This is a genomic window from Candidatus Palauibacter polyketidifaciens (assembly GCF_947581785.1).
GTDB lineage: Bacteria > Gemmatimonadota > Gemmatimonadetes > Palauibacterales > Palauibacteraceae > Palauibacter > Palauibacter polyketidifaciens.
Genome location: NZ_CANPVO010000016.1, coordinates 1 through 57,671 on the forward strand (window position 1 = coordinate 1; position 57,671 = coordinate 57,671).

At 68.8% G+C, this 57,671-nt stretch carries 47 protein-coding genes and 6 tRNA genes (1 of these 53 running past the window's edge); 19 read left to right on the forward strand and 34 right to left on the reverse strand.

Annotated features, from left to right (window positions below):
• Positions 1-116: 116 nt before the first annotated feature.
• Positions 117-710, reverse strand: a complete 594-nt coding sequence (locus RN729_RS05075; RefSeq protein WP_310782601.1) for an isochorismatase family protein — start codon at positions 708-710, stop codon at positions 117-119.
• A 165-nt stretch (positions 711-875) separates the two neighbouring features.
• Between RN729_RS05075 and queC the strand changes: the two genes are divergently transcribed.
• Complete coding sequence (queC, locus tag RN729_RS05080; protein WP_310782602.1) at positions 876-1,568, forward strand: 7-cyano-7-deazaguanine synthase QueC; 693 nt, start codon at positions 876-878, stop codon at positions 1,566-1,568.
• Here the strand turns inward: queC and RN729_RS05085 are convergent.
• The 12 genes from RN729_RS05085 to RN729_RS05140 form a co-directional block, all read right to left on the reverse strand.
• Positions 1,556-1,909 (reverse strand): hypothetical protein, encoded by a 354-nt coding sequence (locus RN729_RS05085; RefSeq protein WP_310782603.1) that lies wholly within the window; start codon positions 1,907-1,909, stop codon positions 1,556-1,558. The genes queC and RN729_RS05085 overlap by 13 nt on opposite strands.
• Positions 1,910-2,184: 275 nt before the next feature.
• A tRNA-Ser gene (locus RN729_RS05090) sits at positions 2,185-2,266 on the reverse strand.
• 224 nt (positions 2,267-2,490) lie between these two features.
• Positions 2,491-2,578, reverse strand: a tRNA-Ser gene (locus RN729_RS05095).
• 148 nt (positions 2,579-2,726) lie between these two features.
• Positions 2,727-2,812 (reverse strand) — tRNA-Ser (locus RN729_RS05100).
• A gap of 20 nt (positions 2,813-2,832) precedes the next feature.
• Positions 2,833-2,905, reverse strand: a tRNA-Gln gene (locus tag RN729_RS05105).
• A 153-nt stretch (positions 2,906-3,058) separates the two neighbouring features.
• Entirely contained in the window at positions 3,059-3,310 is a 252-nt protein-coding gene (locus RN729_RS05110; protein WP_310782604.1) for a hypothetical protein, read from the reverse strand.
• A gap of 166 nt (positions 3,311-3,476) precedes the next feature.
• Positions 3,477-4,466 (reverse strand): GntR family transcriptional regulator, encoded by a 990-nt coding sequence (locus RN729_RS05115; protein WP_310782605.1) that lies wholly within the window; start codon positions 4,464-4,466, stop codon positions 3,477-3,479.
• An 80-nt stretch (positions 4,467-4,546) separates the two neighbouring features.
• Positions 4,547-6,322 carry a DNA polymerase/3'-5' exonuclease PolX gene (polX, locus tag RN729_RS05120; RefSeq protein WP_310782606.1) on the reverse strand — a complete coding sequence of 592 codons (1,776 nt, stop codon included), beginning with the start codon at positions 6,320-6,322 and terminating at the stop codon, positions 4,547-4,549.
• Entirely contained in the window at positions 6,322-8,490 is a 2,169-nt protein-coding gene (gene ligA, locus RN729_RS05125; RefSeq protein WP_310782607.1) for an NAD-dependent DNA ligase LigA, read from the reverse strand. Before ligA ends, polX begins: the two co-directional genes overlap by 1 nt.
• A complete protein-coding gene (locus RN729_RS05130) occupies positions 8,490-9,143 on the reverse strand; it encodes a hypothetical protein (RefSeq protein WP_310782608.1) in 654 nt (217 codons plus the stop codon). The genes ligA and RN729_RS05130 overlap by 1 nt, the downstream gene beginning before the upstream one ends.
• A gap of 60 nt (positions 9,144-9,203) precedes the next feature.
• Positions 9,204-12,347: a hypothetical protein gene (locus RN729_RS05135; protein ID WP_310782609.1), complete on the reverse strand. Its 3,144-nt coding sequence runs from the start codon at positions 12,345-12,347 to the stop codon at positions 9,204-9,206.
• 2 nt (positions 12,348-12,349) lie between these two features.
• The gene (locus RN729_RS05140) at positions 12,350-15,208 is read right to left on the reverse strand and encodes a prolyl oligopeptidase family serine peptidase (RefSeq protein WP_310782610.1); all 2,859 of its coding nucleotides are present in this window, start codon (positions 15,206-15,208) and stop codon (positions 12,350-12,352) included.
• A gap of 234 nt (positions 15,209-15,442) precedes the next feature.
• On the opposite strand from RN729_RS05140, the gene RN729_RS05145 reads away from it, so the two are divergent.
• Both RN729_RS05145 and RN729_RS05150 read left to right on the forward strand, forming a co-directional pair.
• Positions 15,443-15,700 carry a type II toxin-antitoxin system VapB family antitoxin gene (locus RN729_RS05145; protein WP_310782611.1) on the forward strand — a complete coding sequence of 86 codons (258 nt, stop codon included), beginning with the start codon at positions 15,443-15,445 and terminating at the stop codon, positions 15,698-15,700.
• Positions 15,697-16,083: a type II toxin-antitoxin system VapC family toxin gene (locus RN729_RS05150; RefSeq protein WP_310782612.1), complete on the forward strand. Its 387-nt coding sequence runs from the start codon at positions 15,697-15,699 to the stop codon at positions 16,081-16,083. Before RN729_RS05145 ends, RN729_RS05150 begins: the two co-directional genes overlap by 4 nt.
• Here the strand turns inward: RN729_RS05150 and RN729_RS05155 are convergent.
• Genes RN729_RS05155 through RN729_RS05165 form a run of 3 tightly spaced genes read right to left on the reverse strand, consistent with a single transcriptional unit; the run spans position 16,061 to position 19,174 of the window.
• Positions 16,061-16,708, reverse strand: a complete 648-nt coding sequence (locus RN729_RS05155) for a uracil-DNA glycosylase (RefSeq protein WP_343218900.1) — start codon at positions 16,706-16,708, stop codon at positions 16,061-16,063. The genes RN729_RS05150 and RN729_RS05155 overlap by 23 nt on opposite strands.
• Positions 16,709-16,755: 47 nt before the next feature.
• Positions 16,756-17,457 carry an HAD hydrolase-like protein gene (locus RN729_RS05160; protein WP_310782614.1) on the reverse strand — a complete coding sequence of 234 codons (702 nt, stop codon included), beginning with the start codon at positions 17,455-17,457 and terminating at the stop codon, positions 16,756-16,758.
• A 40-nt stretch (positions 17,458-17,497) separates the two neighbouring features.
• Positions 17,498-19,174: a DUF885 family protein gene (locus RN729_RS05165; RefSeq protein ID WP_310782615.1), complete on the reverse strand. Its 1,677-nt coding sequence runs from the start codon at positions 19,172-19,174 to the stop codon at positions 17,498-17,500.
• Between the two features lie 149 nt (positions 19,175-19,323).
• Here RN729_RS05165 and RN729_RS05170 point away from each other — a divergent pair, with 149 nt between their 5' ends.
• Positions 19,324-21,801 (forward strand): TonB-dependent receptor, encoded by a 2,478-nt coding sequence (locus tag RN729_RS05170; RefSeq protein WP_310782616.1) that lies wholly within the window; start codon positions 19,324-19,326, stop codon positions 21,799-21,801.
• A gap of 16 nt (positions 21,802-21,817) precedes the next feature.
• On the opposite strand, the gene RN729_RS05175 is transcribed toward RN729_RS05170, so the two are convergent.
• Positions 21,818-21,891, reverse strand: a tRNA-Arg gene (locus RN729_RS05175).
• A 131-nt stretch (positions 21,892-22,022) separates the two neighbouring features.
• On the opposite strand from RN729_RS05175, the gene RN729_RS05180 reads away from it, so the two are divergent.
• Positions 22,023-23,354 (forward strand): amidohydrolase, encoded by a 1,332-nt coding sequence (locus RN729_RS05180; RefSeq protein ID WP_310782617.1) that lies wholly within the window; start codon positions 22,023-22,025, stop codon positions 23,352-23,354.
• 17 nt (positions 23,355-23,371) lie between these two features.
• Here RN729_RS05180 and RN729_RS05185 read toward each other — a convergent pair whose 3' ends face one another.
• Complete coding sequence (locus RN729_RS05185) at positions 23,372-24,586, reverse strand: serine hydrolase (RefSeq protein ID WP_310782618.1); 1,215 nt, start codon at positions 24,584-24,586, stop codon at positions 23,372-23,374.
• Between the two features lie 265 nt (positions 24,587-24,851).
• On the opposite strand from RN729_RS05185, the gene RN729_RS05190 reads away from it, so the two are divergent.
• The gene (locus tag RN729_RS05190; protein ID WP_310782655.1) at positions 24,852-25,961 is read left to right on the forward strand and encodes a DUF4143 domain-containing protein; all 1,110 of its coding nucleotides are present in this window, start codon (positions 24,852-24,854) and stop codon (positions 25,959-25,961) included.
• A gap of 30 nt (positions 25,962-25,991) precedes the next feature.
• On the opposite strand, the gene RN729_RS05195 is transcribed toward RN729_RS05190, so the two are convergent.
• From RN729_RS05195 to RN729_RS05230, 8 genes are all read right to left on the reverse strand, one after another.
• Positions 25,992-28,061: a bifunctional aldolase/short-chain dehydrogenase gene (locus RN729_RS05195; protein WP_310782619.1), complete on the reverse strand. Its 2,070-nt coding sequence runs from the start codon at positions 28,059-28,061 to the stop codon at positions 25,992-25,994.
• An 85-nt stretch (positions 28,062-28,146) separates the two neighbouring features.
• Entirely contained in the window at positions 28,147-28,533 is a 387-nt protein-coding gene (locus tag RN729_RS05200; protein WP_310782620.1) for a type II toxin-antitoxin system VapC family toxin, read from the reverse strand.
• Positions 28,530-28,784: a type II toxin-antitoxin system prevent-host-death family antitoxin gene (locus RN729_RS05205; RefSeq protein WP_310782621.1), complete on the reverse strand. Its 255-nt coding sequence runs from the start codon at positions 28,782-28,784 to the stop codon at positions 28,530-28,532. Before RN729_RS05205 ends, RN729_RS05200 begins: the two co-directional genes overlap by 4 nt.
• An 87-nt stretch (positions 28,785-28,871) precedes the next feature.
• Positions 28,872-30,926 (reverse strand): S9 family peptidase, encoded by a 2,055-nt coding sequence (locus RN729_RS05210; protein WP_310782622.1) that lies wholly within the window; start codon positions 30,924-30,926, stop codon positions 28,872-28,874.
• Between the two features lie 129 nt (positions 30,927-31,055).
• A complete protein-coding gene (locus tag RN729_RS05215) occupies positions 31,056-32,156 on the reverse strand; it encodes a hypothetical protein (protein WP_310782623.1) in 1,101 nt (366 codons plus the stop codon).
• Entirely contained in the window at positions 32,153-33,001 is an 849-nt protein-coding gene (locus RN729_RS05220) for a carbohydrate-binding family 9-like protein (protein ID WP_310782624.1), read from the reverse strand. The genes RN729_RS05215 and RN729_RS05220 overlap by 4 nt, the downstream gene beginning before the upstream one ends.
• Position 33,002: 1 nt before the next feature.
• Positions 33,003-33,488, reverse strand: a complete 486-nt coding sequence (locus tag RN729_RS05225) for a hypothetical protein (RefSeq protein ID WP_310782625.1) — start codon at positions 33,486-33,488, stop codon at positions 33,003-33,005.
• A 56-nt stretch (positions 33,489-33,544) separates the two neighbouring features.
• Complete coding sequence (locus RN729_RS05230; RefSeq protein ID WP_310782626.1) at positions 33,545-34,030, reverse strand: hypothetical protein; 486 nt, start codon at positions 34,028-34,030, stop codon at positions 33,545-33,547.
• Positions 34,031-34,212: 182 nt separating this feature from the next.
• On the opposite strand from RN729_RS05230, the gene RN729_RS05235 reads away from it, so the two are divergent.
• The 4 genes from RN729_RS05235 to RN729_RS05250 are packed head-to-tail and all read left to right on the forward strand — an operon-like array spanning position 34,213 to position 40,652.
• Positions 34,213-36,168 (forward strand): PQQ-binding-like beta-propeller repeat protein, encoded by a 1,956-nt coding sequence (locus RN729_RS05235; protein ID WP_310782627.1) that lies wholly within the window; start codon positions 34,213-34,215, stop codon positions 36,166-36,168.
• A gap of 46 nt (positions 36,169-36,214) precedes the next feature.
• Entirely contained in the window at positions 36,215-37,423 is a 1,209-nt protein-coding gene (locus RN729_RS05240) for an aminomethyltransferase family protein (protein WP_310782628.1), read from the forward strand.
• On the forward strand, positions 37,420-39,048 hold the full coding sequence (locus RN729_RS05245; RefSeq protein ID WP_310782629.1) for an NAD(P)/FAD-dependent oxidoreductase: 1,629 nt from the start codon (positions 37,420-37,422) through the stop codon (positions 39,046-39,048). The genes RN729_RS05240 and RN729_RS05245 overlap by 4 nt, the downstream gene beginning before the upstream one ends.
• On the forward strand, positions 39,045-40,652 hold the full coding sequence (locus tag RN729_RS05250) for an NAD(P)/FAD-dependent oxidoreductase (RefSeq protein WP_310782630.1): 1,608 nt from the start codon (positions 39,045-39,047) through the stop codon (positions 40,650-40,652). The genes RN729_RS05245 and RN729_RS05250 overlap by 4 nt, the downstream gene beginning before the upstream one ends.
• Positions 40,653-40,747: 95 nt before the next feature.
• Here the strand turns inward: RN729_RS05250 and RN729_RS05255 are convergent, their stop codons facing one another.
• Positions 40,748-41,170: a bleomycin resistance family protein gene (locus RN729_RS05255; RefSeq protein ID WP_310782631.1), complete on the reverse strand. Its 423-nt coding sequence runs from the start codon at positions 41,168-41,170 to the stop codon at positions 40,748-40,750.
• A 2-nt stretch (positions 41,171-41,172) separates the two neighbouring features.
• Positions 41,173-42,153, reverse strand: coding sequence for a malate dehydrogenase (locus tag RN729_RS05260; protein WP_310782632.1), 981 nt, complete (start codon positions 42,151-42,153; stop codon positions 41,173-41,175).
• A gap of 222 nt (positions 42,154-42,375) precedes the next feature.
• Between RN729_RS05260 and RN729_RS05265 the strand changes: the two genes are divergently transcribed.
• The 6 genes from RN729_RS05265 to RN729_RS05290 all read left to right on the forward strand — a co-directional run bounded on the left by RN729_RS05265 (position 42,376) and on the right by RN729_RS05290 (position 49,359).
• Positions 42,376-42,882: a hypothetical protein gene (locus tag RN729_RS05265; protein WP_310782633.1), complete on the forward strand. Its 507-nt coding sequence runs from the start codon at positions 42,376-42,378 to the stop codon at positions 42,880-42,882.
• A gap of 6 nt (positions 42,883-42,888) precedes the next feature.
• Entirely contained in the window at positions 42,889-44,385 is a 1,497-nt protein-coding gene (locus tag RN729_RS05270; protein ID WP_310782634.1) for a hypothetical protein, read from the forward strand.
• A 153-nt stretch (positions 44,386-44,538) separates the two neighbouring features.
• Entirely contained in the window at positions 44,539-45,735 is a 1,197-nt protein-coding gene (locus RN729_RS05275; protein WP_310782635.1) for a Fic family protein, read from the forward strand.
• Positions 45,736-45,872: 137 nt separating this feature from the next.
• On the forward strand, positions 45,873-46,748 hold the full coding sequence (locus RN729_RS05280) for an ABC transporter ATP-binding protein (RefSeq protein WP_310782636.1): 876 nt from the start codon (positions 45,873-45,875) through the stop codon (positions 46,746-46,748).
• Positions 46,745-47,542 carry an ABC transporter permease gene (locus tag RN729_RS05285; RefSeq protein ID WP_310782637.1) on the forward strand — a complete coding sequence of 266 codons (798 nt, stop codon included), beginning with the start codon at positions 46,745-46,747 and terminating at the stop codon, positions 47,540-47,542. Before RN729_RS05280 ends, RN729_RS05285 begins: the two co-directional genes overlap by 4 nt.
• Positions 47,539-49,359 (forward strand): CIA30 family protein, encoded by a 1,821-nt coding sequence (locus RN729_RS05290; protein ID WP_310782638.1) that lies wholly within the window; start codon positions 47,539-47,541, stop codon positions 49,357-49,359. The genes RN729_RS05285 and RN729_RS05290 overlap by 4 nt, the downstream gene beginning before the upstream one ends.
• A 10-nt stretch (positions 49,360-49,369) precedes the next feature.
• Here the strand turns inward: RN729_RS05290 and RN729_RS05295 are convergent, their stop codons facing one another.
• On the reverse strand, positions 49,370-50,836 hold the full coding sequence (locus RN729_RS05295; protein WP_310782639.1) for an amidohydrolase family protein: 1,467 nt from the start codon (positions 50,834-50,836) through the stop codon (positions 49,370-49,372).
• Positions 50,837-50,945: 109 nt separating this feature from the next.
• Between RN729_RS05295 and RN729_RS05300 the strand changes: the two genes are divergently transcribed.
• Positions 50,946-52,268, forward strand: coding sequence for an amidohydrolase family protein (locus RN729_RS05300; RefSeq protein WP_310782640.1), 1,323 nt, complete (start codon positions 50,946-50,948; stop codon positions 52,266-52,268).
• Positions 52,269-52,590: 322 nt separating this feature from the next.
• Here RN729_RS05300 and RN729_RS05305 read toward each other — a convergent pair whose 3' ends face one another.
• A complete protein-coding gene (locus tag RN729_RS05305) occupies positions 52,591-54,351 on the reverse strand; it encodes a solute carrier family 23 protein (RefSeq protein ID WP_310782641.1) in 1,761 nt (586 codons plus the stop codon).
• Positions 54,352-54,728: 377 nt separating this feature from the next.
• Here RN729_RS05305 and RN729_RS05310 point away from each other — a divergent pair, with 377 nt between their 5' ends.
• Positions 54,729-54,929, forward strand: coding sequence for a hypothetical protein (locus RN729_RS05310; protein WP_310782642.1), 201 nt, complete (start codon positions 54,729-54,731; stop codon positions 54,927-54,929).
• A 27-nt stretch (positions 54,930-54,956) separates the two neighbouring features.
• Here the strand turns inward: RN729_RS05310 and RN729_RS05315 are convergent, their stop codons facing one another.
• From RN729_RS05315 to RN729_RS05325, 3 genes are all read right to left on the reverse strand, one after another.
• Entirely contained in the window at positions 54,957-56,252 is a 1,296-nt protein-coding gene (locus RN729_RS05315) for a type II toxin-antitoxin system HipA family toxin (RefSeq protein WP_310782643.1), read from the reverse strand.
• Positions 56,249-56,506 (reverse strand): helix-turn-helix transcriptional regulator, encoded by a 258-nt coding sequence (locus tag RN729_RS05320; protein WP_310782644.1) that lies wholly within the window; start codon positions 56,504-56,506, stop codon positions 56,249-56,251. The genes RN729_RS05315 and RN729_RS05320 overlap by 4 nt, the downstream gene beginning before the upstream one ends.
• 163 nt (positions 56,507-56,669) lie before the next feature.
• Positions 56,670-56,742 (reverse strand) — tRNA-Gly (locus RN729_RS05325).
• An 82-nt stretch (positions 56,743-56,824) separates the two neighbouring features.
• Between RN729_RS05325 and RN729_RS05330 the strand changes: the two genes are divergently transcribed.
• On the forward strand, positions 56,825-57,181 hold the full coding sequence (locus tag RN729_RS05330) for a cupin domain-containing protein (RefSeq protein WP_310782645.1): 357 nt from the start codon (positions 56,825-56,827) through the stop codon (positions 57,179-57,181).
• A gap of 60 nt (positions 57,182-57,241) precedes the next feature.
• On the opposite strand, the gene RN729_RS05335 is transcribed toward RN729_RS05330, so the two are convergent.
• Positions 57,242-57,671 carry the 3' portion of an alcohol dehydrogenase gene (locus RN729_RS05335; RefSeq protein ID WP_310782646.1) on the reverse strand. The gene runs 617 nt beyond the window's last position, so the window shows 430 of its 1,047 coding nt (coding positions 618-1,047); its start codon lies off the right edge, out of view; the stop codon is at positions 57,242-57,244.

Here is a 57,671-nt window from a genome sequence, read left to right on the forward strand (position 1 = left end):
TCGCGCATCCCGTGTTCCCAGTACGCCTTGAGCATGGTGAGCTGGTAGAGGTCCGTGAGCAGGGCGCTCCCTCCCCGGTTCGGCGTCCGGATGACGCCGCCTTCCGCCATCGTTCGCTACTCCTCGGCCAGGGCCGTTCGCGTGGAGGCGAATACGGCCCCGGCCGCTCGCATGCGTCCGATGGCGCGGTCCCCATCGCCCGACTCGACATCCACGGCTCTCACCCCATCGTCCAGAACGACCACGTCCAGACCGACCGCCCGTGCGTCGAGGACGGTTCGAAGCACGCAGTAATCCGTCGCGAGTCCGCCCACGAAGACCCGTCCGACGCGTCGATCCGAGAGGAGCTCGGCGAGATCGGTGCCCGAGAACGCAGAGTAGGCTTCGGAGGCCGGGTCATCGGCCTTCGAGATCACGACGGCCGCGGCAGGAAGTCTCAGGGACTTCGGGAACGCCGCTCCACTCGTCCCTCCAACGCAGTGAAGCGGCCAGAGCCCGCCCTGCTGCACGAACGAGCAGTGGTCCGGCGGGTGCCAGTCGCGCGTCGCGAAGATCGGAAGGCCCGCTTCGGAGAAGGCGCGGATCGCTTCGTTCAGAAATGGAATGACGGCATCGCCTTCAGAGACGGCGAGCGCGCCGCCGGGGAGGAAGTCGTTCTGCACATCGACGACCAGCAGTGCGTCGCCCCGGCCGGGTGACCGGATCCGCATCGTTTCTCCTTCCGGGTATCCCTGCCCGACCCCGCAGGACATCCAGGTGCCACAGCCACTTGCTGCTCCACTCTATCATGCATTGCCGCGCGGTGCGAAACCGTGTTACAAGTGGCCTCCCGGCAGGGGCTCCGGGGTCGTGAACGCGCTTTCTGGAGGTAGTGGATGGACCGCAGAGCGGTTGTCCTGCTCAGTGGTGGACTCGACTCGGCAACCACGCTGGCGATCGCGGTCGAGCGGGGATATCGGCCCTATGCTCTAACGCTCCGCTACGGACAGAGACACGAACTCGAGGTGGACGCCGCCTGCCGCCTCGCGGAGGCGATGCGGGTGGTCCGCCATGTGATCACCGCCGTCGATCTGCGGGCGTTCGGGGGCTCGGCCCTCACCGGTGACCTGGAAGTACCCAGGGGCCCGCAGGTGGCTGCGGACTCCGAGGACATCCCCGTCACTTACGTCCCGGCGCGGAACACGATCTTCCTGTCGATGGCTCTCGCGTGGGCGGAGGCTCTCCAGGCTTCCGACATCTTCATTGGCGTCAACGCCGTCGACTACAGCGGATATCCCGACTGTCGGCCCGAGTTTCTCGATGCGTTCGAGAAGCTTGCCGGCCTCGGCACCAAGGCGGGGGTGGAAGGGAACCGGCCGTTCCGGATCCACGCACCTCTGATCGACCTCACCAAGGCGGAGATCATCCGGCGCGGACTCGCGCTGGGCGTCGACTACGGGATGACGCGCAGTTGCTACGATCCCGATGAATCGGGCGCGGCCTGTGGAGAGTGTGACTCCTGCCGCCTGAGGCTCGCCGGGTTCGCGGCGGCGGGAGTCCGGGATCCGGCCCCGTATCAGTCCCCGTAGCGGGCCCGGGTGCTGCGGCGCAGGCGTCTCGGACGCGGAGGTTCCGGGTCGCGTCGACTCCGGGGCCGGAGCGGGGTCTTCGAACCCTCTGCGCCATGACGGGTGACCCGGACGAGCAACCGGTCGATGGTAGCCCGTTCACCGGTTTCCTTGTTCATGGCATGGACGATCCGGCCACGCTCGCCGACCCACAGTGTGTCGGCACCGAAATCGCCGATGAACCAACTCTGGAGCGTGTCGGCGGAGGCTTCATCGATCTCCGTGACGCGCGGGCCGTCCAGGATCCAGCAGCGCATGCCGAAGCACGCCGTGAACGCGAACGCGACGAGCACGGGGTTCACCGGTTGACCGCCGCAGACAGGTTCATTTCGTAACCTATTCGACGCACTGCGGTTTCACTAGAAGCACAGCCGATCACGGTTGGCGGCGGGTCGCTGAGCAGGGTGTGTGACCATTCGCACGAGTCGAATCGTCTGCCGGACTCGCCGAGCTCGCGACCAGAGGTCGCTCGGTTCGAACCCCTTCTTGGCGGAGAGGGGGGGATTGGCTTCCTCCCGCTGCGCGGGGACTCGCCGAGCTCGCGACCAGAGGTCGCTCGGTTCGAACCCCTTCTTAGCGGAGAGGGGGGGATTCGAACCCCCAAGCCCGTGAGGGCGCCGGTTTTCGAGACCGGTGCATTGCCGTTCTGCCACCTCTCCGGGTGCCGGCTACCGGGATGCTCTCGGAGACTGCTGAAGCGGCCGGTACGCGCGGCCGGGGAAGGTGCTCCGAGAGGGCTGCCGCTGTCAAACTTTCGGGGCGGAAGGGGTGGGGTTGGCTTCCTCCCGCTGCGCGGGACTCGCCGAGCTCGCGACCAGAGGTCGCTCGGTTCGAACCCACGAGGGCAGGCATCTTCGACCTGCCTCGTGGGAAACTGCTCTAACGGACGGGGTGGGATTCGAACCCACGAGGCAGGGTTGCTGCCCACACGCTCTCCAGGCGTGCGCCTTAGTCCGCTCGGCCACCCGTCCGGAAGCCTCCGGGGTGAGGCCGGAGGTAGGGAGGCGGAGGGGGTGGGATTGACTCACCCGCTCCGCGGGTTCGTCGAGCTCGCTTCCTGCGGTCGCTCGGTTCGAACCCACGAGACTCTTTCGAGCCGCCCACACCTTCCTTCTGAGGCGGAGGGGGTGGGATTCGAACCCACGAGACTCTCTCGAGTCAACGCCTTAGCAGGGCGCCGCCTTAAGCCACTCGGCCACCCCTCCGCAGGATCCTGCTGTCCTGATTGGCCCGCCAGGACTCGAACCTGGAATCTTCTGGTCCAGAGCCAGACGTGTTGCCAATTCCACCACGGGCCAACGTCCCGATGAGTTGGGGCGTCGATAATACTTGCGGGGGGTCGACGCTTCAAGCGGCGGTTTCTCTGGATGGCCGGTGGGGAGAGAGGCCGGTCCGCCGGAGTCGCCGCGACGGAGCGCTAGCGTGGTGTCGCAGACGTCCGCGAGGCCACACTAGTCCTCGGGAGGGGAAGTTTCGCGGAGCTTGCGGAGGCGCTCTGCTTCGGCGGCCGCCTTCCTGATCGTCGGGAAACCGTCTCCCGAGCGCGAGGCGTCGCTGTCTCCCAACGGAACGACGTACCAGCGATCCGCGCGATCCTCGGACCGATCCATGTAATGGCCGCGCTCGAGCCGAAATCCATCGAGTTTCGCCCGGAAGCGGAGGGCCCTCACGATCACGCCGGGGTCGAAGTTGGCTTTAGACACGATCACACTCGGAGCCGGAGTCCATGCCGCGACAGACAGTGGTCACAGTGTATGGCCCACTTTCCGAATAGTCGGCCGGATAGAACCTGTTCTTCACAATCTCAACAACTCCATGGCGGGGCGACGGCAGAACTTCCCTCAATATAGCTGGGTATGCGCGCATGGGCTATGTCCTCCCCGGGCGTAGCGGCCCGGAGGAAGCGGATCCGCTGCGGCCGCGGTCGGGCCGGTCCGTGCTGGACAGGTAGGCGCGGAGCCGTTCGATCTCTTCGGGAGGGAGGAGCGTGATCGGCACCGCTGGAGCCGTCCCTGCGGAATACCGGGATAGCGGGACGAGTCGGTCATGAAAGATGATCGTTGCCGCCGTTACGGCTCGCTGCACGGCCTGCGCGTCGACGTGCGGGTCGAGGGCCCTGAAGCGGATTCCGAGAGCGAAGTCCCTGGCGGCGAGTTCCGCGGCGAACACGCGCACGGTCTCGCTGCGGGAGAGAAGCACGACGAATCCACGGCGTATTCGGCGTCGGACGAGTTCGCGTTCGCGGGTGCCCCCGGCGAGTGAAATCGGAACGCACTCGACGGTTCCGGACCGGCGCATCCGTGACAGCAGTTCACGCCGCAGGACCACCGGGGCGTCCTCCGGCATCTTTCGCGCGGAGTCGACGGCGCGAACGACGAACCCGCACGCCTCTTCCAGTTCCGCAGCGAGCACGGCCCGCAACCCGGCGCGAGGTTCGCACAGCGTCACGGGATGCGGATCCGGGCTCCGCGGCTCGCCCACGATCCGCTCCAGCTCGTTGAGCAGCCGCCAACGTGAGAGTCCCCCCGCATGCGCCCGCCTCAGCAGGTCCAGCGCCGCCGCCCGCGGCACCATCTCCACGGCGGGCGGCGGACGGGGGGAGCGCGGGCGCATCGACACGCGGGGACGCTGCCCCTTCCCGAGTTCGATGAGGTTTCTCCGCCGCAGTCGCGCGAGCGCGGCTCCGACGGTCCCCCGGTCGACGCCGAGCCGACGCGCCAAGTCCCGGGATGACGGTAGCGGGGCTCCGGGCCGCACGTGTCCATCCCGAATCCCGGCCTCCAGATCGGCCGCGAGCTGTCGGGGAAGCGGTATGTGGTGATCCCGCGACAGCGGCGAGAGTCCGCTTCGACGCGTCATGTGTCCGAGCCTCCGTGCCCTGGGGTCCCAAATGCCGGCCCTTGTCGACGGGAGTATGGGGACCGGCTCTCAACGGGGGATCAAATCGCCGGCTTCCCTTGAAGAGCTGCCAGGAAGTCGTCCACGCCACGCGTATTGAGGACGTGTTCCGCGGTGAGCCACGCCCGGCGGGCCTGTTCGATGCCGTAGTGCGCCAGATCCAGATCGTCCGGCCGGTGCGCGTCGGTCGCGACCACGACGGGCACGCCCAGTTCGCGCGCGCGCCAGAGGTGGCTGTCCTTCAGGTCCAGGCGGTGGGGGTGCGAGTTGACCTCGACGGCGACCCCGAACTCGGCGCAGGCGTGCAGAATATCGTCGATGTCCACATCGATGGGGCCGCGCCGGTTGATGATCCGTCCCGTCGGGTGCCCGAAGATCATCGAGCGGGGGTGTGCGAGCGCCTTCAGGACGCGTGACGTCTGCTGCGCCCGGTCCATTCCGAAGAAGGAATGGACCGAGATGATGACGACGTCGAGCTGATCGAGCATTTCGTCTTCGAGGTCCAGCGACCCGTCGCGGAGGATGTCGACTTCCAGCCCGCGCAGGATCCGGATCTCGGGGTGCGCCGCCTGCACCTCCGCGACCTCCTGCCACTGGCGTCGAAGCTTCGCGGCATCGAGACCCTCGACCATCGCCAGCGCTTTGGAGTGGTCGGTGATCGCCATGTACTCGTAGCCGCGCGCCACGCACGCCCGGACCATCTCCTCCAGGGAAGCGCGGCCGTCGGACCAGGTGCTGTGCATGTGGACGTCGCCACGCAGGTCGGACGTTTCGACCAGGCGGGGCAGTTCCCCGGCGTCGGAGGCCGCGAACTCGCCCCGGTCGCGGCGTATCTCCGGCGGCAGCCAGGAGAGGTCGAGCGCCCGGTAGACCTCCTCTTCCGTCGCTCCCGCGACCATCTCCCCCTCGGAGGCGATGCCCCGCTCGCCGAGCGCATCGTCCAGGGAGTCCTCGGGGATCGTGAACACGCCGTACTCGGAGACCCGCAGCTTCCGGTCGAGCGCGCGGCGGCGCAGGCGAATGTTGTGCTCCTTCGATCCGGTGAAATAGATGAGCGCGGCTCCCCAGCTTTCGGGGGGCACGACCCGCAGGTCGACCTGCAATCCGCTGCGGAGACGCACCGAGGTCTTCGTCCCTCCGGCTCCGATCACGCTCTCCACGCCGGAGAACCCGACGAGGGCGTCGGAGGCGGCGCGCGCGTCGTCGGCGAGGACGAGGATGTCGATGTCGCCGACCGTTTCCTTCCGGCGCCGGTAGCTCCCCGCGACTTCCAGGCGGGTGACGCCGGGCGTCGCCTGCAGGTGGTCGATCAGCGGCGGCAGGAGCTTGTCGACTTCTCCGAGGCGGAAGCGAGTCGTGCTCGTGCGATAGTTGCGTATGCCGCTCAGGATCCGGTCCTGCGTCTTGACTCCGAAGCCGGGCAGTTCGGCCACGCGTCCTTCGCTCGCGACCTCCTCCAGGTCGTCGATCGATTCGACGCCCAGCTCGTCCCACAGCTTGCGCGCCTTTTTCGGGCCGACCCCCGGGAGCCGCATCAACTCGACGAGCCCCGGGGGGATCTCGGCCGCTATCTCCTCGAGCATCGTGAGGCGCCCGCTTTCCACGAGTTCGCGAATGTTGTCCGCCAACCCTTTCCCGATCGACGGCAGCTCGGTGAGGTCGGCGCCCTGCTCGACCAGCTTGCGCAGGGGGGATGCGTGCGCGTTGATCGTGCGGACCGCATTGCGGTAGGCCCGGACGCGGAACGGGTTCGCCTGCTGGATCTCGAGCAGATCGGCCACCTCGTCCAGGACGCGGACGATCTCGATGTTCTCCATCAGGGCGCGTCGGGTTCGGAAGCGTCGCCCGCGGCGCCGGGTTCAGGAGCCTCATCGGGTGCGGGAACGTCTTCGAACGGCGAGAGGGCGCCGGGTCCGTCGCTCAGGAGCTTGAGGAGGCCCGCCTCATCCAGGATCTCGACCCCGAGGGTCTGCGCCCGCTCGAGTTTGCGGCCGGGGTTCTCGCCCGCAACGACGTAGCTCGTCTGCCTGCTCACGGATGACGTGACCTTCGCGCCCAGAGCCTCGAGCTTCTTCCCGGCTTCGGAGCGGCTCATCGACTCGAGCCCTCCGGTGAGGACGATTCGGAGTCCGGCCAGGGTGTCTCCCGCGCGCGGCGGGGGCACGGGCTCGACGCAGGCACGCAGTTCGTCCACGACCGCCGACACCTCGGGGCGGGCCAGGAAGGCGCTGATCTGCTCCGCCATCAGGGGTCCGATCCCGTCCACTTCCTGAAGCGCCTCCCCCGCGGGCGCCCCCTCTCCCGCGGGCGCCTCCTCCCCCGCTGCCGCCGCCTCCCCCGCGGGCGCCTCCTTTCCCGCTGCCGCCGCCTCCCGGAAGGCCTCGAAGGAGAGGAAGTGCGATGCGAGTTCACGCGCCACGGTCACCCCGATCTCGGGGATCCCGAGGCCGTAGATGAAGCGCGCGAGTTCGGTCGTCCGCGCTTCGGCGATCGCCGTGACGAGGTTCGTGGCGGACTTCTCCGCGAAGCCCTCCAGTTCCATGAGCTTCGCCGCCTCGAGTTCGAACAGTTCGGGGACGCGGCCGATCACGCCCTGCCGGACGAGGAGGTTCGCGGTTTCTTCTCCCAGTCCTTCGATGTCGAGGGCATGCCGCGACCCGAGATGTTGAATCCGCCCGGCCAGCTGCGCGGGGCAGGCGAACAGGTTGGGGCAGAACGTGTATGGGCCGCGTGGCTCCAGGAGAGCCCCACATGAAGGACACTCGGCAGGCATGACCCACGGTTCCGCGCGCTCGCGGCCCGGCTCCTCGATCCGCTCCAGGACCTGTGGAATCACGTCCCCCGCCCGCTGCACCCGCACCCGATCCCCCTCGCGAATGTCCTTGCGAGCGACCTCTTCCCGGTTATGCAGGTTCGCGCGGCTCACCGTCACGCCGCCCAGTTCCACCGGGCGCATGAAGGCGATGGGGGTCACGACGCCGGTCCGCCCCACGCTGGGGAAGATGTGAAGCAGCCGGGTGACCTCTTTCCGCGGCGGGAACTTGAACGCGAACGCCCAGCGCGGGTGGTGCGATGTCTCGCCGACTTCGTCCCGCGCGGCGATGTCGTCGAGTTTGATGACGATCCCATCGATCTCGTACTCGAGGTCGTCGCGCCCCTCCTCGATCTCCGCCTGGAACGCGAGGATCTCCCCGACGTCGGCGGAGGGGCGGCACCGCTCGTTCACGGGCAGCCCCCACTCGCGCAGCGCCTCGAGCGTGGCGCGCTGGGTGGCCGGCGGCCGTCCATCGATCGCGAGGATGTCGTAGACGTAGATATCGAGGGGGCGCGCCGCGGTGATGCGCGGGTCGAGCTGCCGGAGCGATCCGGCCGCGGCGTTGCGCGGGTTCGCGAACGGAGGGCGGTCGCTCTTGAGAAGCCGGGCGTTCAGCGCCTCGAAATCGCCCACTCTCATGATGACTTCGGCCCGCAGCGCCAGGAGCGGCGGCGCCTCCCGATCCGCGGTCCGCAGCCGGAGCGGTACCGACTGGATCGTGCGGATGTTCTCGGTCACGCCTTCGCCGCGTACTCCATCTCCCCGGGTTACGGCCCGCGAGAGCCGGCCGGATTCGTAGACGAGTTCGATCGAGGCGCCGTCCAGTTTCGGCTCGACGACGTATGCGATGTCATCTCCGAGCGCCTTGCGCATCCGTTCGTCGAACCGTTCGAGCGGCTCCACGTCGGCGGATGAATCGAGGCTGAGCATCGGGGCGGTATGCTCGATCGTCTCGAATGCATCGAGCGGCTCCGCCCCCACGCGCTGGGTCGGGGAATCGGGGGTGACGAGTTCCGCGTGCGACGTCTCCAGGGCCTTCAGTTCGCGGAACATCTCGTCGAACCGTTCGTCGGATATCTCGGGCTGATTGCGGACGTAGTAGAGATACGAGTGGTGCCGCAGCGCCCTGCGCAGTGCTCGGGCCCGCCGCTCGGGCCCGCCGGGACTCATCAGAAGGTGACGCCCAGCTGGGCTCCGGCGATCAGGTAACTGTCATCGGCGGTCGTGAACACGACGTACGGCCGGACGTGAATGCTGCCGATCTCGACCGTGACGCCGCCGCGGATGACGGGGCTGAATTCCCTGTCCCCCTCCACGATGTCGTCGTAGAGCCTGTCGACCGAATAGTTCTCGATGCTCAGGGTCGCCGAGGGGATGATCGCGAGGCCGGAGCCCGGCGCGCCGAAGCGTTGTCCGACGGCCACGCCAACCCCGTAAACGGTCTCGCTCTTGTACGGGAGATCGTCGAAGTTCCTCGACAGGACGCCTCCGACCCCCACGGTGACGAGCGGACAAACCGACGGGACGGGCAGCGGAAGTTTGAGGCCGACGCTCGCGCGCGCGTCCTCGAAGTCGAACTCCTGATCGAACTCATCCGCGCCCGAGAACTTCACGTAATGACCCGTCGCGGCCACGAGACCCAGGTCGAACCCGGCCGCGCCTCCGAGGCCCGTGATGTCTTCGGATGATTCCCGCCACACGGCGCCGGAGCCGCTGAGGAACCCGCGGCCGCTGAAGCCGAGGCAGGCCTGCGCCTCGAGCGCGGCCGGCGCAGCGGCCAGCGGCAGGACGAGCCAGGCCAATCGGCGTGTCAAGACGTTCATGCTCCGCTCCTGTCGTCGTATGTCACGGACGTCGTACTCCGTGGGCCGGGATGGAGTTTCTCATGGCTGCCGCGGGCTTCCGGCTTCGCGTAGCGCGTCGAGCTGCGGAGCGGTCTCCTCCAGCGCGGCATCCAGCCGGGCAGACGCGGCCTCGGCCTCCGCGCGGATCTGCTCCAGTCGCCGCCGGTGATCATCGGACGGCCCGGTCAGTGAGCCGGTCGTCGACACCCCACCGTCGAACTTGCCGCGCAGGCCGGTCCACCAGTTGCGGACGTCGTCGTTGATCGAGCGCCACTCGTCGGCGAGTTCCTCGATCTCGCCCGCCAGTTCGCGCGCCCGTTCGAGATCGTCCGCTGCGACCACCTCCGCGCTTTCCAGCGCCTCAAGCACATCCGAAGCCCGGCGCTCCAGGTCGTACGCCTCGATACCCCGTTCGTAGGCCAGCCGCTGCAGGTCGAACAGGTCCATCGTGAACTCGTAACGGGCCAGGCGCTCCTCGGCAGACACCGGCAGCTCGGGGTCGGGACGGACCTCCAGCAACTGTTCCCGCGTCTCGCCGCCCACGGTCAGCCGCACCGTGAACGTGCCCGCCAGGACGAAGGGACCTTCGGGGCCCGCGTCCAGGCTGGGCACCTCGTAGCGCGCGGTGTCGTGCGGAAGAGGATCGTGCCGCAGATCCCACGTGACCCGGTTGAGGCCGGCGGCGCCCGGACCGTCGAGCGCGCGGACCTGCCGGCCGTCCGCGTCCAGTACGTCGATCGAGATGCCGTCACCCGTCGCCTCCGCGAGCCGGTAGTCGATGTTCGCGCCGAACGCGGGGTTCTCCGCGCGGAACGTCCCCTGGCCCATCGACGGTACGTCGTTCCGGTACAGGAAGAGGGTCGCCGGTCGCGGGGCGAACAGCTGCGGGGCGCCGTCGTTCGTCGCGGCCGCGGCGGACCCCTGCGAAAGCGGCGTGATGTCGTCGAGAATCCAGATTGCGCGGCCGTGCGTGCCGAGGACGACGTCGTTCTCGCGCGGGTGGATCTCGATGTCGTCGACCGGAACGGCGGGGAGGCCCGAGCCGACCGGGGCCCACGTCGCTCCCCGGTCGAGCGAGGCGAAGGCGCCGTTCTCCGCGCCGACGAGCAGCAGGTCCGGGTTGTCCGGGTGTTCGCGGATCACGTTTACGCTCGCCATGCCGCCGCCCGTCGCCCGGCCCGTGGCCGTCACCGCCGCCGCCCCGCCGAGTCCGTCCGCGAGCGAGCGCCATGTGGCGCCGAAGTCCTCCGTCACCACCGCGTGCGGGCCGTAGTCGTCGTCCCAGTGGCCGTCCAGGCTCACGTAGGCCCGGCCCGCCTCCGCGTGCGAGGTCTCGACCCAGCTCACGTAGTACGGGAACGGGATGCCCGCGGCCTCCGCCACCCGGCCGGTCAGATCCTCCCACGTCGCGCCGCCGTCCCGGCTCAGCCGCACCGAACCGTCGTCCGCCCCGATCCACAGCACCCCCGCCTCGACCGGCGACTCCGCCACGGCCGTGATCTCCCCGTACCCGGAGGCGCCATCGTGCTTCGAGAGCGTCGTCGAGTCCGGGCGGACGCCCATCAACGCGAGGCTGTCCTGGTGGATCTGCCGCGTGAGGTCTTCGGTCGCGGCCCAACTCTCGCCGCGATCGTCCGAGATGAACAGCCGGTTCCCGCCGAGGTACACGCGCGCGGCGTCATGTGGCGACACGAGAATCGGCGACTTCCAGTCGAAGCGATACGAAACCGTCGTGTCCTGCGGGAAAGGTTTGAGCGCCTTCCGGTCGCCGGTGGCGAGGTTCACGCGCACGATCCCGGCGTTCTGCGACGTGACGTAGACCGTCCCCGGGTCTCCCCAGTCCGTCTCGGCGTACATCCCGTCGCCGTAATCGAGGACCTGCCAGTCGCGGTTCAGGATCCCGTGATAGCGACGCGTGCGGCTGGGCCCCCGGTACGAGTTGTTGTCCTGCAGTCCGCCGTACACGTGGTACGGATCCGCCAGGTCCAGGTCGATGTCGTAGAACTGGGCGATGGGGATATTCCCGATGAACGTCCAGTTGTCGCCGTCGTCCCACGTCGAATAGAGCCCCCCGTCGTTCCCGAGGATCATGTGACGCGAGTCCTCGGGATCGATCCACAGGTCGTGGTGGTCCACGTGGACACCGGTGTTGTACTCGATCTCCATGGGCAGCGCCTCGAAGCTGTCGCCGCCGTCCTCCGACCGGTGCAGGCTCCCCGCCACGAGCCACACCCGCTCCTCATCGTTGGGGTCGATCCGGAGCTGGCTGTAGTACATCGGGCGCTGGTTCAGTTCGTTCACGCGCGTCCACGTCTCTCCGTGGTCGCGGGACTTGAAGATCCCGCCCTCCTCGGCCTCCACCACGGCCATGACCAGGGCCGGATCACGCCCGGAGACGGCGAGTCCGATCCGTCCCTTGTCACCCGCGGGCAGGCCGTCCGTGACCTCGCGCCACGAGTCGCCGCCGTCCGTCGACCTGTAGATGCCGCTTCCCGGCCCGCCGCCCGCGAACCCCCACGCGCGCCGGCGCCGCTGGTACGCCGACGCGTAGAGCATCGATGGGTCCGCCGGATTGAGGGCGAGGTCGACGAAGCCGGTGTCATCGTCGATGTGGAGGACCTTCTCCCACGTCTCGCCGCGATCCGTCGTCCGGTAGACGCCGCGCTCGGGGTTGGGGCCGAACAGGTGCCCCAGCGCCGCCACCCACACGACGTCGGGGTTGGTGGGGTGGACGGCGATGCGCCCGATGTGGCGCGTCTCCTCCAGCCCCGTGAGCCGCCACGTCTTGCCGCCGTCCGAGGAGTGATACACGCCCTCGCCCCACGGCGTGCTGTTGCGGTTGTTCGGTTCTCCCGTCCCGACCCACACTTCCAGTGGATCGGACGGGGCGAGCGCGATGTCCCCGATCGAGAGGTTCGCCGCGTCGTCGAAGATCGATTCCCAGGTCGTCCCGTGGTTCACGCTCTTCCAGACGCCGCCCGAAGCCGCGCCGACATAGAGGTGCGACTGGGTGCCGGGCACGACTTCGAGATCGTTGATGCGCCCCCCGGAAACGGCGGGCCCGATCAGACGCCATGTGAACCCGGCCGCGATCCTCTCGGGGGACTGTGCCTCGCCGGGAGGGGGTGCGGCCGCGAGCCCGAGTTGCAGCGCTCCCAGCGAGAGCAGCGCGCGAATCGTCATGTTCAGCTCACTTTCTTCTTGCGGGGCCCGTCCTTCTGCTCCAGAAACGGGACGCCGGTCGTGATCCACGCCGGCGCCGGCTCGCCCTTCAGATAGTGCCCGAACCACTCCAGGATGCGGCGCTGATAGTCGCGCTGGTTCGGCTCCTCCGCGAGTCCGTGGTTCTCGCCCTCGTAGACGAGCATCACGAGTTGTTTCCCGGCACGGCGGGCGGCGTTGTAGAACTCGACTCCCTGGTTGAACTCGACGGCGCCGTCCTCGGTCCCGAACTCGATGAGGAGCGGCGTTTTCAGATTCTCGATGTGATGAATCGGCGAGTTGTTGAAGTACGAGTCCCAGTCCTCCCACCACGGGACCTGCATGCGGCCCTGGCTGATCTCGAAGATGCGGGCGTCCGTCCCTCCCGAGTTCCAGTAGAAGGAGAGGTACATGCTCATCAGGTTCGTGAGCGGCGCGCCGGCCACCGCGGCCGCGAACAGATCGTCCTGGGTGACGAAGAACGTCGTCTGATACCCGCCCCAGGAGTGGCCGATGAGGCCCACGCGCTCGGTGTCGATCATCCCGGTCGCGACCGCGGCCGCCACGGCCGGACGCAGCGTCTCGACGTTGGACTGTCCCGGCCGCCGGTCGCGGTACACGACATCCGGCCTGAACACGAAGTACCCCTCCTGGCTCCAGATCTGGACGTTGTAGTACTGCGTGGGATCGGGCACCTGGTACTGGTGGAGTGTCTGCGACAGCAACTCGTAGTGGTTCACGATCATCGGATATTCGCGGCCCGGTTCGTAGTCGGCCGGATAGACGAGCGCGCCCTGGAGCCGGCGTCCCCATTCGTTCTCGTATTCGACGAGTTGGGTCCGGCCCCACGCGTAGTCGTCCTGGAAGGGGTTCGTGGCCGTGACCTGCCGCGCGTCGTCGAGATCGGGCCCTGCGACGAAATAGTCGGGCGAATCCTCGAACCGTTCCCGGCGGAAGGCGTACACGTCGGCGTCCGCCGCCTTGAGCAGGCCCCCGAAGCGGGCGTCTTCCCAAATGAGCGGCTCCGGCGTGTCGCCGCGGCGGGCGCGCGAGAACCCGGCTTCCTTCGTCCACTCGCTGTAGGTGGAGTAGTAGAGCGGCTCGTCGGGACGGAAGGCGTCGGCTTCGGGGTCGAGCCGCACGATGCGGTGCCGGTTCGAGTCCTCGGTGCCGGCCGTGAGGCGCCGGCCGCCGGACCCGTCCGGGTTCACCTCCCAGACGTCGAAGCGGTCGTTCACGAGCAGCGCCGCGTCATCCTCCAGCCAGCCGACGAACCCGAACGGTGGCATCTGTTCGCGGGTGGGAGTCCGATCGAGGTCCACGAACGTTCCGCCGAGCGCGGACGTCACGTTGCGCGTCTCGCCGGTCGTCAGGTCGTGGGTCCAGTAATCCTCCCCCTCGAACCAGGCCACGTAACGTCCGCCGGGGCTGGAGCCTCCCCCGACCATGATCCGCTCCCGGACGAGTTCGCGGCGCCCGGTGCGCGCGTCGACGGCGTAAAGGTCATGGAACTGCTGGCGGAACATCGCGTCGACGTCGTAGGGCGTCTCGTCGCGGGCCAGCACATGCCGTCCGCCCTCCGCGATCTCGACCCGATCCGCATGATCGCCACCCAGGAAGAGGAATTCGTCGGCCTCGAGGTCCCAGGCCCCGATGTCGTGCTCGCGCCGCAACTGTTGCTCGCGCACGCGCTGCTGCGGCACCGGGTCCACGTCGAGCGAATGCCAGATCTCCACCCCGGCGCGCTCCTCGTCTTCCGCCGCATCGTCCGCGTCGTCGGCCGCGTCCCCTCCGTCGCCGCCGTCCCCCTCCTCTCCATCGCCGTCTCCGGGGCCCTCCCCGCCGCCGCTCCCGTCGGCCGCGGCGCCGTCCTCCCCCGCTTCATCGGAGGGGACGTCGGACGGGATCCGCTCCTGGGTGCCGAGGAAGAGGGTGGCCCCGTCATCCGACCACACGGGGGTGCGATGCTCGACGATCCGCGTGCCCGCGGGAAGCTCGGAGGGCACCCGCGGATCGAGCGTGAACGCCGCCGGCGTCCCGGAGTCCAGACCGCGCCAGGCCAGCGCCACATGCGCCGTGTCCTCGTACGCCTCGTCATCGAAGGTCTTGAGGACGGCAAGGTCCGGGGCGTTCTCCCGCCAGGTCAGTTCCCGGTAGGTCGCTTCGTCCGCGTCGAGCGACCGGATGCGACCGGACTCCGGATCGTAGAGCCGGACGCCGTTGCCGACCCGATCCTCGGCGTCGACGGTCATGGCCAGCAGGCTCCCATCCTCCTGCCACGCGAACGCCGAGACGTTGCCGAAGCTCATCGACCCTCCCTGGGTCAGATCCCGCACGAGGACGTCGGCGCCGGCGCTCTCGCTCTCCGCGGAGCCGTAGCGGCGGAGCGCCAGGTATCTCCCGTCATCGGAGAAGGAGAACGACTGCATCGCCTCGATCTCCTCCATCTCTCCCGTCCGCAGGTTGAGGAGGCCGACGCCGTTGCGGACGGGGTCCCCCCGCTCGCGCAGCCGGTCGCGCTCGTCCGGGGAGACGCCGATGGCGTAGGCGAGCCAGCTCCCGTCCGCGCCGAACCCGGGGCGCGCGCCTTCCGCGACGACGACGACCGAATCGGAATCGGTGCGGTGGACCCGAAGCTCCGAGGTCTCGTCCACGCGACGGACGACGACGGCGAGCCAGAGTCCGTCCGGCGAAAGCGATGCCTGGCCCAGGCGCTCCCACTGGTCGTAGTCATCCGCCCCGAGCGTGGGTTTGTCCTGCGCGTCCGCCCTCTCGGGAATCAGGCTGGCGGTGGCCCCGAGCACGACGGCGAGGATCGTGATTCCCCGGAGAATGTTCCTCATCTCTCGATCTCCTGACTTGCGGGCGCCGCCCCACGGAGCGTCCGGCGGGCGGCCAGGGTCTGCGACTCCGCAACATGCACCGGAGACGGCGGTCCCGGGCAAGGGTGTGCGCCCTGTCGGAGCCCGAAGATGCGGGCGGCAAGGTCGGTTGCAACGGACTTCGGCACGAGATAGGGTAGAATCGCGGAGACGGTTTCTACCATCTGTTCTGCCATCCGTGTTGAGAGGTGGATGATGAGTCTCAACATCAAGAACGAGGAGACGTGCCGGCTGGCCGATGAGCTGGCGCGGCTGACGGGAGATACGAAAACGGGAGCCATCACGATCGCATTGAAGGAACGTCTGGAACGTGAGCAGCGACGGCGCGACGCGGATGCGCTCATGCGGGACCTGCGCGCCATCGGCGAGCGGTGCGCCGCGAGGCTCAAGCCCGGCCCCTCCGCGATCGAGCACGGCGACTACCTCTACGACGAGCACGGCCTCCCGAAGTGATCGTCGACACCTCCGCCATCCTGGCGATCCTGTTTCGTGAAGAGGACGCACGCCGGTTCGAGCGGGCGCTCGCGCGCGCAACCGCTCCTCGAATCTCGGCGGTGACGTTGCTGGAAGCGGCAATGGTCGCCGAAACCAGGGGCGGATTCGGTGCCGGACAAGACCTCGACGATCTTCTTGAGCAAGCGGAGATCCAGGTGGTTCCCGTTACGCGGCAGCACTCCGAGGCGGCTCGCGACGCGTGGCGATGCTACGGAAAGGGGAACCATCCCGCCGCACTGAACATGGGAGACTGCTTCGTCTATGCCCTGGCGCGCACCGCGCGCGAGCCGCTGTTGTTCAAGGGCAACGACTTCGGGCTCACGGACATCGAGGCGGCGTGACGAGTTGGGCGGCGCGCGTCCAGATGGCGTCGAACATGGGCTCCGTGAGCGTGCCGGTGAAGGTGTTCTGCTGGCTCGGGTGATAGGAGCCGATCAGCAGGCGGCGCCCGATCTCCACCTCGACGCCGTGGCCGAATCGGGGCGCCGGCCGCGGGACGGCTTCACCGCGTTCGCGGAAGGTCCTCAGTAGCGCGGCGAACGAGAACCCGCCCAGGGCGACGATGACGGGGGCGTCGGCGAAGAAGTCCAGTTCGCGCTCGAGGTAGCCCCGGCACCGTTCCCGCTCCCCGGCGGTGGGCTTGTTTCCGGGCGGGGCGCAGCGCACGGCGGCGGTCACCCAGGCGTTCCGGAGCACCAGCCCATCGTGCCGGGCGGTCGAGTCGGGCTGCGAGGCGAACCCGGCGCGGTGCAGGGCGCGGTAGAGCCAGTCGCCGGACCGGTCGCCGGTGAACATGCGCCCGGTCCGGTTGGCGCCGTGCGCGGCCGGGGCGAGCCCGACGATGAGGAGGCGCGCGGCCGGATCGCCGAAGCCCGGCACCGGACGACCCCAGTAAGTGTCGTCGCGGAAGGCGGCCCGGCGTTCCCGCGCCACCCGCTCGCGCCACTCGACGAGCCGCGGACACATCCGGCAGGCCGTGACCTCCCGCTTGAGCGCGGCGAGGACCGGGTCCGTCAAGCGCCGTCCGGCCGCGGACGGCCGTACTTCAGCCGGTAGAGCACCGCCTCGAGGCGCTGCGACCAGCGGACCGGGGCCGGAAAGCTCGCCCGCTGCAGCGTGGGCACCTTCACCGACCGGACGCCCGCCAGGTTCGCCGACGCGATGTCCGTGAAGTACTGATCGCCCACCATCAGCGCCGCCGCCGGACGGTCCGCGATGTTCAGTTCCTCGAGCGCGGCATGCACGAGCTCGCGGCTCGGCTTGCGGATCGGCCGCAACTCCCCCGGAGGCCGGCCGCCATCGGACGAAGCCGCCGCCGCGCCGGGGCCGCGCCACGACTCGCGCGGTCCGCGGCGGACCCGGAACGCCGCCCCTGCCCCGGTCTCGTACCCCAGCACGACCGGAATCGCCGGGAAGATCTCCCCCAGCTCGGCGAAGCGTGCCTCCTGGCAGTTGGAGACGATCGCGTGCCGCAGCCCCGGAGCCCCGAGCAGATCCTCGAACCCGGCTGCAAGCGCCGGATCCACTCCCCCCGCGTGGTGCGCCATCAGCGTCCCATCCACATCCCACAGGACGGCCTCGACGCCCAGATCGCGCAGGCGTCCGGCATTCAGATCCTTCACCGAACCGAGGTGGAACGTCGGCCGGATTTCCCGCAGGAGTCCTGCGAGACGCGGGAGGAGGCGCCGCGCCGTCTGCATCCAGGTCGCACTCATCGGGTCGCCCTCACAGTGGCGTCCTGTGGGGTCGGCCGCGTCAGTTCGCCCCCAGGATGGCATCCTTTTCGCCCGTCATCTCCCAGCGGGTGAGGACGATGGGGATGACTCCGGCGTCGTAGAAGGCATCGAAGAACCGCTTCACGGTGAAGTCCCCGCCTTCCTGGATGGCGTACTCCGCGAGCAGTTCCTCGATCTGGATCTTCCCGGTCACGTAGCTCGTCCCGTACCCCGGCTGCCGCAGGTAGAGGCTCTGCTCGCCGCGCACGAGGGCGCCGTCCGGCAGCCACCCGCGCGGCGTCCACTTCATCGCGTGGGCCACGGCCTCCTCCATGTCGAACACGCCGCCGTGCAGATAAAGACCGCTCAGGGCCCGCGCGGCCCGCTGCGCCAGCATGATCCACGTGAGTTCGCGGGAGCGGGGCGAGCCTTCGAGCAGCCCGAGGTGCATGAACATCTCCTCCACGCCCGTCGCGAGTCCCTCCGAACGGGCGTCGAAGATGTTGTAGAGGGATGGCGTGGCCCGGATAGGGCTGGCGTGAGGGGCGACCCGCATGCGCGCGAGTTCGATCCAGTGGTGCATGTGCGGCCGGAAGGCGTCCGGGTCGCGGTAGTTCACCTCGGAGAAGAAGTTCCGGATCTCGCCGGGTTCGGCGGGCGTGAAGCTCCCGTTCACGGCGCGGAGCGCCGGGTCCATCCACTCTTCCGTCGTCTCCACCTCCTCCTCGTCCAGGAAGCGCATGTAGCGGTCGACGGACTCGTTCAGCCTCCGGTCGTATTCGTCGGCCGAGGCGATGCGCTCGAGTTCCGGCAGATCCCGGTTGCGGTTTTCCTCCAGCCGCATCGAGGCGTGGGCGCGGGCGAGTTCGCGCCGCATGATCGTGACCTGTTCCTCCCACGAATACGGGACGAGGTGCACGTTCTGCATGTACCACGTGTAGTTCTCCCGCCCCACGCCCGAGGGTCCGGTGCGCGAGGGCGCCTCCTCCTCCAGCCACGCGATGAACGCCTCCGAGGCGGCGCGCGCATCGGCGATGGACTGGTCGAGCGCGGCGCTCGTCCCGGCCACCCGCGCCGCAAGGTCGTCGAGGTCCCGCATCTGACCCCGATAGGCCCGAGGGCCGGCAAGCCAAAGGTCGCGCGCGTTCGAGTCCGCGAGGTTTTCGCGCGCCTGCTCCAGGAGGGCGGGGATCGCGCCGATGCGACCCGCGAGTTCGGCAGCATCCGCCTCCGAAAGCGGGTAGTCGTACGTCCAGAGGTCGATCCAGCCGTGGATGACCGCCCCTTCGTGGGCCGGCACGTCGCTCTCCGCCGCGAAGATCGTCACGTAGAAGGCCGGGTCACGCGACCATGGGCGGCGCACGCGGTGATCGAAGTCGAGCCCGTTCATCTCGGCGCGGACCAGGTGCCAGTCGATCTGTTCCGCCACGGACCAGCCCTCCGGGGCGCCGCTGCCCAGCCTCCCCTGCCACTGCGGGAGTTCCTGCTGCTGCCGCGCCATCGCCGCCGCCGAATAGTCCGGCACGCCATCCACGAAGGCGGGGCGCTCGAATGCCCGCCATTCGTCGAACAGCGTCACGAGGTCGGCGTGCGAGTCCGGACCCGGGGTCGCGGCCGAATCCACCGGATCCGGCGCCACCTGCACGAGAAGGAAGACGAGGGCGAGAACCGCGATTCCCGTAAGGATGAACGATGGACGGAGTCGGCTGCGAGCCATGGTGCCTCCCGGTGGGTGAAACCCGCGGGTCGTTTGACTTATAATGATACTTGTTGAGGTGTCCCGGAAATCCACGAGCTGTCGAGGGCGCCGAGGCTCCCGGTCGGGGATCGCTCCGGGAAAAGGCGCTCCGACGAGAGGGTAAAATCATGAAGGCTCCGGCATTCTTCGCCCCGGCGGTCCTCGCAACGCTGGCTTCGGTCGGCTCGACAGCGGCTCAGGAACCCCCGGACACCGTCGTCGTGGTCCAGGAACTCGAGGTCGTGGTGGGCTCACGGGCGGGTGTCGCGGATCCCGCGACGCTTTCCGTCCCCGTGGACATCTACAGCGCGGAGGAAATCGCGCGGCTCGGCGAAGTCGACCTTGCAGAGGTGCTGGGCAGCATCGCGCCGTCCTTCAATTCCACGCGTTTGTCCGCCGGTGATGGCGCGGCCCTCCATGTCGCGACGCTGCGCGGCATGAACGGCGACCAGGTGCTCGTTCTGGTCAACGGCAAGCGGCGCCACGGCGTCGCGTTCGCCAAGCTGCTCGCGGCGGCCGGGCAGGGGACGACGGGCACGGATCTGCGCGCCATTCCGGTCCACGCCATCAAGCGGATCGAAGTCCTGCGCGAGGGCGCGGCGTCGCAGTACGGCTCGGATGCCATCGCCGGCGTGATCAACATCGTGCTCAAGGACGACGCCAGCGGCGTGAGCGCGGCCACCTACCTCGGCCGGACGTCGCGTGGCGACGGTATGAGGCTGTTCACTTCGGCCAACGCCGGGGTTCCGCTCGGAGACGGCTTCTTCAACCTCACGATGGAGGTCGCGCGGCAGGAGGTCACGAACCGGGCCGGCGAGGCACCCACCTGTTTCGGTCCCGATCCGTCCTACGGCCCCTGTGCGGATGGCGGAAAGGTCATCCAGCTGCAGCGAAACGGCGAACCCGACTACAGGGGTGCGGCCTTCATGGCCAATGCCGCGGTCCCCGTCGGGGGATCGGCTGAATTCTATGCATTCGGGGGATACTCCGGGCGCGAAGCGGTCTCGGACGGCCTGTACCGCAAGGCGGACTGGGTGCCTCGCTCGGTCAGCTACGTCTATCCGGACGGCTTCTTCCCCATCGAGGAGTCGGACCTGATGGACAAATCCGCCGTGGCGGGTCTCCGGGGCGACATGGGCGCCTGGTCAGGAGACCTCAGTCTCGGGTTCGGACACGGCCGGTTCGCCTTCGGCGCCGCGAATTCGATCAACCCGTCCTACGCGGCGGAGTTCCTCGCGAGGAACCCCGGGGCCGATGGCGCCTCGATCGCTGCCAACGCCGGACCCAGCGACACGTTCAGCGGCGGGCTCAACGTGCGGCAGTGGACGCTGAACGCCGACGCGACGAGGGAACTCGAGGTGGGTTCGACCCCGGCGTTTCTGGCCGTCGGGGGCGCGTTCCGGAGGGACTCGTACTGGATGGAAGCCGGCGACCGGGCCTCCTGGGCGTGCGGGCCGAGCGATACGCCCGGCAGCTTTCCGGCGGCCCATCACCAGAACGACGGGACGGTCTACGCGAGCTGCGGGATACAGGGCTACCCCGGCTACAGCCCGGCCTCGGCGCGGCTGAGCGAACAGGATCGCAGCAGCGTCGGTGCGTACGCGGACATGGAGTTGCGCTCGCCGAGCGGGCGCACGCTGGGTGGCGCCCTTCGTTATGAGCACTATACCGACGCCGGAAGTTCGCTCACGGGCAAGCTGGCTGGTCGTCTGGAGGTGGGCGAAACGGGCGCCGCGCTCCGCGCCGCGGTCTCCACGGGCTTCCGGGCGCCGCGACTCCCGCAGCGGGGGTTCAACACGATCGGTTTCGTGGGCGGCAGCGAGGGTCTGGTGAGCGCCGGGTTCCTGCCCGAGGGCGATGCGATCGCGTGTTCCGACTTCGGCGCCTGTTCGCTGAGCCACGAGACATCGCTCAGCTTCACGGGCGGACTCGTCTACTCCAACGACGCCGGCCTGCTGGTGACGGCGGACTACTACCGCGTCAACGTCAACGACGCGATCGCCTTGACCCAGAGCCTCAACCCGAGCCACGGACTTCGGCCCGGCGCGCAGTTCCAGGGTCGGCCGGTGGACGCCGTGGCGTTCTGGACGAACGCGATCGACACGCGCACGCAGGGGTTCGACATGGCGGCGACCTGGCGCTTCCGCGGCATGGACTGGGGGGCCGCGGACCTGTCGGCCAGCCTGCACCGGAACAGCACGGAGATCACCGCGAACCGCAACGAGAACTTCATCGGAGACACCCAGCAGACCCTCATCGAGGACTCCCAGCCCGGACAGCGGATCGGCGTCAGCGCCGATGTACGCTTCGCACGAGGTTTCGGCGCGAGGTTCGGTCTGAACCGGATCGGTTCCGTCACGACCCCGTTCATCTTCGAGGAGAACGTCACGATCGACGCGGCGACCATCGCCGACCTCGAAGTCAGCTTCCGGCTGGGCGACCGCATCCGGGTGGGCGTCGGCGCCAACAACCTGCTTGACCGCCTGCCGAACCGACTCCCGGACGACGCCGTGGCCCAACTGTGGACGATGGAATACCCCTCGGAGTCCCCCTACGGCGTGGCGGGACGGATCTGGTACGCGCGGGTCAACGTGGTCGGAAACTGAGCGCGACGTGCGGTCATGACCCCGGCTGGACTCGAACCAGCGGCCTCGGGATTAGGAATCCCGCGCTCTATCCACCTGAGCTACGGGGCCGGGACGGCACCGAGTCGCCACTGCGCATGGACCGGGCTTCGGTAACCGCGTCGAGAAACTAGCGGCCGGGCCGGAGGGGAGGAAGATTGGGCCCTCCCGGCCGCTGAACCGTCAACCTCCCGGACTGTCACATGCAACCTGTGGACACGCTCATCCTCGGCCCCCTGGCCGTCACCATGGATGCCGGCGAGCGGAACCTCGACTCGGGCGCCATCGCAATCAGGGACGGGGAGATCGTCGCGGTGGGGAACGCCGCCGAACTCGAGGGCCTGGAGGCCGCGGAGACGATCGACGCCGCCGGAATGCTGGCCATGCCAGGACTCGTGAACGCGCATACGCACCTGGGCGACTCCCTCTTCCGGAGTCTCGTGGAGGAGTTGCCGCTCGAGGCGTGGCTGGAGCGGTTGTGGGTCTCCGAGCGCGCGTTCGTCAGCCGCGAGAGCGTCGAACTCGGGGCGCGGCTCTCGCTGGCGGAGATGATCCGGAGCGGGACGACGTGCGCGCTCGACATGTTCTGGTTCCCGGAGGCGGCGACCGACGCGGCGCTCGGCGCGGGCTTCCGGCTCCTCACCGGACCGATCTTCTTCGATTTCGACGGACCCGACGGCGTCGCCGCGGAGGACAGGATAGCGACGGGCGAGCGCTGGCTGGAACGCTACGCGGAGGAACCGCTGATCACCCCGTGCGTGCAGCCGCACAATGCGCTCACGGTGTCGCCGGACGGTTTCCGGGCGGCGCGCGATCTCGCGGACCGCGCAGGCGCCCTCTTCCACACGCACTGCTCGGAGACGGCGACCGAGGTGCGGCAGACGATCGAACGCTTCGGGCACACGCCGGTCGCGCACCTCGATGAACTCGGAATCCTCAACGGGCGCACGGTACTCGCGCACTGCGTCCACCTGGCCGACGACGATTTCGCGCGTCTCCGGCGCACCGGGGCGGCGGTCCTCCACAACCCGCTCTCGAACCTCAAGCTCGGGTCCGGGATCGCGCCGATCGCGCGCATGATGGAAGAGGGGATTCCCGTTGCGCTCGGCACGGACGGACCCGTGAGTTCGAACGACCTCGACATGTGGACCGCGATGCGTTTCGCGGGGCTGTTGCAGCGGGGCGTTCACATGGATCCGGTCGTCACGCCCGCCCACGAAATCGTACGCATGGTGACGACGGTGGGGGCCGAGACCCTGGGACTGGGAGATCGCGTGGGACGGCTCGCGGAAGGCTACCGGGCCGACCTCATCCTCATCGACCTCGACCGCCCGCACCTGACGCCGATGTACGATGTCTACGGACACCTCGTCTACACGGTGGGCCGCGACGACGTCCGCTCCGTCATGATCGATGGCCGCTGGGTCCTGCGCGACCGGACGCTCGAGACGATCGACGAGACCGCCGTCCTCGCCGGGATGAGGGAGCTGGCTGCCGAAATCGAGCGTCACGCCGCCCGCCTCGAACCCGCCTGAGTCAGAGAGAAAACCCCTTACGGGGGATCCTGGCGGGGTTGGCTCACCGCGGGGAGGATTCGGTCCTGGAGTGCGGTCCAGCTGAAGAGTTCGGGCTGTTCGTGGAGCGTCCAGCCGTTGAATACGGAGATGAGGTCGTATTCGGGGACGACATGGAGGAACTGGCCCCCGTATCCGTTGCCCGCGAATACCCGGGTTTCGCCATCCTCGTGCACCGGCACCCACCACTGGTATCCGTAACCCGTGTCGGGCCGGTCGTTGTCGGGGGCCACGTCCGGCACAACGGGCGAGGTCGAGGTTTCGACCCATTGCCGGGAGACGACCTGCCGGCCGTCCCATTCCCCGCCGCGGAGCATGAGGTATCCGATGCGGGCGAGGTCGTGGGTGGAGAGGTAGAGGCCGCCCTCGCTGTCGACTTCGCCGTCGGGGGCGAGCTTCCAGTAGTACTTGTCGATCCCGATGGGACGGAACAGGCGTTCCTCCGCCCACGCATCCAGCCGCTGTCCGGTGGCCTCGCGCACGATCTTCCCGAGCAGGACGCTCACCCCATCGTTGTAGTCGAAGCGAGTGCCGGGCTCCGTCCCGACGGGCCGCGCGACGACGTAGTCGATCCACGCATCGCTCGCCTCAAGTACGACCGTGGGGTGGGTACCGTCGTCATACGTCTGGCCCGGGACCGCCCAGTCGATGCCGCTCCGCATCGTGAGGAAGTCTTCCAGCGAGGCGGCGGCCCGACGCGGATCGCCGAGATCGACCCCGTACATTTCGAAATAGGGCCAGGCGGGTGCCTCCACGCTCGGGATGTGACCTCCGTCCACGGCGATGCCGAACGCGACCGAGGTCACGCTCTTCGTCACGGACTGGAGCGAGTGCAGGTCGGTGTCCCGGTAGTACGGATGCCACGACGGGTGATCGTAGTTGTACTGATGGTCTGCCGTGTCCTCCTGCACGGCGAGAAGTTCGGCGTACCGCGCGCCGTGGTCCCAGCGGCGGTCGGCGATCACGCGTCCGTTGCGGATGAGGAGGAATTGGTCGATGAGGCCGTAGCGTCCGGCATCGATGTCGGCGATCAGCGAGTCGACCGCGGCCGGATCGACGCCCTCGGCCTCCGCCGTGGAGACGGGCCACGTATCGCCCGGCCAGCCGGGCCCCGCGCTCGTGGCGCAGCCCGACAGGAGGATCGCTCCCGACAGGAGGATCGCCCGAATCGCTCGTTGGCGGAGGGGGATCATCAGTTTCTTAAACCGTGCGTCCGGGGGTGCAGATTGTCATTCCGATTGACAATTTGCACCCCCGGAGCGAGGGTTCGCGAGATCACTCCAACAGTCGCTCTCTCGGACCGCAAAACCGAGTCCAACCTGGCGAGCCGGGAGAAACCCCGGAGAGCCCGGAGAGCCCGGAGAGCCCGGAGAGCCCGGAGAACGTGGAAACGTGACCATCATCCGTCGCAACCTCTTAGACTCGTTTTGCCGACGATTGCGGCGCTATCCGATCGTAATGGTCATGGGGCCACGGCAGTCCGGCAAGATGACGCTCTGCCGGACCGTTCTCTCCGACCGGCCCCACGTGTCGCTGAGACGGCTTGACGTGCGCACCGAGGTGCGGCTGGATCCCGAGGGTTTCGTGCGGGAGTATCGGGACGGGGCGGTGATCCACGACGCCCAGTTGGAGACCGTGTTGATTGCCTATCTTCGGGAACTCGTGGACGAAGATCCGGCTCCGGGGCGCTTTGTGCTGACCGGGTCGATGCACTTCGGATTGAGTCCGGTGATAAACGCGTGGATGGCGCGTCGCGTGGGCGTCCTTCAACTGCTTCCGCCGGGATTTGACGAGTTGGCGCGTTTCGGAAGACCGCCGCCGAGTATGCTCGACGCGCTCTGGACCGGGGCGTACCCGACGATTCACCAGGGTAACATCTCGCCCCGGGTCTGGCTTCGGGATCATCTCGCAGCGTACCTGGATCGCGACGTCCTGTCGCTGCGGAACATCGCGAACCTCGGGGCCTTCTCGGAGTTCGTGAGACTGGTTGCCGGACGAACCGCGGAAGAGGTGAATCTGTCCGCGCTGGCGGCCGACGTCGGCATCCGGCACAACACGGTCAAGGCTTGGCTCCATGTCCTGGAGTCCAGCTTCCTTGTCTTTCGGGTCCCGGCGTACCGCCCCAACTTGCGCACGCGTCAGATCAAGGCGCCCAAGCTTCACTTTCTGGATTCGGGACTGGCCTGCTACCTGCTCGGCATCCGCTCGGCGGAGGAACTCCGCCATCACCCGTTGAGAGGGCAGATCTTCGAGAGCTGGGTGGCGGCGGAGGTTTTCAAGGCGATCACCCATCGCGGCGAAGAGCCGCGTTTGCGGCATTACAGGGCGGCGGGCACCGAGGTCAATCTCGTCATTGATCGGGGAGAGCGGCTCATCCTGGCCGAGGCGAAGTCCGGCGCCACGGTCGTCCCGCGTTTCCTCCTCGGCATGCGGACGCTCGGGAAGGCGCTGGGGAGAACGGGGCTGTTCGTCGACCGCCGGCTGATCTACGGAGGCGACTTTCCTCACCGACACGGCGACGTGGACGTCCTGCCGTGGAACCGGATGCTGGAGAAGACCTGGAACTGACCTGCCGGATCGACGCGACCCCGCTTCGGGTCAGCGGAGGGCGGCGGCGACGTTACCGCCATCCACGGTGAGGATCGCGCCGGTCGTCGCGCGGGCGAGTGCCAGGGAAACGAAGGCCCGGGCGACATCCTCGGCTCGGACCTCCCTGCCGAGGAGGTTGCCGCGCATGTAGGCGTCCTCGGTCACGCCGCGCGCCTCGGAGCGGGCCGCGATCATCTCCTCGGTGAGGACGCCGCTCCGGATGCGGTCGGCGTTCACCCCGTTCGACCGGATGCCCTCCCATCCGTGTTCGATGGCGTACTGGCGCACGAGTCCGAGGGTCGCCGCCTTCGGCAATCCGTACGGGCCGAAGTCCGGGCCCGGGTTGACCGCCTGCTTCGAGACGTTGAAGAGGAGGCAGCCGCCCGTCCCCTGGGCGCGCATCATGCGCAGGGCCGCCCGCGTGACGCGCTGGTGGGCGAAGAAGTTCAGCTCGAAGCTCTCCCGCAGCACCTCGTCCGTCACGTCGGCCATGGGACCGCGCCAGGCCGCTCCGGCGTTCGAGACGAGGATGTCGACGCCGCCTAAGCGGGCGGCGACGGTGGCGAACGCGCGGTCGACGGAGGCGTCGTCCGTCACGTCGCATGGGACGGCGAGCCCCGCTCCGGCCTCGGCGGCGGCGTCGAGCGAGGAGCCCGGCAGGTCGAAGAGGGCGACCTCGGCGCCGGCGTCCCGGAACACGGCGGCCGTGGCCCGGCCGATCGCGCCGGCGCCGCCCGTGACGACGACGACGTGGCGGGCCAGCGCCTTCTCCTTCGCACCGGCCAGCTTCGCCTGTTCGAGCGACCAGTATTCGATGTCGAACAGCTCGGCCTCGGTAATGCTCTCGAAGCGGTCCATGCTTTCCGCGTCCGCGATGACATCGACGGTGGTCTCGGCGAGGTCGGCCGCCGCGGCCGCGGCCCGGGCGTCCCGTCCGCTCGCGAACAGCCCCACGCCCGGCACCAGGACCACGCGCGGACTCGGGTCGAGCATGCGTTTCGTCCCGCCGTAGCGCGGGTTGTGGCGCTCGAAGTAGGCCGTGTACGCCGTTCGGTAGGCTTCGACCGCGGCCCGCGCCTCCCGGGTCCAGGCGGCGAGGTCGCCGGCGGGCGGCGCGGGGAGCACGACGGGAAGCGGCTTCGTGCGGATCGCGTGGTCGGGCGTGACCGTGCCGACCTGGCTGTAGCGCGACAGCTCCGAGCCGCCGACGTAAGCGAGAATGGCCGGGCTGGCCCGGTGCTCGAGGATGAAGCGCTCGGAGTCTCCCGCCCCGCCCTCCTGCGCCTCGCCGCCGTGCCGGTTGGCGAGCATGCCGCGGATGGCCGGCGCGATCTCGCCCGCTGAGGCGGTCGCCGATGGCGCCTCTGCAGCGGCGAAGACCTTCCGCCGGCCGCCTTCGATGCGCGCCTCGGCGAGGCTCACCCACTCGATCATGAGTTCGTACGCCTCGTGCGCCGTGTCCCCGAACGTGAACAGCCCGTGCTTTAGGAGGACGAGCCCTTCCGCCTCCGGATGGGCGTCCGCCGCCGCCTTCGCCGCCTTCGCGAGGTCGAAGCCGGGCATGATGTAGGGCACGATCGCGGCCCGGTCGCCGTAGACCTCGCGGCAGATCTCCTCCCCATCGGGCTGGTCCGTGAGAACGAGCGCCGCGTTCGCGTGCGTGTGGTCGATGAACGTGCGCGGCACCCACGCGTGCAGGAGTGTCTCCACCGATGGGTTCGGCGCCGTCGAGTCGAGCAGGTTGCGGCGCTGCAGGTTGACCATGTCCTCGTCGGACAGGGCGTCGATCTCAGCCAGCCCCAAAAGCGGATCGAGCTGCACCGCGGGAAGGCCGGGCGGTTCGATCGTCCCCATGTCCCAGCCGCTCCCCTTCACGTACAGCACGTCCAGTTCCGCCCCGGTCACGTCCCGGGCGCGGCCCTTGACCGACGTGTTGCCCCCGCCGTGCATCACGAGTCGAGGCTCGGAACCCAAGAGCCGCGTCGTGTACACCCGCAGCGCGAGATCCTCCCCGATGCCCTCGGCGGCGTACCGTTCGACGAACTCCGCCGCCTCGCGCTCGCTCCACGCGCTTTTCATCTCATAGTTCCCCTCGTCGAGCCCGGCCACGCATCCGGCGAAGACGGTACCGACCTCGCGGCAAGGCGTCCAGCGCCGGAGACGGTCACCAGAGGACGGGAGCCGGATACGAGGAGATGGCCTCGTCGGGCGTGACGATCGTCAATCCGCTCACGATCGCCTGCGAGACGAGACCGCGGTCGAAGGGGTCCGCATGGAGCACCGGCAGGAGCACTTCGTGGGCCGCCGACGCCTCATCGAAGGGGAGCGGTTCGAGTTCCAGCCACTCGCGCCGGCTCGAGACGTAGCGGACGGGCGACTCCGGGAGCGGCAACCGTCCGAGGCGGTGCTTGATCGCGATTTCCCAGGCCGAGAGCGCGCTCAGGTACACTGTGTTGCCCGGATCCCGGCACGCCGCCTCTGCCGCCCGCGAAAGCCGGGAGTCCGCCGCCGCCAGCCACAGGAACGTACACGTGTCGACGAGCAGCCTCACGGCTCGCCGGCGTCACCCTGGAAGGCCCGTAGTACGGATTCCGGCAGAGGTTCGAAGAAGCTCGCCGGCACCTTCATGCCCCGGTCGATGCCGATCGGACGTTCCCGGATCGGTGTCGAGGGCAGGGGGCGGATCTCGGCGATGGGCACGTTGCGCCGGCACAGCGTGACGGTCTCGCCGCGCTCCACGCGGGCGAGATACCGAGCCAGATCGGCCCGAGCTTCGGCGATGTTGACCCTGATCATGTACATGAACATATACAACTACCTGTACAGATCAAGACCCTTCGGCCCCGGACTCCCCGGCCGGGGCTCGAAGCTGCCGGCCGGGGCCCGAAGCTATCCGCCGGCCGTGGTGACGGCGGCTTTCTTGTCCGGGTGGACGGGGGACGTCTCCCACTCGTACTCCTCGCCCAGCACCCAGCGGTAGTACCAGTCCAGTTCGACGTTCGCCTTGAACAGGCGCTGCTGCAGCTCCACCCAGCCGTGACCCTGCTCGGGCGCCACGTAGAGGTGGGTCGGGACGCCGTTGTGCTTCAGTCCCTGGTACAGTTCGACGGACTGCGGCATCGGCACGCGTTCGTCGTTCTCCCCGACGAGGACCAGGGTCGGGGTCACGACCTTGTGGAGGTCGAAGAGCGGTGAATCGGCCATGTACTGCTCGATCGGGGCGTCCTCGGACCACGGGGTGCCCCCGAACCACGGCGTGCGATAGATGCGGACGTCGGATTGCGCGTACATCGACATCCAGTTCACGGCCCCCGCGCCCGACGACGCCGCCTTGAAGCGGTCCGTCCAGGTGATGATCTTGTTCGTCATGTGGCCGCCGGCGCTCCAGCCCATCTTCGCCATGCGGTCGCCGTCCACGAGTCCGCGCTCGATGAGATGATCCACGCCGGCCATCACGTCCTTGTGGGCCTGATCGAAGTAGTTGCCGATCATGTTGCGCAGGAAGTCGTCGCCGTATCCGGTGGACCCGCGATAGTTGGGCTTGAAGACGAACCATCCGCGGGCGGCGAGCACGGTTTCGTAGTTGCTCGAGCGCGCGAAGCGGAACTTGTCGGACGACGGCGGGCCTCCGTGCGTCTGAACGACGAGCGGGTAGCGCTCGCCCTCCTGGTAGTCGATGGGAAAGAAGATGAGACCTTCCACCTCGACGCCGTCCTCTCCGGCGTACTGCACGGCTTCCATGCGCGGCAGAAGGAACTCCTCGGCAAGATAGTCGAAGAGGTGCGTGACCTGGCGTGCCGGGCCCGATCCCGTCATCGCCCACAGGTCCCCCGCGTTGGTCGAACTGCTGACCGCGTAGAGGTGCATGCCGGATGAAGGGTGATAGTCCCAGGCGCCGACCGAGTGGTCTCCCTCGGTGACCGCCTCGGCGCTCTCCGCATCGGAGGCATCGGCGGGCACGGAGTAGATCTGCTGGCGAACGCCGGTATTCGCGCGGAAGTAGATCGAGCGGCCGTCTCGCGACCACACCGCGGCGTTGACGTCGAAGCTTCCTCCCGGCACCACGGAGACGGGATCGCCGCCGTCGGTCGGGACGACGAACAGGCGCTGGTTGAAGTAGAAGTCGCTCAGTTCGTCGTTCGTGTTCGCGACGAAGAGCGCGTGGCGGTTGTCGGGAGAAAGGGACGCGCCGACTTCTCCCACGTGATTGTCGGTGATCCGGCGCGCGCCGGTCCCATCGGGACCCATCACCCACAGTTCCGAGTTCAGCAGGTCGTCGTAGAGGGCGGTCGGCGCCAACTGCACGAGGAGGAGCGTGCCGTCGCGCGAGGTCGAATACCCGCGGACCATCAGGCCGGCCTCCGTCACGCGCTCCGCGGCGCCGCCCTCGCTCGGCACTCGCCACAGTCCGGTCGGGCGCTTGTCCTCTTCATAGCGAAACACGTTGTCGTTGACCGCTTCGCGCGCCTTCTCGGCCTCCGACTTCTCGTCGACCGCCATGAAGTAGATCCAGGCGCCATCGCCGGACCACGAAATCGAACCCACGGGCGTCGGGTGCTCGCTCACGGCGCCGGCCTCGCCGCCGCGGGTCGGCATCACGAACACCTGGTTGTGCTCCGTATCGTGCCGGTTCGCGACGAAGGCGACGCGCGAGCCGTCGGGCGACCAGCGCGGGCTCGATTCACCGCCCTCGCCGTTCGTCATGCGCGTCGTGCCGGAGCCATCCATCGCGACGCGCCAGATGTGGGAAACCGTGGCGTTGGCTTCCCAGTCGGTGTCCGTCCTCACGTAGAGCACTTCCGACCCGTTCGGCGATATTCGCGGGTCGGCGAGGCCGGGGATGTCGATCAGATCCACGATCGTCATCGCGCGGCGCTGGCCGGAGAGGGGGACGGTGGAGACGAGGACGGCGAGGATTCCGAGTCCGAGGATGCGGCGAGACATGGCAGACTCCTGCGGTTGGCGGTGGCCCGTCGCGGTACATCGATGTTGACAGGGTCGTCCCCGGGTGACAAGAGCCCGGCGCCGCCCTCCGGCAGGCGCCCGGGGCGTGGAGCCGGCGGCAGCGCCGGGCTAGGCCGTCGCGTCGCGGATCGCGGCGAGGTGGTCGGCGGTGAGGCCGTCCATCTCAAACGTGGACACGCCGGAGGCGCCGGCCTCGCGCGCCGTCGCGACGGCCTCCGCGAGCGCGGCCGGATCGAGCGACGGCAGGTAGAGTCCGGCGTTGAGCGGCGTGGCGGCTCCTCCGCGAACGTCGCCGTCGGTGGCGGCGAGGGCCGCGATCCCCTCGCGCACGCCGTCGCCGATCCAGGGGATGTCCTCCAGATAGAAGCTCTGGTAGAGCATCGGGAAGAAGCGGTCGAGGGGCCACCGGTCCCAGTCCTGGCGGACCAGCGTGCGGGCGATGGAAGGGGTCGGGAAGACGGCGGCCGTGATCGGCTTCCCGTGCTCGCGGGCCGCCTCGGCGAGTGCGCGCACGGCGCCCGTGACGGAGTCCCACCGGAAGCGGCGCCAGGCCTCGTCGGCGGGCGGATCGGGGATCTCCAGCGGGTCCCTCCCATCGAGAGCGGCGAACTGTTCGCGGCAGACGTCACAGTAGCAGAAGTCGAACTCCGGGTGCTCGACGTCCTGCACGAGGTCATAGGTCTCCCAGAGAGCGCGCGGGAGGATGACGTCGCAGTGGCGCACGTAGTCGAGGTGGACGCCGTCCACCGCCGGGTCGGCGGCGAGGTCCGCGATGCGTCCGCGCAGGTATTCGCGCACGGGCCCGCGCGAAGGGCAGACCCACTTGTAGTACCCGACGTAGGGGGGGTGATCGAGCGAGCTTTCCAGATTCCGGCTCACCGTGAACCACTCCGGGTGGTTCTCCTGCACCCAGGCGTCGCCGTTACGGTTCATCGTCCAGAACCAGCGGTGATATTCGAGTCCCTCCGCGCGGGCGGCTCCCGATACCAGGTCGACGTCGCCGCCACCCACGAGGACCGCGTGGAAGCCGGCCTCCCGAAGTCGGGCGAACTGTTCGCGCCAGGCGGCGGTGTCGCGATCGCGGTCCCCGTGAACCCACGTCCACAGCGTGAAGGGCGCCTCCGGATCGGGCGGGACCGCGCAGGCGGGAAGCGCCGCACCCAGCGCCGCCGCGCTGCCGGCGGCCCGGAGGAACTCTCTGCGCCTCACGGGGAGTCGTCCCGACCGGCGACGAAACGCACGACGCCCCACCTCTCGGGTATGTGCATGTCGATCTCCCCCTGCGGCGACCACACCCAGTTCTCTTCAGGATGGTCGCTCGAATCCACGGGTTCCCGCCGCTTCCGGTACTCTCCGTCCACGACGACGAGCGGCCACTGTACGCGGGAGAAGTTCACGCGCCAGACCTCGCCGGGCCTGGGGGGCGCGACCGCGGCCTCCGCGGGGGCGCCAGGGGGACGCAGCGCCGACCAGGGGATCGCGATCTCGACCGACCAGCCGATGTCTTCGTCGGAGGGGTCGTTCAGCGTGCCGTCGAGGCGCACCGCGGTGCGCAGACCCTCCATGTCCCAGGCGATGTCCGCCCTTCCCTTTCGGCGGTACGGCCTGTCGAGGAAGAGGTCGAACTCGGTCCCGAGCGCGTTGATCTCGAGTTCATAGTAGGCGAGACCGTCGCCGTCCGGATCGAGAAAGACCTCGAAGTCATGTTCCCGGTAGACGATGGCGTCGCGGTCGGCCAGCGTGGCCCAGAGGTGCGGTTCCTCGAGTTCGGCGCCCACGTAGAGGAAGCGTTCATCCCAGATGATCCTGGCGCGCGTACCGAGGTGGGGATCGGGCCAGTCGGGGCCGCGAATGTCGACGAAGGGCTCGGTCCACGGCGCGGCGCGCCAGACCGTATCGTCCAGCGACCCGTCGATCACGGGCGGGGAGACGGCGGGCGGCGCATGGTATTCATGCGGCGCGGCCGGCACCTGGCCCGCCGAAGGCGCGACCCCCGGGATCCCCGACGCAGCGAGCGCGGTCAGGAAAACACGCGACAGATCGGCGCGATCCATGCTAGTTCCGGACGGAGGGGAAGACCTGGAAGATCCCGCTCGTCGCCGGAGTGTCGACCGCGAGGTTCCCTTCCGCATCCAGGAGCCACACGTTCACGCGATACCACCCCTGGAACGAAAAAAACGGGAGCGTCACGGTCTCCCGCGTCGAGTCTCCGGGTTCGAGTTCGACCATGTGCTGGATGATGTCGGACCGCGTGGCTCCGCGGCCGCAGTGCAGCGTGGGGTTGTAGGATGCCTCGAATTCCACTTCGAGGTTCGTCACGCCCACGGGCTTGATCGCGCAGGAATCCTTGAAGATTCGAGCGCCGGATACGTTCCGCGAGGTGACGGTGACTGTCTGCCTGGGTTCGTATTCGGGCCGGTCCACGCAGACCTCGAGGCCGTGCTGCGTCGCGCAGAGCGCACTCTCGGGGCCTGTAGGGTCCTCGCTGCACGACAGCGCGAGGACGGCGGCCGGAATGGACATGAGCAACCTGCGTGACATCTTCGGTCTCCGGAGGTTCACGAGTGTGATCCCTCGGAATCTACGGGACGAAGGGTTCAGTTGTCGGCTCCCGGGAAGATGACGAAGATGCCGCTCGCAGCCGGTGTGTCGAAGGCAAGGGCCCCGTCCGGCGTCAGAAGCCACACGATCACGCGAAAGAAGTCCTGCGGTGAGTAACCCAGCCGCAGGGTCTCACGGGTCGATGCTCCGGGTTCGAGCCGCACCATGCGCTCGACGACGACCGTCGGCGTGACCGCCTCGCCACAGTGCCGCTGCGGCTTGTAGGTCGGCCTGAAGTCCTCCTCGGAATCCGGCGCGGGTATCGCGGTCGTACCGCAGGCATCCTTGAAGATCGGGTGGTCGGACACATTCCGCGTGGTGACGAGGATGGACTCGTTCGACCGGTACTCGGGTCGGTCCACGCACACCTCGACGCCGTGCCGAGTATCGCACAGACTGCCCCGGGGCCCGGTCACGCCCTCGCCGCACGACAGGGCGGGCACGATCGTCGCTGTCAGTACGGCCAGACCTCGAAGCTTCATGAATCTCCCGCCCTCCCGAAGACGCGAATCTAGTGTCGTGTCCCGGAGATTCGCGAGAATCTGGCGAGGGACCGGCCGAGGTGAAGTGTTGCCCGTCGGAGCGCCGCATCGGACTGTAGGCGTTGCCGGGGAAAACACGGGGGTCGCTTGGAGCTTCGCACAGGTCACGTGGAGTGGAACGGATGAAGGGAAGCAACAGGTGTTCCAGCTGGCTGGGCCGTCTGATGATGCTCGGCGCGGGACTCGGCGCCGGGCCTTTCGCGCTCGCCGCCCAGTCCGGGACGGCGGACGGAGAATGGCGCTACTGGGCCGGCGACGCCGGGTCCACGCGCTACGCGCCGCTCGATAAGATCGACGCCTCGAACGTCGAGGACCTGCAGATCGCGTGGCGTTGGCAGGCGCGCAACTTCGGTCCGACTCCGGAGGGCTACTATCGCGTGACCCCGCTGTACGCGAACGGGACCCTCTATGCCACGGCGGGATTCCGGCGGGCGGCGGTGGCGATCGATCCGGAGACGGGGGAGACGCTCTGGATGTACCGGCTCGACGAGGGTGAACGCGGCAGGAACGCGCCGCGCGGCAACTCCGGGCGCGGTGTCGGTTACTGGACGGATGGCGTCGAAGAAAGGGTGCTTCTCATCACCCCCGCCTATCACATGGTCTCGCTGGACGCGAAGACGGGCCTCCCCGACCCGGCCTTCGGCAACGACGGGATCGTGGACCTGAAGCTGGGACTCGGGCGCGACCTGGATCTGGTGAACGACCGCATCGGCTCCAGTTCTCCCCCGGTCGTCGTCGGAGATGTGATCGTCGTGGGAGCCGCACTCCCGCAGGGGGGACGCCCTCCGACCAAGGAAATGCCGCCGGGCCACGTGCGTGGGTTCGACGCGCGGACGGGCGAGCAGCTCTGGACCTTCCACACGATCCCGCAGCCCGGCGATCCCGGCCACGAGACGTGGGAGGACGGATCCTGGGACTACACCGGGAACGCCGCCGTCTGGACGCCGTTCACGGCGGATCTCGATCTGGGCTACGTCTATCTGCCGGTGGAGTCGGGGACGGGCGACTACTACGGGGGCCATCGCCCGGGCGACAACCTCTACTCGCAGAGCCTCGTGTGCGTGGACGCGGGCACGGGCGAAGTCGTGTGGTACTTTCAGACCGTGCATCACGGGATCTGGGACTTCGATCCGCCGGCGGCGCCCGTTCTGATGGACATCACGGTGGACGGCCGGGAGATCCAGGCTGTGGCCCAGGTGACGAAGCAGTCTTTCACCTACGTGTTCGACCGCGTGACGGGCGACCCGGTGTGGCCGATCGAGGAGCGCCCCGTGCCCGCCGGGGACGTGCCGGGGGAATGGTACGCGCCGACGCAGCCCTTTCCGACGCTTCCCGAGCCGTTCGACATGCAGGGCGCGACCGAGGATGACCTGATCGACCTCACGCCGGAACTGAAGGCGGAGGCGCTCGAGATCGCGAAGAACCTCACGCTCGGCGAGTTGTTTACGCCGCCGACCGTGCTCGTCGAGGGGGGGAACCAGGGGACCCTCATCACGCCCGGCAGCCTTGGCGGGGCGAACTGGCCGGGCGCGGCATACGACCCGGAGACGCAGCGGCTCTTCGTGGGGTCCGCGACGCGCGGCTCCGTGATCGGGCTCGTGAACGATCCCGAGTCGTCGAACATGCGCTACATCGCCGGACGGCCCCGCGGCGTCGGCGGCCCGCAGGGACTGCCGATCCTGAAGCCGCCGTGGGGAAGGATCACGGCGCTCGACATGAAGACGGGCCGGAAGGTGTGGCAGGTCGCGAACGACCACACGCCGTCGTTCGTGGAGGAGCACCCGGCGCTCGAAGGCGTCGACGTCCCGCGCACGGGTCGGCCCAGCAGGGCGGGCCTCCTCGCGACGAGCACGCTGCTCTTCGCGGGAACGGGCGGGGGGACGATGTCGCCGGACCTCACCGGTCTCCTGCGCGCGCACGACAAGGAGACGGGTGAGATCCTGGCCGAGATCGAACTGCCGTCGCACCAGACCGGCGTTCCGATGACGTACATGCACGACGGCCGTCAGTACATCGTCGCGGCGGTCGCGGGACGCGGCGTGCCCGGGGAACTCGTCGCCCTGCGGCTCCCCGGCTAGCCGGCCGCTCCGGCCGTCGGCCACCCACCACCCGCCGAACGCCACGGTGCCAGCGCCTTCCGCCGTCCGGGGAACGCCCTTTCATGAACGAACCGGCCCGCTCTGCCAGGCCGGCAACTGGCGGCGCTGGGCCGGGCATCTCTCGGCAAGTTCGTACGAGCCGACGCACGAGCCCGAGTACCACGCGATTCGGTCGGCAGCCGCGCTCATCGATGTCTCCCCGCTCCACAAGTACCGGCTCTCGGGGCCGGGGGCGGCCACGCTCGCCAATCGGGTGGTGACGCGGGACGTGGACCGGCAGGAGATCGGCCAGGTGTACTACACGCCCTGGTGCGACGCGGCCGGGAAGGTGCGGGACGACGGTACCCTGCACCGGCTCGGCGCGTCCGATTTCCGCCTTACGTCCGCCGAACCGACGCTGAAGTGGCTGCATGAGAACGCCCGCGGACTCGATGTGGAAATCCGGGAGGAAACGGAGCGGGTGGCCGCGCTCGCACTCCAGGGGCCCCGTTCGCGCGATCTGCTCCGGAGGCTCACTGACGGCGACGTGGCGGGACTCCGCTATTTCCGCGTGATGTCGGCGCGGATCGCCGGGATCGCCGCGGAAATCTCGCGCACGGGCTACACCGGCGACCTCGGCTACGAGATCTGGGTCGGCGCCGCGGACGCGATTCCGCTGTGGGACGCGCTCACGTCGGCGGGTGCGCCGTTCGGCCTCGCCCCGGCCGGCATGCTCGCCCTGGACATGGCGCGCCTCGAGGCCGGCCTGCTCCTCGTCGATGTCGATTTCATCCCGGCCCACCGCGCGATCATCGAAGACCGGAAATCGTCTCCGTACGAACTCGGCCTCGGCTGGACCGTGTCGCTCGGGGCGTCGAACTTCGTGGGCCGGGCAGCCCTCCGCGCCGAACGGGCCCGCCCGCCCGCGTGGCGCTTACGGGGGATCGTCCTCGACTGGGAATCGCTCGAAGCGGCGTACGCGACCGTCGGCCTCCCGCCGCAGCTCCCGGGCACGACCCTGCGCGACAGCGTGCCGCTGTATGCAGGGGGGCGACAGGTGGGCTACGCCACGAGCCGGGGCTGGTCGCCGACCCTCAAGACCTATCTGGGACTGGCCCACCTCGAAGCGGAGTCCGCGGGCGTCGGAACCGAACTCGAGATCGAGGTGACCGTCGAGCACCGGCGGCGCCGGGCCCGGGCTACGGTGGCGAAGACCCCGTTCTTCGATCCCGAGAGGAAACGGGCCACGCCGTGAGCGCGACGAACGCGTACGACGCGATCATCGTCGGGGGCGGCCACAACGGCCTCATCAACGCCGCCTACCTCGCCCGGGCGGGACTGCGCACGGTCGTGCTCGAGCGCCGGCACCTGGTGGGCGGCGCCGCGGTGACGGAGGAGATCTTCCCGGGCTTCAAGTATTCCGTCGCCTCCTACGTCGTGAGCCTGCTGAGGCCGGAGATCATCCGCGACCTGCGGCTCGCGCGGCACGGGCTGGAGATCCTCCCGCTGGAGAGCACGGTCACCCCGCTTCCGAACGGCGACTACCTCGGGCGCTGGGCCGACCACGACCAGACGCGGCGCGACCTCTATCGCCATTCTTCGAAGGACGCCGAGGCGTACGATGACTTCGCGACGCTCATGTACCGGCTCGCGTGGGCCGTGAAACCGCTCCTCGGCATCGTGCCGCCCGACCCGCTCTCTCCCGGACTGCGCGATCTGAAGACGCTGCTCATGCTGGGACGGCACGCGCGGGGCCTCGACGAGCAGCAGTTCCACGCGCTCTTCAAGCTGGGGACGATGAGCGCGGCCGACTATCTCGACGAGTGGTTCGAGTCGGATCCGCTCAAGGCGACGATGTCGGCGAGCGGAATCATCGGGACCTTCCTCGGCCCCCGGTCTCCGGGGACGGCGTACGTCCTTCTCCATCACTACATGGGGGAGATCGACGGCGTGTTCCGGGCGTGGGGGTTCGCGCGGGGCGGGAACGGGATGGTCAGCGAGTCCATCGCCTCCGCGGCGAAGTCCCACGGGGCGGAGATCCGTACCGGGGCCACGGTGGAGCGGGTGCTCACGGCGAATGGGCGGGCGACGGGCGTCGTGCTGGAGGATGGCGAGGAACTCACGGCGAAGACGGTCGTGTCCGGGGTCGATCCGAAGCGCACCTTCCTCGGTCTGCTCGACCCGGAAGAGCTGCCGGACGATCTCGTGACGGCGATCCGGCGCTTCCGGATCCGCGGCTCCTCCGGGAAGGTCAACCTGTCGCTCTCGGAGGCGCCGGAGTTCTCCTGCCTGCCGGGCGGGGGGCCGCACCTGCGGGGCGCCTTCTCCATCAGTCCGAGCATGGACCACCTGGAGCGCGCCTACGACGACGCGAAGTACGGAGGGTTCTCGCGCCGGCCCTACATGGACATCGTGATCCCGTCCATGATCGACCCCGGGATGGCGCCGCCGGGACGGCACGTGATGTCGATCTTCGTCCAGTACGCCGCCTTCGACATCGAGGGCGGCTGGGACGACGCGAAGCGGGAGGCGTTCGGGGACGCGGTCGTCGACACGCTCTCGGAGTACGTGCCGAACCTCAAGGACTCCATCCTCCACCGGCAGGTGCTCACCCCGCTGGACATGCAGGAGCAGTTGGGGCTCACGGAGGGCAACATCTTCCACGGCGAGCTGACGCCTCAGCAGCTCTTCTTCTTCCGCCCGTCGCCCGCCTGGGCCGACTACCGGACGCCCGTGCGGGGGTTCTACCAGTGCGGCTCGGGTACGCATCCGGGAGGCGGGGTTTGCGGCGCCTCGGGGCGGCTCGCCGCGCTCGAGATTCTGCGGGACCTGCGGCGGCGCCCGCGGGGCGGGTGGGCGGATCGGGGGAACCGGGCGTGAGCTCTCGGCCGTACGACGCCGTCGTCATCGGGGCCGGACACAACGGCCTGGTCGCGGCGGCCTACCTGGCGCGAGCGGGACTCCGCGTGGTCGTGGTCGAGCGGGGCGAGGCCGCGGGCGGGTGCGCCGCGACGGAGGAGCTGTGGCCCGGGTATCGCGTGGACACCGGTGCACACAGCCTGACCGGAATCGATCACGGCGTCATGGCGGACCTTGGCCTGGACCCGTCGAGACCGAGGGGCGCCGGGCTGGACATCATGTCTCCCGCTTCCTGCGTCGTGTCGCCGCAGCCGGAGTGGGGCGCGCTCATGCTGGAGTCGGATCCGGCCCGGACGGCGGATCTCATTCGGCCCTTCTCGGCTCGGGACGCCGCGCGCTGGCCGGACTTCGTGGATGCGATGTCGCGGGCCGGGCGGGCGCTCGGCGTTCTCTACCGCACCCTGCCGCCGCGACTCGCAGGCGCGAACCGTGGCGACCTGTGGGAACTCGTTCGCCTCGGCGCGAAGCTGAACCGCCTCGGACGGCGGGACGCGCTCGAACTGATGCGGCTCATCCCGATGACGGTGGAGGAATTGCTCTACGAGTGGTTCGAGAGCGAGGCGCTCAAGGGTGCGCTCGCGGCGGACGGCGTGCGGGGGATCTGTCAGGGGCCGCTGGCGTCGGGTACCGGCTACATGTTCCTCCATCACATGGTGGGCGCCGGCGGGGTCGTGCGGCGAAGACGTCAGGTGCGCGGCGGGATGGGCGCGCTCGGTGCCGCCCTCCAGCGCGTCGCCGTCGCGGCCGGTGCGGAGATCCGCCTCGGCCAGGAGGCGGCCTCGATCCGCGTCGAGGACGGGCGCGCGGCGGGGGTCGTCCTCGCCGGAGGCACCGAGATCGCGGCGCCCCGCGTCGTGTCGTCCGCCGACCCCGGCCGCACGCTGCTCGGCCTCGTCGACCCCGGCGAACTGGCGCCCGAGTTCGTCCGCGCGCTGGACAACATCAAGTACCGGGGCGTCGTCGCGAAGGTGCACCTCGCGCTGGGCGAGCCTCCGCGCCTGCGCTCCGGTTGTGACGCGGCCCATGCCGCCATGCTTGCCGGCGCCGCCATCACGGTCGCGCCGAGCATCCACTACATCGAGCGCGCGTACGACAACGCGAAGTACGGCCGGCCCTCGAAGCGGCCCGTCCTCGATGCCGTCCTCACGACCGCGCTCGATCCGTCGCTCGCGCCGGAAGGGCGCCACGTCCTGTCGGTGGCCGCGCAGTACGCGCCGTTCCGACTCGCCGATGGTTCATGGGATGACGCACGCCGCGAGGCGCTGGGAGACACGGTCGTCGAGACGCTGGCCGAGCACATCCCCAACCTCGAAGCGGCGATCCTGCACCGCCACGTGCTGACGCCGGCCGACCTCGCCGACCGTTTCGCGCTGCCCGAGGGGAACATCCACCACGGCGAAATGACGCTCGACCAGGTCTTCTTCGGCCGCCCCATCGCAGGCTGGGCCCGATACCGCACCCCGATCGACGGGCTCTACCTGTGCGGTGCCGGCACGCACCCCGGCGGCGGCCTCAACGCCCGCCCCGGCGCCCTCGCCGCCACCCGCATCCTCCGCGACGGCTAGCCCAACGCCCGAACCGGCTACGACCGCCGCGTTCCCGCGGGAACGTCCCGGCGACTGATCTCCGACGCGGAAGCCAACGTCCCCGCCACCTACAACTAGTCCAGATCGACGCCACGGCTGACGCGGAAGACGTGGCCGTCGGGGTGGCGGACGTGCATTTCGCGCACACCCCACGGCATGTTCGTGGGGGGCCATGTGACGTCGAGTCGCTGTTCGACGCACCGCCCATGCGCGGCGTCGACGTCGTCCACCCAGATCGACATCCAGACGCCCTTGTCGGCGCCGTCATCGCCCCCCGGGCCGAACGTCCTCTCTACCTCGCTGCGGCCCCGGCCACCCTGCGCGTTCTGACACAGGAAGATCTGGCAGTCGCCGGAGACGACGCCGCCGAAGTCCGGCGGATCGCCCCATTCCCAGCTCTTGTTCCAGCCCCAGCGCTCGAACCAGGCGAAACTCTCCTGCAGGTCCGAGACGTTCAGGATCGGCGTCAGCCCCTTCGCGAATCCGTCGGCCTTCACGGCTAGCCGAGGAGGTTGGCGACCGCGGCGCGTTCGGCGCGGAGTTCCGCGTCGGTGATTCCCATGCGCTCGCGGCTGAAGTCGCTCGGGTCGAGGCCGTCCACGACGGAGTAATCGCCGTCCGCGCACGTCACGGGCTGCGAGTACACGACGCCCTCGGCCACGCCGTAGCGACCGTCCGCGTGCACGGCCATGCTCGTCCAGTCGCCCTCCGGCGTACCGTGTACCCACGTCCGCACGTGGTCGATGGCGGCCGAGGCGGCCGAGGCCGCCGACGAGGCACCGCGCGCCTGGATGATCTCCGCTCCCCGCTTCTGGACCTTCGGGATGAAGGTGTCCCGGTACCAGGTCTCGTCCACCAGGTCCGTCGCCGGGGCGCCCGCCACCGTGCATTGGCTGATGTCGGGGTACTGTGTTGCCGAGTGGTTGCCCCAGATCGTCATGCGTCGGATCTCCGTCGCGTGCGCCCCCGTCTTCTCGGCTAACTGGCTGATCGCGCGGTTGTGGTCGAGGCGCGTCATGGCCGCGAACTGCCGGCGGTCGAGCTTCGGCGCGTTCGCCGCGGCGATGAGGCAGTTCGTGTTCGCCGGGTTCCCGACCACGAGGACGCGCACGTCGGGCGACGCGCGGTCGCTCAGCGCGCGACCCTGCGGGCCGAAGATCCTCCCGTTGTCGGCCAGCAGGTCGCCTCGCTCCATTCCCGGCCCGCGCGGCTTGGCGCCCACGAGCAGCGCGTAGTCGACGCCCTCGAATCCCTCGTTCACGTCCGCAGTCCCGAGCACCCCGTGCAGGAGCGGAAAGGCGCAGTCGTTGAGTTCCATCTCGACGCCGCGCAGGGCGTCGAGCGCGGGCGGGATCTCCAGCAGTTGAAGCGTGACGGGCCGGTCCGGCCCGAGCATGTCCCCGGCCGCGATCCTGAAGGCGAGGGCGTATCCGATATTTCCTGCGGCCCCCGTGATGGCGACCCGCGCTGGTGCAGTCATGTCGTCTCCGCGCTTTACGTGTGAACGTCGTGTGCGAACGTTGGTGAATGGGAGGCGCCAAACTCACAGGAGCGACCCCTCAAGTCCAGCGGGGATCCGGACGGGCGCGGCGGAAGCGGTGCGGCGGAAGCGGCATGGCGCGGTCTCGCGCCGGGGTTCACGGCGTGGCAAACTTCGGCCCTGCTTGAACCCGAGGGGAGACCCATCCGCGACAACGCTCACATGACCCGCCTGATGGCGGTGCTGCTCGCGCTCTGCGCCGTCCTGCTCGGCTTGCTCCTGGTGGCGGCCGCAACCGGGGCCGGCCGCGCCACGCCACTGCCCCACGCGGAGCATGCGCCGATGCTGGTGGGGATCGACGCGGGCGAACTCGGGGCACCGACATGGGCCGCGTACGTCGCGGGCATCGCCATGCTCGGGACCATGTGGGTCGCGATGCTGATCGGGTTCCGGGAGGGACACTGGATCCGGCGGGCGGTCAACGCGTGGATGGTGGGCTACGTCCTCCTTTTTGTCGTCCTCATGTGGTCCTTCGACGCCTACGCCGCCGGCGACACGACGATCGTCCTCGGCTTCGCGGCGCCGACGTCCCTGCTGGTGTACGGGCTCACGCTCGCGCCGTGGATCCCCCTGCTCGCCATCACCTGGGCGTTCGAGAACGCCTACTTCGGCCCCCGTGAGCAGGCCCGCTTCGACGAAATCGTCGACTCCGGCGGCGGCGAGGGATAGCGGTCGGTGGAGGCGAATCGCGCCCTGATCACGCTGCTCGCCGTGATCGCATATCTCGCGCTCTGCGTGGGCGTGGGCCTCTGGTCGCTCCGCCGCACGAAATCGGCGAGCGACTTCTTCGTGGCCGGCCGCAATCTGGGGATGTTCGTGACCGCGTTCGCGATCTTCTCGAGCACGATGAGCGGGTTCGGGTTCGTGGGAGGTCCCGGCCTCATGTACTCGATGGGGACGAGTTCGATCTGGATTCTCGGGACGATCGTCATCTCCAACATCATCGTCCTCAACCTGGTGGCGAAACGCCTCCGCCTCGTGTCGGAGCTTCGCGAATGTGTGTCGCTGCCGGACATCGCCGCGGCCCGGTACGGCTCGGAGTCGGTGCGGGCCTCCGTGGCCGTCGTGATCCTGCTCGGCGTGCTGGGCTACCTGGCGACGCAGATCCTCGCGATGTCGATCGTGCTGCAGGGCGTGCTCGCGGACGCAGGGGTGATCGAGACCCCGAGCCTCGCGCTCTGCGTCGCCATTTCGTGCTCCGTCCTGATCTTCTACTCGGTGACCGGCGGGATCGTGGCCTCCGTCTACACCGACGTGATCCAGGGCGCCATCATGGTCGTCGCTTCCGTCTTCGTCTTCGTCACCGTGCTCGGGACGTTCGACGGCGGGCTGACCGAGATCAGCCGGATCGTGGCGGCCGACGACCGCGCGGCGAGCGGGCCGTGGGGAACGATCGGGCTGATGGGAGGGCTCGCCTGGTTCTTCGTGTTCGGCATCGGCGTGGCAGGGCAGCCGCACATCATCACGAAGTTCATGATGCTGCGGCGCATGAAGGAACTGCGTTACGTGATACCGGTCGGCGTCATCGCGTACAGCTTCGCGGCGCTGCTCTGGATCGGGATCGGCTTCGCCATGCGGGCGCTGGTCATCACTGGCGGGCATCCCGCGCTCGCGACGCCGGACGCGGCTTCTCCGGAGTTCCTGCAGGTGTTCACGCACCCGCTGCTCGCCGGCGTCGTGTTCGCCGCGCTGCTCGCCGCGATCATGTCCACCGCGGACGCGTTCCTGAACATCGGGACCGCCGCCATCATGCACGACCTGCCAAACGCGATCCGTGGCCGGTCGCTCGGCAACGAACTCGCGTGGGCGCGAATCATCACGGTCCTGCTGGCGATCTCGGCCGCGCTGGTGGCGCTGTATTCCGGCGATCTCGTGGCGCTGCTCGGCGTGTTCGGCTGGGGCACGTTCGCGGCGGGTCTCGTCCCCGTCATCGCGATCGGACTCAACTGGAAGCGGGCCAACGTCCTCGCGGCCAACGTCGCCGTCGCCAGCAGCCTGCTCGTCAACTTCGGGCTCCGGTCCGGGTTCGGCTTCGGCACCGTGCGCCTCCCCTACGGCGTCGACCACGGCGCCGCGGCGCTCCTCGTCTCCCTCGTCCTCTTCCTCTCCATCTCCTTCCTCACGAAACCCGACCCCATCGACCGCGACATCCAACGCGTGATGGAACTCTGACCCCGAGACCTGATCCGCGAGGAGGGCCGGAGCGCGTTGAATCGGCGGTTTGCACATGGCGCGAGACGAGAACATAATCTAGACATATCGTTGGACATATCGTTGGACAAAAATCGACACATAATCTCCACGCGACATGGGCAGGAAGGCAGGATGACAGACGAGCGTCCGTACGAACGGAGTCACGCGTGGATCAGTTTTCGCGCGCGTCTGGAGCGGGCCACGCCGCAGTTGTGGTCCCTGCTCGGACAGGTGGCGGCTCGCTGCGAGCAGGTCGCCCGGGCGGTTCTGCCCCCCGCCGCAGCAGCGGAGATGCACAAGCTCTACCTCATCAAGGGGGCCCGCGCGACGACGGCCATCGAAGGGAACACGCTTACCGAAGAACAGGTTCGGGACAGACTCGACGGACAACTCGAACTTCCAATCTCGCAGGAGTACCTGGGCCGGGAAGTCGACAACGTCCTTCGCGCCTGCGAAGACATTTTTCGGCGGATTACCGCCGGCGAACCGCCACGCCTCACTCCGGACTGGATCCGGGAAGCGAACCGCCTCGTCCTCGCGGGGTTGGAAGAGCACCTTGAAGAAGGAGTCGTTCCGGGAGAGGTGCCCACGTTCTCCGTTGGCGTGGGAAGATATTCGGGTGCGCCGCGGGAAGACTGCCTGTTTCTCCTCGAACGGCTGTGTGAATGGCTGGAGGAAGACGTAGTCTGGCCGGACATCGAGGAGCACCTGGACAGTGCGATCGCAGTGGCGGTTCTGCGGGCGGTCCTCGCACACCTGTACATCGCCTGGATTCATCCCTTCGGCGATGGGAACGGTCGTGCGGCGCGGCTCACCGAGTTCCTCATCCTGGCTCGCGCCGGGGTTCCCTCCCCCGCCACGCATCTCCTCAGCAACCACTACAATCTCACGCGCGCGGAATACTACCGGCAGCTCGACCGTTCGAGCCGCGCCAATGCGGGCCGCGGGGACGCACTCGGGTTCGTCGTCTATTCGCTTCAGGGGTTTCTGGACGGGCTCGAGGAACAGTGTCGTTACGTGGAAGGGGTCCAGTCATGGCTGGCATGGGAACACTACGTGTATTGGACGTTCGGACAGCGGCGTCGCTCGCCGGCCATGAACCGTCGTCGGGAGGTCGTCCTCGTCCTGGGGCGGCACGCGGAGCCGGCGAGGAAGCGCGACATTCCCGACCTGGCTCCCGCCCTGGCGCGTCTCTATTCCACGAAGACGACGAAGACCCTCACACGGGACCTGAACTGGCTCCTGGCCAATGATCTGCTCGAGAAGGACGGGGGCGAATACCGCGCGCCCGTCCGCATGATGCAGCAGTTTCTTCCCGTCCGAGCCTAGCTCCGCCGCGCAACCCGAAACCTCCGGCGGCGGGGTGCGTACGCTCCGCTGAGAGTCCGGCCCGTTGCGCCGTCCCTAACCCCCCTGCGCCATCTCTAACGAGGATGCCTGAAGAAGCCGTCGCCCGACTGTCGGGCGTGACTCATCGATACGGAGCTGTCGTCGCCCTGGAGGAGGTGGATCTGAAGGTCCGGCGCGGCGAGGTACTGGCGGTGCTGGGGCCCAACGGGGCAGGCAAGACCACCGCGATCAGTCTGCTGCTCGGGAGCGTGGCCGTGCAGACCGGAGAAGCGACCGTCTTCGGACAGCGACCGGGGGCCCCCGAGGTCCGCGCGCGCCGAGGCGCGATGCTCCAGATCTCCGGCGTACCCGAAACACTGACGATCGGTGAACACATCGACCTTTTCCGCGCCTACTACCCCGCTCCGGTATCGGCTTCCCGGCTGCTCGCCATGGCCGGGCTCGAGGGACTGGAGCGACGCAGGTTCGGCAAGCTTTCCGGGGGACAGAAGCAGCGGGTGATGTTCGCGCTCGCTCTGTGTGGCGACCCGCAGCTTGTGTTCCTCGATGAACCCACGGCGGGCCTGGACGTGGAAGCGCGGCGCGGGCTGTGGGAGGAGATTCGCGCACTCAGCGAGTCGGGGCGGACCACGGTTCTGACGACCCACTATCTCGAGGAGGCGGACGCGCTCGCGGATCGAATCGTCGTCCTACATCGGGGGCGGGTCATCGCGGAGGGCTCGCCAGCGAGCATCAAGTCGCGCACGGCCGCCCGCCGGGTCCGTTGCGTCACCGGGGTTCACCGCGACCGCGTGGCCTCCCTTCCGGGCGTCGTGAGGTCCGAGACCCGGGGCCGGTACCTGGAAATCCTGACCTCCCGACCGGAGGATCTCGTACGCGCCCTCCTCGATCTGGACCCGGACCTGCACGACCTGACCGTCGTCGGCGCCGGACTCGAAGAGGCCTTCCTCGCCCTGACGCGAGCACCCGACGCCTCGGAGCCTGTCTCATGACGACGGCAACACTCGCCAGACGCGGGCGCATCTACGTGCTGGAGGCCCGGTACCAGTTCCTGATGGTGCTGCGAGAGCCCGCCTTCGCGATCCCGACGCTGCTCTTCCCGCTGATCTTCTACCTGTTTTTCGGCGTGGTCATGGGCGGGAGAGGCTTTTCGGTCGCGGCACCCACGTACATGCTGGCGACCTACAGCGTCTTCGGCGTCCTGGGACCCTCGCTGTTCGGCTTCGGGGCCGGACTGGCGACGGAACGCGACTCCGGCGCTCTGCTGCTCAAGCGTACCACGCCGATGCCCGCGGCGGCCTACCTGCTCGCCAAGGTGGGGATGGCGTTGACCTTCGGGGCGGCAGTCGTCCTGGGGATCTTCTTTATCGGCGCCTACGGGGCCGGCGTGATGCTGTACCGCTGGCAGTGGTTCGCTCTGGCCGGGGTCGTACTCGCCGGGGTGATCCCTTTCTGCGCGCTCGGGTTGGCCGTTGGAGCGTGGTCGAAGAGTCGCGCCGCGGTGGCCATCACGAATCTGGTCTTCCTGCCCATGGCCATGCTGTCGGGGCTCTGGATCCCGATCACGATGTTTCCGGCGGCCCTGCAGGACTTCGCCAACGTGTTGCCCGCCTATCACCACGCGCAGCTCGCACTTAAGGTCATCGCGATGGACGGTGGACAGGCGACGGCCCTGCACGTCGCCGTGCTTGCCGTGCAATCGATCGCCTTTCTCGTCGTCGCCGCGGTCGGGTTCCGGCGGGCGGAGAGCGGCGCCGTCTCGATCCGTGGGGGAGGGATGTCATGAACCCGGAGAACCGCACCGCCCTGCGAAGCGTGTGGATTCTCCTTGTCGCGGTGGCGGGATTCATCGGCGCGCTGGCGACGCTCCCGGTCCCGGGTGACGCGGCCGCCCCGGAGCAGGAGGCGCCGGACGAGAGCTTCGCGATCGTGGACGTGACGTTGTTCGACGGCGAGGCCTTCAGGCCAAACCAGGATGTGTGGGTGGAGGACGGACGGGTGCGGCGGGTGGGCGCGAAGCTCCGGCTGCCGGACGACCTGCCCCGCGTCGATGGCCGCGGACACACGCTGCTTCCAGGCCTCATCGACGGCCACGTCCACACGTTCGGCGGGACGCTGGGCGATGCGCTTCGCTTCGGCGTGACAGCCGTGCTCGACCAGTTCACGGACCCCGGCCTCGCGGCCGCCGCGCGGACGGCCCGAGACGAAATCGCGCGGACGGCCGAAGCCGATCTCTTCTCCGCCGGCATGCTGGCGACGGCGCCCGGCGGTCACGGCACGCAGTTCGGGCTGGCGGTGGAGCCGCTCACGGGCCCGGAAGGCGCCGACGCCTGGGTGCGGGCGCGGAAGGCGGAGGGTTCCGACTGGATCAAGATCGTCTCCGAGGATGGAGCCGCGTACCGCGGGGATATCCCTTCTCTGGAGCGCGAGACGATTGCGGCGCTCATCGGGGCCGCCCACGCCGAGGGGCTGCTGGCCGTCGTCCACGTCAGCGACCTTGAGGCGGCGCTTGAGGCGGTCTCGCTGGGGGCCGACGGCCTGGTCCACACCTGGTTCGACGCCGCGATTTCCGAGGAGGGCGCTCGCAGCTTCGCGGAGGCGGGCGTCTTCGTCGTCCCCACCCTTTCCGTCATTATGGGACTGTTCGGCGACTCCACCGGTCTGCGCATCCTCCACGAGACGGAGGAAGCGCTGGTCTCGCCGATGCAGCGGCAGACGCTGAGCAACCGGTTCGAGATGCCCGAGGGGCCGGACTCCGGGGTCGCGCTGGAAAACGTGCGGCGGCTCCATGCGGCGGGCGTGCGGATCGTCGCGGGCACGGATGCGCCGAACCCCGGGACGGCGACCGGCCTCTCGATGCACGGGGAGCTTCGGCTCCTCGCGCGGGCCGGCCTGGAGAGCCACGAGGTGCTCGCCGCGGCGACCTCCGTTGCCGCGGAAGCATTCGCCGTCCCCGAGCGCGGCCGCATTGCCGAGGGCACCATCGCCGATCTCCTGCTGGTGCGAGGCGACGTGGAGGAGGACCTCGCGCGCACCGCCGAAATCGTCACGATCTGGAAGGACGGCTTTCCGGTCGTCCGTGAGACCGCCGCGGCCGCCCGTTCGCCCGAGATCCCACCGGCTCCGGAGGGGCCGGTCGTCGTCGACTTCGAGGACGGGCTCGACTCCGGCTTCGGCTTCGGCTGGCAGGTGACGACGGACGCAATGAACGGTGGCGACTCCACCGCGGATCTGGCCGTGGAGGAGGGCGTGCTCGTTGTGCACGGCGAGACCCGAGCGGGCTTCGCCTTCCCCTGGGCGGGCGCGATCTGGTTCCTCGGCGACCAACCGATGCAGGCGGTCGATTTCTCCGGCCGCAGCGTCCTGCGGTTCCGTGCCCGCGGAGACGGCCGGAGCTACACCGCGATGCTGTTCGGCGAGGGGGCCGCGGCCACCGTGCCGCCCACGGTCCCCTTCATCGCCGGGCCGGAGTGGGCCGTGGTCGAGATTCCGCTCGGCAGCTTCGCCACCGCCGATCCCTCGATCATCGCCGCCCTCGCGTTCGTCGCCCAGGCGCCCCTCGGATCGTTCGCCTTCGAACTCGACGACGTAGAGATCCGCTAGCGCCGGCCGGTCAGCGGACGCCGACCTGGCCGGCGACGGCGGCGGTCAGGCTGTCGGGGTCGTAGCCGAGGCCGTCCTTGAAGACGATGCGGACGTTGCGGATGTCCGACGGACGGAGTTCGATGTCGCCCTCGATCACGATCAGGTCGGCGAGTTTGCCGGGAGCGACGGTCCCGACTTCGCCGTCGAGGCCGAGAATCTGCGCCCCGTTCGCGCTCACGATCCGTACGGCGTCGGCCGGTTCAAAGCCCGCCTCGACGAGAATCTCGAAGTTCCGCTGGTCGCCGTAGCCGGGCAGGGCGCCCCAGGCCGGGTCCACGCCCGCCGCCAGCAGGCCTCCCGCCTCCACGAACGCGAGTTCGAACGCGAGCAGGTTCTCGAACAGGTCGATCATCCACGGCATCTCCGTCGTCCGGAAGATCGACCGCCGCTCCATCTCCGCCGCCACGACGTGATCCGGAAGCGCGTCCAGATCGCGCTCCGTGAGGTCGGGCACGAGCGGCGTGGCCTGCTCGGCGACGGCCACGGTAGAGGTCATGGCGACGCCCGCGGCGACCATCTCGGAGATCGTCTCGGCGACGCGGGGGTCATCCATGTCCAGTTCCGCGATGCTTCGCTGGTAGTTGGGGCTGCACCGGTCCGGTTCACGCGTCGTGTCGTACTCGGAGTTGGCCCACAGGCCGTGCTCGAGGTTGTCGATCCCCATCGCCGTCGCCTCACGGAAGCCCACCGAGCACAGGTGCGCCGTGACCTTCATCCCCTGCCGGTGCGCCTCGTCGATGATCGTCGCGAGCGCCTCGCGCGTGATCTGCGTGTAGGCCTTGATCCACTCCGCCCCCTCCGCGGCCCAGTAGCGCACGTACCGGCGCGCCGCCTCCTCGTCTCGAATCGCATACATCCCGAGATCCCGGAGGCGCTCGTCCGGTCCGGGGCTGATGACGTACGGGGCGGTGATGAGGATGCGGGGGCCCGGCGTCTCCCCCCGCTCGATCGCGCCCTTGAGCGAGATGTCCTGGTACGGGGAGACGCTTCCCGTCGTCCGCACGGTGGTGACCCCGGCCCCGAGATAGAGTCGCGGACCGGAGTACTGCATCTGCGACGCGCGGGGCGTGGACTGGTAGTAGAACATGTGGTTGTGGAGCCCGACCATCCCGGGCATGACCGAATGGCCTTCCAGGTCCAGCCGCTCGGCGCCCGACGGGACCTCGACCTCGCCCGTCGCGCCGACGCTCTCGATCCGGTTTGCGCGGATGACGATGGTCTGTCCCGAGCGTGCCGGTCCGCCGGTGCCGTCGAACAGGAGTACGTTCTCGAGCGCCACGACCGGCGCGGAGACGCTGAGATGGGATCGGACGTCATCGGAGAGGGCGTCGCGGTCCTGCGCCGCCGTCTGGCCGAGGCCGAAAAGGGGCGCCGCGAGCGCCGACAGGAAACCGCGACGAAGCCATGCGCCGCGAAGAGACGCGCCTTCGGGCATGATGTTCTCCTTGTGCCGGGTCGTGATCTTCCTCAGCGTAGACGCGGTCGGGAGGGCCGGAAAGACCTGAGCCCCCCGAGATGCCGTCGCTGACGCGGGAGGCCACATCGTGCGCGCTGCCAGAGCCCTGTTCGTCCTCGGTTGGATCATGGCCGTCTTCGCTCCCCTCGCCGCGCAGGAACGGTGGCTGGCGATCGAGGGGGGCACGGTCTTCGACGGCACGGGCGCCGTTCACGAGAACGCGACCGTGCTCGTCCGCGGCGACCGGGTCGAGCGCATCGGGCCGGCGGGACAGGTCGAGATCCCCGCCGGGGCCCGGCGCATCGATGCGAGCGGCAAGTTCCTAACGCCGGGGTTCATCGACCTCCACTTCCATTACTCCCCGGGCCCGCATGCCTCGATCGACGGGACGGGGACCGACGCGAACCCGGAACTGCCGCTCCTCTTCCTGGCTAACGGCGTCACCACCCTGCGGGAGATGGGGCAGTGGATCGCGGACAACGAGGACTGGCTCGGCACCGTGGAGGCGAGGGAGCTCCCGGCGCCGCGGCTTCTCTACTCCGGGCCGATCCTCGACGGGTTCAACACGGCCTATCCCACGATCTCGCGCGTCCTGCTGGACGAGGCGGACGCCCGGATGGCGGCGAACGAACTGATGGATCGAGGTGCGACGTCGCTGAAGGTGTATTTCCGGCTCTCGCTCGCGCAGGTCGCGGCCGTCATCGAGGAGGCCGACCGCCGCAACGTGCCGGTCCACGGCCACCTCGAGATCGTCGACCCCGTGGCCGCGATACGGCTGGGGCTGGACGGGATCGAGCACACGAGGTCCCTGGGCCGGGCCCTCGTCGCGCCGAAGCAGGCGGAAGAGTTCCGGCAGGCAGTGCTGCGCGAGAGCATCCACCGAGGCCAGGGGGGATTCGCCCTGTGGGCGGCGCTGGATCCCGCCGGGCCGCGCGCCGACGCGCTCATCGAACTCATGCTCGAACGGAATGTGAACCTGGACGGCACGCTGGCCGTCTTCGAGCCGGAGTTCGGCGAGGAGGGCCGCGACGTGCAGTGGGCAGCGATGCGGAACATGGCCGCGCTCACGGTGCGCTACGCGAAGGCCGGCGGTCCCGTCACCATGGGATCTCACGGCCTCGTCGCGAACGCGCCGCCAGGGCTCGCCTTCCAGCGCGAGATGGAGTCCCACGTGGAGGCCGGCATGACGCCGTCGGAGACGCTGATCGCCGCAACTCGGGCAGGCGCAGAAGCGCTCCGACTGTCCGACCGGGGCACGCTGGCGCACGGCATGCTGGCCGACATCGTGCTGTTCGACGCCAGTCCGCTCGAGAACATCGCCAACGCGCGCCGCGTGCACGCCGTGATCCTCGCCGGCGAGGTGCTCGATCGCGACCGGCTGCTCGCCACCGCGGGGGGCCTGGTCCCCTGATCCCAGGTGATGTCCTACGGAGGAGACGGAACCACGCGCGCGTGGTCGCCTTCCACCTAACCGTGCATTCGGGGGTGTAGATTGTCATTCCGATTGACAATCCGCACCCCCGTTTCGAGGGTTCGGTGGATCATGCCAAGGGCCGTCATCCCCGCCCGCGGGTGATCCCCACTCGCGCGTGCGGGCGCGAGTTCTCCGTCTCTGGGCTACGCGATTACAACCTGAGGTGAAGACACGCGGCCGCCGGGTGGCTCACACCCATGCAAGGACTCGTCGAACCAAGGGTCACGAACGTCCTTGGCATCCAGGCCTGGCCTCCCCGCTAGACCTGGCCTCCCCGCGCGGGACCTTCGATGTGCACCGTGACGATGTCCGCGTCGTGATACTTCTGGTGCCTCACGGACGTGGCCAGGTGTTGCAGGATGCGGAGCGAAATTTCGTGCTCCTGCGGTTCCGCCGTGCCGTGGCTGGCCAGGACGGCGATCTGATCCTCGATGTTCCCGGCACCGCCTGCCGAGATGAACTCCAGTTCCGCACCGGTCTCCCACTTGCGGGCCACGACGCGCAGACGCCGGTCTTCTTCGCCTTCCTCCTCCTTCGCCTCCTCCAGCAGGAGCAGCAGCGTCTCCTCCGCCGCCTGCAGCAGCCGGTCGCTCATCTCCATGGGCCACTTGCGCCGGATCGAGAACTTGTCGAGAAGGTTCCGGATGGCGGGGAGCGCCTCCACGTTCAGCGTCGTCTCCACGCGCAGGGGCCGCGCGCCCGTGAACTCGAGCAACGCGGTGAGGAGGATCGCGACGAGGCCGCCCGCGGTCATCCCGTTCTCGAGCAGCGGCGCCAGCCCGGGACTCAGGTACTCGTTGAAGAGCGCGCCCTCCTGGAACGCGACGCCGGCCCAGAACGACACGCCGACGATCGCCGCCTTGCGATAGTCGATGCCGTCCTGGATCACGACCCGTGCCCCGATGACGAACAGGATCGCGATCAGCACGAACCCGTAGGCGGCGATGACCGGGTCCGGGATGGCGAGCACGATCGCCGCGATCTTGGGCAGGAACGCCAGCACGACGAAGGTCAGGCCGATGCACACGCCCACGCGGCGCGCGGCCACGCCGGTGATCTCGGCCAGCGAGATGCTCGACGAATAGGTCGTGTTGGGGACGGTGCTCAGCAGCCCCGAGAGCAGGTTGCCGAGCCCATCGGCGGCGACCGCGCCCTGCACCGCTCCGAAGTCGGTGGCTCGGCTGCGCCGCCAGGAGACGCGCTGAATGGCCACCGCGTCGCCCACCGTCTCGATCGCGCCGATCAGCGTCACGAACACGAAGGTCGGCAGCAGCGCCCAGAAGGCGGGGCCGAAGCTGAAGCCGAAGCCCGGCCAGCCGGCTGCGGGGAGACCGACCCAATCCGCGGCCGCCACGCGCTCGAAGTCGTAGATGCCGAACGACACGGCCGCGACACACCCGACGAAGATGCCGATCACGGGACCCCACAGCCGCATCACGCCGCTGGCCCGGAGCACGATGAGCAGCGTCGCGATCACGGTCGCGCCCGCCGTCACCGGCGCCGCCAGCGACGAGGCGCCCTCGGGGACCTGGCGCAGAAGATCGAACAGAAGCGGCATGATCGTGACGGCGATCAGCATGATCACGGTCCCCGCCACCACGGGGGTGATGATCCGCCTGAGAAGCGCGAGATGCCGCGAGAGCCCGAACTGGAAGAGGGATGAGGCGATGACCAGCGACGCGAGGAGGGCGGGACCGCCTTGGACGAGCGCCGTCACGGAGGCCGCGATGAACGCGCCCGATGTCCCCATGAGGAGGACGTACCCCGCGCCGATGCGCCCGATGCGCGCGGCCTGCACGGCCGTGGTCAGGCCGCTCACGATCAGGACCGCGAAGCTCCCCCACGACAGGTAGTCCTCGGAGCCGCCGGCCGCCCGCACCACGATCGCCACCGTGATGACGATGGCCGCGATCGTGAGCACGACGTACTGGAGCGCGAGACCGATGGCGATCCGGTAAGGGGGCGTCTCGTCGGGCTCGTACTGGATCGCGTTGTTGAAGTCGCGGGGTTCTGCAGCCATCGGTCACATCCATCGTTGGGGAACGGAGATGCCGAACGTACCGGCCCGAAGCTCAAACCGACGGCAGCAACCCGCAAGACGGGGACAGGCGCGTTAACTCGCACGTGGAGGATCGCGGAGGCGAAGGCGCGCCTGTCCGAGATCCTGCGCCTCGCCGACGAACAGGGGCCGCAACGTATCGGCGTTCGTAGGTCCTTCGTCGTGGTGTCCGAACGGCTGTGGCGGGAGAAGACTCCGTGCCGGCAACCGCTCGGCCGGTGGCCGATCGACCACATGCCTCGCGGGCTGGAGCTCGCGATTCCCCGGGAGCGCGGGTCCGCGCGTCCGATTCCCTTCGTTTGATCTCGGAACTGACAAGAAGAGTCCCCGCCCCGCCCGTGATCGCGTTTCTGTCCGAACGAGACGACCTCTGGCTGTCTGCGCTGGTGTTGAACGAACTGGATTTCGGCCTGCGCGTCCTGCCCCGCGGAAGCCGGCGAGACGAGCTTCGCGGCGTGCTGTCGGAGTTGATCCGGCGCTACGGGGACCGTGTTCTTCCCGTGGACGAGAAGGCCTGTCCGTGGCTACGAGAAACGTGACGGATTTCGACGGGCTCGAAGTCGTCCTCACGAACCCGTGGGACTACCGCTGACCCGATCCGCCTCTGGTGCGGTCGACGCCATGCATTGCTCGGCCCGGCCCACGACCATGTCACCGAATCGCGAGAGCGCCTCCACGTCCAACCCCGGCACGGTTAACTCTTGCGCTACGTCCTGCGCCTTCCGGATCACCGACTCCCCGAGTTCGGCGACCCTCCTTCGGATGAGCGGGAGTCCCAGCGTCATTTCCTGGGCAAAGGCCTTCCAACGGTGGGAGTCCATCTCGGCGAGTCTGGCGCACCCTCCGATAGGCATGGCAAGCGCGCGCGACAGTTCCGGGTACTCGGTCGTCATGACGAGGTCGTAGAGCGGGGCGAGACGAGGTCCGGCGGCATCATACAGGAGTGAGAAGTTCTTCCCGTGCGCGTCGGCGTTGCCGATGATCAGGTTGAAGATCGTGGCGTCGAGGAGCCTGAGAACGTCGACGGCGGGGCGGAGGGCAACCTGCCGCAGAAGCCCGAAGCCATCCCTCAGACCCGGACCGCCCTCACCCGCGTATTTGGCTTCGGGGGGTATCCCGAGTGCCTGGCAGAAATCCTCCTGATGGACGCGGCGGACTCGACCGTCCGTACCCGTCGACCGATCGTACCGCGCGACCAGCAGAAACGTTCGGTCCCCCACTCTTCGCGGCTCCACGGATGCGACGTCCAGGCCCACCGACCGCGCGAGCCGCATGGCGAAGGCTTCGTTCTCCGTCGTGTGGGGGAAGTCGGGGATCGCCGGTTTCAGGATGTGGGTCGTGGGCTGCCCCGGCGCCGGAGGAGCGATCCGACCGTCGACCGTGACGACGGGCAGTTTCGATTGAGCGCCAGCGAGCGACAGACGAAGGCCTGCCTCGCCGGCGAGCAGGGGACGCCACGGCAGCCTGTCGAGCACCTCGATCAGTGCCGCGTCGTCAAGCGGTTGAGGCGAATAGCCCGATTCGAGATCGGTCGGCGATTCCCCGGGCGGCAACAGTTGGAGGGCTCCCGCCACGTCACCGCCGAGACGATCGAGAAGGGCGAAGTCGTTCAGGGGGGAGACGCCCAGCGACCGCGCCACGCGATCCCGCTGGGTCTCCTCCGGCAGGAGGCCGGCGAAGAACGGGCGGCATTCGCGGCGGGAGTACTGCTCGGCGCGCTTGGGGAGCGATGCGGACAGCGCCGGGGCCCGGTCGTCCCGCAGCCAGTCCTCCGCGTACGCAAACTCCAGGGCGGCGGGCCGGGGCTGCCTCAAACGGCCGACGAGCCGCCCATCCCACCAGATGTCGAGGACTCGGTTCACGAGTCGCGAATGCCGACCGGTGCAGTCGCGTCAGTCTCGGGTGGGGGAACGATCTCGACGGAACAGCCGAGCGCCGCCAGCACCTGAAGGACCTTTCCGATCTGCGCGGTCGGTTTTCCCGCTTCAAGGTCTACGATGAAGCGCAGACCCACTCCCGCGACACCCGCAAGCTCATGCTGGCGCAGTTCCGCGTTCTTGCGCGCGGTACGGACGATTTCGCCGATATCTGAAGGTGTGACGGTTCGTTTTCTCATGATATTCCCGATCGGGAATATCGGGTGTCTCCAAGCTGCCTGTCAACCGCATTTTTCCCGATCGGGAATATTATCGGGCAGGCGGAACTAACGTGAAGCAGAATTTCCCGATCGGGAACACGGAGGAGAGAAAGCGTCGTATCGCAGATTTCGTAATGCCAAAAGCGGGCGACCGGGGTCGAACCGGCGACCTTCAGCTTGGAAGGCTGACGCTCTGCCAACTGAGCTACGCCCGCGAGGCCGTCAAATCTGGCGACCGGGCCCCGCGACGGGCAAGTTTCGGGCCGCACGGGACGAGGAATCGAGGAGGGTGATCCAGTGAGCGTTCGACATGTGTCGGAGTTCGGGCTGACGCCGGTCGCCGCCGGGTCGGGGACCGAAACGCAAGTTCTCATCGGGCCGGATCAGGGGCCGAACTTCGCGCTGCGCCGCTTCGTCATGCAGCCCGGCGGCGGGATGCCGCGGCACACGAACGCGGTCGAGCACGAGCAGTACGTGCTCCGGGGACAGGCGCGCGTGTCGATCGGAGACGAAACGCACGACGTGAAGGCCGGAGACGTCGTCTACATCCCGGCAGGGACGCCGCACTCCTACGACGCGGTCGGCGACGAACCCTTCGAGTTCCTGTGTGCCGTGCCGAACCGGCCCGACAGCATCGAACTCGTCGACTGCTGATCCCCGGACAGCTCCCGCTTCACCGCCCTCGACGCTCAGGCGGGGTTCTGGCACGGGCTGCTACGCGGTAAGCACGACCCTCCCCACCACCCGGCCCGCCTCCAGGTCGCGCAGGCTCGCTTCCGCTTCCGCCATGGGCCGCGTCGCGTAGGGAATCGGGTCGACGCGCCCGGCGCGGACGAGTTCCATCAACTCCGCCATCTCGGCAAGGCTCCCCAGATCGGACCCCTCCAGGGTGAGATCCTTGAGCACGAGCAGAGGGAGAGGGACGGAGAGCGAGCCGCCAAGCAGGCCTACCACCACGAGGCTTCCGCTCTTTGCGACCGTCCTGAAGCCGAGCGCGGTCGACGCTGAAGAGCCGGCGAAGTCGACGACCGCGGCGCAGCCGCCGTTCGTGAGCTTCTTCAGTTGCCGGGACGCGTCGTCCTGGCGGGCGTCCACGACGTGCGCGGCCCCCGCCCGCCGCGCCGCTTCGAGCTTCGCGTCGTCG

Coding starts and splice junctions, on each gene's coding strand:
- RN729_RS05075 (WP_310782601.1), bottom strand. CDS start 710: ATGCGGATCCGGTCACCCGGCCGGGGCGACGCACTGCTGGTCGTCGAT.
- queC (WP_310782602.1), top strand. CDS start 876: ATGGACCGCAGAGCGGTTGTCCTGCTCAGTGGTGGACTCGACTCGGCA.
- RN729_RS05115 (WP_310782605.1), bottom strand. CDS start 4,466: ATGACGCGTCGAAGCGGACTCTCGCCGCTGTCGCGGGATCACCACATA.
- polX (WP_310782606.1), bottom strand. CDS start 6,322: ATGGAGAACATCGAGATCGTCCGCGTCCTGGACGAGGTGGCCGATCTG.
- ligA (WP_310782607.1), bottom strand. CDS start 8,490: ATGAGTCCCGGCGGGCCCGAGCGGCGGGCCCGAGCACTGCGCAGGGCG.
- RN729_RS05130 (WP_310782608.1), bottom strand. CDS start 9,143: ATGAACGTCTTGACACGCCGATTGGCCTGGCTCGTCCTGCCGCTGGCC.
- RN729_RS05135 (WP_310782609.1), bottom strand. CDS start 12,347: ATGACGATTCGCGCGCTGCTCTCGCTGGGAGCGCTGCAACTCGGGCTC.
- RN729_RS05140 (WP_310782610.1), bottom strand. CDS start 15,208: ATGAGGAACATTCTCCGGGGAATCACGATCCTCGCCGTCGTGCTCGGG.
- RN729_RS05145 (WP_310782611.1), top strand. CDS start 15,443: ATGAGTCTCAACATCAAGAACGAGGAGACGTGCCGGCTGGCCGATGAG.
- RN729_RS05155 (WP_343218900.1), bottom strand. CDS start 16,708: ATGTGTCCGCGGCTCGTCGAGTGGCGCGAGCGGGTGGCGCGGGAACGC.
- RN729_RS05160 (WP_310782614.1), bottom strand. CDS start 17,457: ATGAGTGCGACCTGGATGCAGACGGCGCGGCGCCTCCTCCCGCGTCTC.
- RN729_RS05165 (WP_310782615.1), bottom strand. CDS start 19,174: ATGGCTCGCAGCCGACTCCGTCCATCGTTCATCCTTACGGGAATCGCG.
- RN729_RS05170 (WP_310782616.1), top strand. CDS start 19,324: ATGAAGGCTCCGGCATTCTTCGCCCCGGCGGTCCTCGCAACGCTGGCT.
- RN729_RS05180 (WP_310782617.1), top strand. CDS start 22,023: ATGCAACCTGTGGACACGCTCATCCTCGGCCCCCTGGCCGTCACCATG.
- RN729_RS05185 (WP_310782618.1), bottom strand. CDS start 24,586: ATGATCCCCCTCCGCCAACGAGCGATTCGGGCGATCCTCCTGTCGGGA.
- RN729_RS05190 (WP_310782655.1), top strand. CDS start 24,852: ATGGTCATGGGGCCACGGCAGTCCGGCAAGATGACGCTCTGCCGGACC.
- RN729_RS05195 (WP_310782619.1), bottom strand. CDS start 28,061: ATGAAAAGCGCGTGGAGCGAGCGCGAGGCGGCGGAGTTCGTCGAACGG.
- RN729_RS05205 (WP_310782621.1), bottom strand. CDS start 28,784: ATGTACATGATCAGGGTCAACATCGCCGAAGCTCGGGCCGATCTGGCT.
- RN729_RS05210 (WP_310782622.1), bottom strand. CDS start 30,926: ATGTCTCGCCGCATCCTCGGACTCGGAATCCTCGCCGTCCTCGTCTCC.
- RN729_RS05220 (WP_310782624.1), bottom strand. CDS start 33,001: ATGGATCGCGCCGATCTGTCGCGTGTTTTCCTGACCGCGCTCGCTGCG.
- RN729_RS05225 (WP_310782625.1), bottom strand. CDS start 33,488: ATGTCACGCAGGTTGCTCATGTCCATTCCGGCCGCCGTCCTCGCGCTG.
- RN729_RS05230 (WP_310782626.1), bottom strand. CDS start 34,030: ATGAAGCTTCGAGGTCTGGCCGTACTGACAGCGACGATCGTGCCCGCC.
- RN729_RS05235 (WP_310782627.1), top strand. CDS start 34,213: ATGAAGGGAAGCAACAGGTGTTCCAGCTGGCTGGGCCGTCTGATGATG.
- RN729_RS05260 (WP_310782632.1), bottom strand. CDS start 42,153: ATGACTGCACCAGCGCGGGTCGCCATCACGGGGGCCGCAGGAAATATC.
- RN729_RS05265 (WP_310782633.1), top strand. CDS start 42,376: ATGACCCGCCTGATGGCGGTGCTGCTCGCGCTCTGCGCCGTCCTGCTC.
- RN729_RS05275 (WP_310782635.1), top strand. CDS start 44,539: ATGACAGACGAGCGTCCGTACGAACGGAGTCACGCGTGGATCAGTTTT.
- RN729_RS05285 (WP_310782637.1), top strand. CDS start 46,745: ATGACGACGGCAACACTCGCCAGACGCGGGCGCATCTACGTGCTGGAG.
- RN729_RS05290 (WP_310782638.1), top strand. CDS start 47,539: ATGAACCCGGAGAACCGCACCGCCCTGCGAAGCGTGTGGATTCTCCTT.
- RN729_RS05295 (WP_310782639.1), bottom strand. CDS start 50,836: ATGCCCGAAGGCGCGTCTCTTCGCGGCGCATGGCTTCGTCGCGGTTTC.
- RN729_RS05305 (WP_310782641.1), bottom strand. CDS start 54,351: ATGGCTGCAGAACCCCGCGACTTCAACAACGCGATCCAGTACGAGCCC.
- RN729_RS05320 (WP_310782644.1), bottom strand. CDS start 56,506: ATGAGAAAACGAACCGTCACACCTTCAGATATCGGCGAAATCGTCCGT.